The organism is Actinomadura macrotermitis, from assembly GCF_009604375.1.
Taxonomy (GTDB): Bacteria; Actinomycetota; Actinomycetes; order Streptosporangiales; family Streptosporangiaceae; genus Spirillospora; species Spirillospora macrotermitis.
Genome location: NZ_WEGH01000001.1, coordinates 506,762 through 561,070 on the forward strand (window position 1 = coordinate 506,762; position 54,309 = coordinate 561,070).

58 protein-coding genes (2 of these 58 only partly in view) are annotated in these 54,309 nt (G+C 74.8%); 22 read left to right on the forward strand and 36 right to left on the reverse strand.

Features of this window, described 5'->3' with window-relative positions; translation table 11 throughout:
* The 4 genes in view from carA to pyrR are tightly spaced (each overlapping or abutting the next) and all read right to left on the reverse strand, a layout consistent with a single transcriptional unit that may run on beyond the window.
* Positions 1–833: the 5' portion of a glutamine-hydrolyzing carbamoyl-phosphate synthase small subunit gene (gene carA, locus ACRB68_RS02255; RefSeq protein WP_328593644.1), read on the reverse strand. 289 nt of this gene lie to the left of the window's left edge; the window shows 833 of its 1,122 coding nt (coding positions 1–833); it begins with the start codon at positions 831–833; its stop codon lies beyond the left edge, outside the window.
* On the reverse strand, positions 830–2,119 hold the full coding sequence (locus tag ACRB68_RS02260) for a dihydroorotase (RefSeq protein ID WP_328593645.1): 1,290 nt from the start codon (positions 2,117–2,119) through the stop codon (positions 830–832). The genes carA and ACRB68_RS02260 overlap by 4 nt, the downstream gene beginning before the upstream one ends.
* Positions 2,116–3,060: an aspartate carbamoyltransferase catalytic subunit gene (locus ACRB68_RS02265; RefSeq protein WP_328593646.1), complete on the reverse strand. Its 945-nt coding sequence runs from the start codon at positions 3,058–3,060 to the stop codon at positions 2,116–2,118. Before ACRB68_RS02265 ends, ACRB68_RS02260 begins: the two co-directional genes overlap by 4 nt.
* Entirely contained in the window at positions 3,061–3,618 is a 558-nt protein-coding gene (gene pyrR, locus ACRB68_RS02270) for a bifunctional pyr operon transcriptional regulator/uracil phosphoribosyltransferase PyrR (RefSeq protein ID WP_328594063.1), read from the reverse strand.
* 450 nt (positions 3,619–4,068) lie between these two features.
* Here pyrR and bldD point away from each other — a divergent pair, with 450 nt between their 5' ends.
* The gene (gene bldD / locus ACRB68_RS02275) at positions 4,069–4,563 is read left to right on the forward strand and encodes a transcriptional regulator BldD (RefSeq protein ID WP_021597992.1); all 495 of its coding nucleotides are present in this window, start codon (positions 4,069–4,071) and stop codon (positions 4,561–4,563) included.
* A gap of 43 nt (positions 4,564–4,606) precedes the next feature.
* Here bldD and ACRB68_RS02280 read toward each other — a convergent pair whose 3' ends face one another.
* The 5 genes from ACRB68_RS02280 to ACRB68_RS02300 form a co-directional block, all read right to left on the reverse strand.
* Positions 4,607–6,052 (reverse strand): MFS transporter, encoded by a 1,446-nt coding sequence (locus ACRB68_RS02280; protein WP_328593647.1) that lies wholly within the window; start codon positions 6,050–6,052, stop codon positions 4,607–4,609.
* A gap of 74 nt (positions 6,053–6,126) precedes the next feature.
* Complete coding sequence (locus tag ACRB68_RS02285) at positions 6,127–7,140, reverse strand: lysylphosphatidylglycerol synthase transmembrane domain-containing protein (protein ID WP_153530611.1); 1,014 nt, start codon at positions 7,138–7,140, stop codon at positions 6,127–6,129.
* Positions 7,141–7,448: 308 nt separating this feature from the next.
* Entirely contained in the window at positions 7,449–7,973 is a 525-nt protein-coding gene (locus tag ACRB68_RS02290) for an SAV_6107 family HEPN domain-containing protein (protein WP_153530612.1), read from the reverse strand.
* A gap of 309 nt (positions 7,974–8,282) precedes the next feature.
* Complete coding sequence (locus ACRB68_RS02295) at positions 8,283–8,456, reverse strand: DUF1737 domain-containing protein (protein ID WP_153530613.1); 174 nt, start codon at positions 8,454–8,456, stop codon at positions 8,283–8,285.
* Positions 8,457–8,460: 4 nt separating this feature from the next.
* On the reverse strand, positions 8,461–9,378 hold the full coding sequence (locus tag ACRB68_RS02300; protein ID WP_328593648.1) for a LysR family transcriptional regulator: 918 nt from the start codon (positions 9,376–9,378) through the stop codon (positions 8,461–8,463).
* A gap of 90 nt (positions 9,379–9,468) precedes the next feature.
* Here ACRB68_RS02300 and ACRB68_RS02305 point away from each other — a divergent pair, with 90 nt between their 5' ends.
* Genes ACRB68_RS02305 through ACRB68_RS02330 form a run of 6 tightly spaced genes read left to right on the forward strand, consistent with a single transcriptional unit; the run spans position 9,469 to position 12,796 of the window.
* On the forward strand, positions 9,469–10,047 hold the full coding sequence (locus tag ACRB68_RS02305) for an ATP-dependent Clp protease proteolytic subunit (protein ID WP_153530615.1): 579 nt from the start codon (positions 9,469–9,471) through the stop codon (positions 10,045–10,047).
* Positions 10,048–10,076: 29 nt separating this feature from the next.
* Positions 10,077–10,553 (forward strand): YbaK/EbsC family protein, encoded by a 477-nt coding sequence (locus ACRB68_RS02310; RefSeq protein WP_153530616.1) that lies wholly within the window; start codon positions 10,077–10,079, stop codon positions 10,551–10,553.
* Between the two features lie 30 nt (positions 10,554–10,583).
* Positions 10,584–10,940 carry an arsenate reductase (glutaredoxin) gene (gene arsC, locus ACRB68_RS02315; protein ID WP_153530617.1) on the forward strand — a complete coding sequence of 119 codons (357 nt, stop codon included), beginning with the start codon at positions 10,584–10,586 and terminating at the stop codon, positions 10,938–10,940.
* Between the two features lie 53 nt (positions 10,941–10,993).
* Positions 10,994–11,848, forward strand: coding sequence for a hypothetical protein (locus ACRB68_RS02320; RefSeq protein ID WP_153530618.1), 855 nt, complete (start codon positions 10,994–10,996; stop codon positions 11,846–11,848).
* Between the two features lie 3 nt (positions 11,849–11,851).
* Positions 11,852–12,184, forward strand: coding sequence for a hypothetical protein (locus ACRB68_RS02325; protein WP_153530619.1), 333 nt, complete (start codon positions 11,852–11,854; stop codon positions 12,182–12,184).
* 9 nt (positions 12,185–12,193) lie between these two features.
* Entirely contained in the window at positions 12,194–12,796 is a 603-nt protein-coding gene (locus ACRB68_RS02330) for a GNAT family N-acetyltransferase (protein ID WP_328593649.1), read from the forward strand.
* Here ACRB68_RS02330 and metF read toward each other — a convergent pair.
* Complete coding sequence (gene metF, locus ACRB68_RS02335) at positions 12,733–13,668, reverse strand: methylenetetrahydrofolate reductase [NAD(P)H] (RefSeq protein WP_153530620.1); 936 nt, start codon at positions 13,666–13,668, stop codon at positions 12,733–12,735. The genes ACRB68_RS02330 and metF overlap by 64 nt on opposite strands.
* A 158-nt stretch (positions 13,669–13,826) precedes the next feature.
* Here metF and ACRB68_RS02340 point away from each other — a divergent pair, with 158 nt between their 5' ends.
* The 4 genes from ACRB68_RS02340 (at position 13,827) to ACRB68_RS02355 (ending at position 18,880) form a co-directional block, all read left to right on the forward strand.
* Entirely contained in the window at positions 13,827–14,882 is a 1,056-nt protein-coding gene (locus ACRB68_RS02340) for a polyprenyl synthetase family protein (RefSeq protein ID WP_153530621.1), read from the forward strand.
* A 108-nt stretch (positions 14,883–14,990) separates the two neighbouring features.
* On the forward strand, positions 14,991–15,545 hold the full coding sequence (locus tag ACRB68_RS02345) for a carboxymuconolactone decarboxylase family protein (protein ID WP_153530622.1): 555 nt from the start codon (positions 14,991–14,993) through the stop codon (positions 15,543–15,545).
* Positions 15,545–17,695 carry a beta-glucosidase family protein gene (locus tag ACRB68_RS02350; protein WP_153530623.1) on the forward strand — a complete coding sequence of 717 codons (2,151 nt, stop codon included), beginning with the start codon at positions 15,545–15,547 and terminating at the stop codon, positions 17,693–17,695. Before ACRB68_RS02345 ends, ACRB68_RS02350 begins: the two co-directional genes overlap by 1 nt.
* Before the next feature lie 159 nt (positions 17,696–17,854).
* Positions 17,855–18,880, forward strand: a complete 1,026-nt coding sequence (locus ACRB68_RS02355; protein ID WP_328593650.1) for a serine/threonine-protein kinase — start codon at positions 17,855–17,857, stop codon at positions 18,878–18,880.
* An 18-nt stretch (positions 18,881–18,898) separates the two neighbouring features.
* On the opposite strand, the gene ACRB68_RS02360 is transcribed toward ACRB68_RS02355, so the two are convergent.
* From ACRB68_RS02360 to ACRB68_RS02375, 4 genes are all read right to left on the reverse strand, one after another.
* Positions 18,899–19,081 carry a hypothetical protein gene (locus tag ACRB68_RS02360; protein WP_153530624.1) on the reverse strand — a complete coding sequence of 61 codons (183 nt, stop codon included), beginning with the start codon at positions 19,079–19,081 and terminating at the stop codon, positions 18,899–18,901.
* 4 nt (positions 19,082–19,085) lie between these two features.
* On the reverse strand, positions 19,086–19,754 hold the full coding sequence (thiE, locus tag ACRB68_RS02365; protein WP_328593651.1) for a thiamine phosphate synthase: 669 nt from the start codon (positions 19,752–19,754) through the stop codon (positions 19,086–19,088).
* Positions 19,755–19,906: 152 nt separating this feature from the next.
* Entirely contained in the window at positions 19,907–20,281 is a 375-nt protein-coding gene (locus tag ACRB68_RS02370; protein ID WP_153530625.1) for an Rv2175c family DNA-binding protein, read from the reverse strand.
* A 35-nt stretch (positions 20,282–20,316) separates the two neighbouring features.
* Positions 20,317–21,531: an NAD(P)/FAD-dependent oxidoreductase gene (locus ACRB68_RS02375; RefSeq protein ID WP_153530626.1), complete on the reverse strand. Its 1,215-nt coding sequence runs from the start codon at positions 21,529–21,531 to the stop codon at positions 20,317–20,319.
* 220 nt (positions 21,532–21,751) lie between these two features.
* Here ACRB68_RS02375 and thiO point away from each other — a divergent pair, with 220 nt between their 5' ends.
* The 6 genes from thiO (at position 21,752) to ACRB68_RS02405 (ending at position 27,927) form a co-directional block, all read left to right on the forward strand.
* Positions 21,752–22,873 carry a glycine oxidase ThiO gene (thiO, locus tag ACRB68_RS02380; protein ID WP_153530627.1) on the forward strand — a complete coding sequence of 374 codons (1,122 nt, stop codon included), beginning with the start codon at positions 21,752–21,754 and terminating at the stop codon, positions 22,871–22,873.
* Entirely contained in the window at positions 22,870–23,082 is a 213-nt protein-coding gene (thiS, locus tag ACRB68_RS02385) for a sulfur carrier protein ThiS (protein WP_153530628.1), read from the forward strand. Before thiO ends, thiS begins: the two co-directional genes overlap by 4 nt.
* A gap of 2 nt (positions 23,083–23,084) precedes the next feature.
* Positions 23,085–23,852: a thiazole synthase gene (locus tag ACRB68_RS02390; RefSeq protein ID WP_153530629.1), complete on the forward strand. Its 768-nt coding sequence runs from the start codon at positions 23,085–23,087 to the stop codon at positions 23,850–23,852.
* Positions 23,853–23,979: 127 nt separating this feature from the next.
* A complete protein-coding gene (locus ACRB68_RS02395) occupies positions 23,980–24,987 on the forward strand; it encodes a DMT family transporter (RefSeq protein ID WP_235958706.1) in 1,008 nt (335 codons plus the stop codon).
* Positions 24,988–25,072: 85 nt separating this feature from the next.
* The gene (gene pknB / locus ACRB68_RS02400) at positions 25,073–27,022 is read left to right on the forward strand and encodes a Stk1 family PASTA domain-containing Ser/Thr kinase (protein WP_153530630.1); all 1,950 of its coding nucleotides are present in this window, start codon (positions 25,073–25,075) and stop codon (positions 27,020–27,022) included.
* Between the two features lie 47 nt (positions 27,023–27,069).
* On the forward strand, positions 27,070–27,927 hold the full coding sequence (locus ACRB68_RS02405; RefSeq protein WP_153530631.1) for a deoxyribonuclease IV: 858 nt from the start codon (positions 27,070–27,072) through the stop codon (positions 27,925–27,927).
* 372 nt (positions 27,928–28,299) lie between these two features.
* Here ACRB68_RS02405 and ACRB68_RS02410 read toward each other — a convergent pair whose 3' ends face one another.
* The 5 genes from ACRB68_RS02410 to ACRB68_RS02430 all read right to left on the reverse strand — a co-directional run bounded on the left by ACRB68_RS02410 (position 28,300) and on the right by ACRB68_RS02430 (position 33,269).
* A complete protein-coding gene (locus tag ACRB68_RS02410) occupies positions 28,300–30,018 on the reverse strand; it encodes a sodium/solute symporter (protein ID WP_328593652.1) in 1,719 nt (572 codons plus the stop codon).
* Positions 30,015–30,440 (reverse strand): hypothetical protein, encoded by a 426-nt coding sequence (locus ACRB68_RS02415; RefSeq protein ID WP_153530632.1) that lies wholly within the window; start codon positions 30,438–30,440, stop codon positions 30,015–30,017. The genes ACRB68_RS02410 and ACRB68_RS02415 overlap by 4 nt, the downstream gene beginning before the upstream one ends.
* Positions 30,433–31,227 carry a LytR/AlgR family response regulator transcription factor gene (locus ACRB68_RS02420; protein ID WP_153530633.1) on the reverse strand — a complete coding sequence of 265 codons (795 nt, stop codon included), beginning with the start codon at positions 31,225–31,227 and terminating at the stop codon, positions 30,433–30,435. The genes ACRB68_RS02415 and ACRB68_RS02420 overlap by 8 nt, the downstream gene beginning before the upstream one ends.
* A gap of 65 nt (positions 31,228–31,292) precedes the next feature.
* On the reverse strand, positions 31,293–32,588 hold the full coding sequence (locus ACRB68_RS02425) for a sensor histidine kinase (RefSeq protein ID WP_153530634.1): 1,296 nt from the start codon (positions 32,586–32,588) through the stop codon (positions 31,293–31,295).
* Positions 32,589–32,645: 57 nt separating this feature from the next.
* Positions 32,646–33,269: a sulfite oxidase-like oxidoreductase gene (locus ACRB68_RS02430; protein WP_153530635.1), complete on the reverse strand. Its 624-nt coding sequence runs from the start codon at positions 33,267–33,269 to the stop codon at positions 32,646–32,648.
* A gap of 240 nt (positions 33,270–33,509) precedes the next feature.
* On the opposite strand from ACRB68_RS02430, the gene aroF reads away from it, so the two are divergent.
* From aroF to ACRB68_RS02445, 3 genes are all read left to right on the forward strand, one after another.
* Complete coding sequence (gene aroF / locus ACRB68_RS02435; RefSeq protein ID WP_153530636.1) at positions 33,510–34,562, forward strand: 3-deoxy-7-phosphoheptulonate synthase; 1,053 nt, start codon at positions 33,510–33,512, stop codon at positions 34,560–34,562.
* 181 nt (positions 34,563–34,743) lie between these two features.
* Positions 34,744–35,679: a DMT family transporter gene (locus tag ACRB68_RS02440; protein ID WP_328593653.1), complete on the forward strand. Its 936-nt coding sequence runs from the start codon at positions 34,744–34,746 to the stop codon at positions 35,677–35,679.
* Positions 35,680–35,794: 115 nt separating this feature from the next.
* The gene (locus ACRB68_RS02445) at positions 35,795–36,697 is read left to right on the forward strand and encodes a DUF5954 family protein (RefSeq protein ID WP_153530638.1); all 903 of its coding nucleotides are present in this window, start codon (positions 35,795–35,797) and stop codon (positions 36,695–36,697) included.
* Positions 36,698–36,708: 11 nt separating this feature from the next.
* On the opposite strand, the gene thiI is transcribed toward ACRB68_RS02445, so the two are convergent.
* The 5 genes from thiI to ACRB68_RS02470 form a co-directional block, all read right to left on the reverse strand.
* Entirely contained in the window at positions 36,709–37,941 is a 1,233-nt protein-coding gene (thiI, locus tag ACRB68_RS02450; RefSeq protein WP_153530639.1) for a tRNA uracil 4-sulfurtransferase ThiI, read from the reverse strand.
* A gap of 130 nt (positions 37,942–38,071) precedes the next feature.
* Positions 38,072–39,097, reverse strand: a complete 1,026-nt coding sequence (locus ACRB68_RS02455; protein WP_153532189.1) for a 6-phosphofructokinase — start codon at positions 39,095–39,097, stop codon at positions 38,072–38,074.
* Positions 39,098–39,268: 171 nt separating this feature from the next.
* Positions 39,269–39,904 (reverse strand): response regulator, encoded by a 636-nt coding sequence (locus ACRB68_RS02460; RefSeq protein WP_153532190.1) that lies wholly within the window; start codon positions 39,902–39,904, stop codon positions 39,269–39,271.
* Between the two features lie 45 nt (positions 39,905–39,949).
* The gene (gene macS, locus ACRB68_RS02465) at positions 39,950–41,098 is read right to left on the reverse strand and encodes a MacS family sensor histidine kinase (protein WP_153530640.1); all 1,149 of its coding nucleotides are present in this window, start codon (positions 41,096–41,098) and stop codon (positions 39,950–39,952) included.
* Between the two features lie 13 nt (positions 41,099–41,111).
* Positions 41,112–41,831: a lysophospholipid acyltransferase family protein gene (locus ACRB68_RS02470; RefSeq protein ID WP_153530641.1), complete on the reverse strand. Its 720-nt coding sequence runs from the start codon at positions 41,829–41,831 to the stop codon at positions 41,112–41,114.
* Between the two features lie 312 nt (positions 41,832–42,143).
* Between ACRB68_RS02470 and ACRB68_RS02475 the strand changes: the two genes are divergently transcribed.
* Positions 42,144–42,980 carry an ICP22 family protein gene (locus ACRB68_RS02475; RefSeq protein WP_328593654.1) on the forward strand — a complete coding sequence of 279 codons (837 nt, stop codon included), beginning with the start codon at positions 42,144–42,146 and terminating at the stop codon, positions 42,978–42,980.
* A 6-nt stretch (positions 42,981–42,986) separates the two neighbouring features.
* Here the strand turns inward: ACRB68_RS02475 and ACRB68_RS02480 are convergent, their stop codons facing one another.
* The 6 genes from ACRB68_RS02480 to ACRB68_RS02505 form a co-directional block, all read right to left on the reverse strand.
* Positions 42,987–43,679, reverse strand: a complete 693-nt coding sequence (locus ACRB68_RS02480) for an endonuclease/exonuclease/phosphatase family protein (RefSeq protein WP_328593655.1) — start codon at positions 43,677–43,679, stop codon at positions 42,987–42,989.
* Positions 43,680–43,689: 10 nt separating this feature from the next.
* Positions 43,690–44,634 carry an ROK family glucokinase gene (locus ACRB68_RS02485; protein WP_153530642.1) on the reverse strand — a complete coding sequence of 315 codons (945 nt, stop codon included), beginning with the start codon at positions 44,632–44,634 and terminating at the stop codon, positions 43,690–43,692.
* 51 nt (positions 44,635–44,685) lie between these two features.
* Positions 44,686–45,111: a hypothetical protein gene (locus ACRB68_RS02490; RefSeq protein ID WP_153530643.1), complete on the reverse strand. Its 426-nt coding sequence runs from the start codon at positions 45,109–45,111 to the stop codon at positions 44,686–44,688.
* A gap of 66 nt (positions 45,112–45,177) precedes the next feature.
* Positions 45,178–45,612, reverse strand: coding sequence for an SRPBCC family protein (locus tag ACRB68_RS02495; RefSeq protein ID WP_153530644.1), 435 nt, complete (start codon positions 45,610–45,612; stop codon positions 45,178–45,180).
* Between the two features lie 49 nt (positions 45,613–45,661).
* The gene (locus ACRB68_RS02500) at positions 45,662–46,429 is read right to left on the reverse strand and encodes a metallophosphoesterase family protein (protein ID WP_153530645.1); all 768 of its coding nucleotides are present in this window, start codon (positions 46,427–46,429) and stop codon (positions 45,662–45,664) included.
* Positions 46,430–46,438: 9 nt separating this feature from the next.
* Complete coding sequence (locus tag ACRB68_RS02505; RefSeq protein WP_328593656.1) at positions 46,439–47,161, reverse strand: copper homeostasis protein CutC; 723 nt, start codon at positions 47,159–47,161, stop codon at positions 46,439–46,441.
* A 157-nt stretch (positions 47,162–47,318) separates the two neighbouring features.
* Between ACRB68_RS02505 and ACRB68_RS02510 the strand changes: the two genes are divergently transcribed.
* Entirely contained in the window at positions 47,319–49,106 is a 1,788-nt protein-coding gene (locus tag ACRB68_RS02510; protein ID WP_328593657.1) for an AMP-dependent synthetase/ligase, read from the forward strand.
* A gap of 56 nt (positions 49,107–49,162) precedes the next feature.
* Here ACRB68_RS02510 and ACRB68_RS02515 read toward each other — a convergent pair whose 3' ends face one another.
* From ACRB68_RS02515 to ACRB68_RS02540, 6 genes are all read right to left on the reverse strand, one after another.
* Positions 49,163–49,819, reverse strand: a complete 657-nt coding sequence (locus ACRB68_RS02515) for an SDR family oxidoreductase (RefSeq protein WP_153530647.1) — start codon at positions 49,817–49,819, stop codon at positions 49,163–49,165.
* Between the two features lie 34 nt (positions 49,820–49,853).
* Complete coding sequence (locus ACRB68_RS02520) at positions 49,854–51,116, reverse strand: DUF1996 domain-containing protein (protein ID WP_153530648.1); 1,263 nt, start codon at positions 51,114–51,116, stop codon at positions 49,854–49,856.
* 36 nt (positions 51,117–51,152) lie between these two features.
* Positions 51,153–51,782: a DUF4142 domain-containing protein gene (locus tag ACRB68_RS02525; protein ID WP_235958710.1), complete on the reverse strand. Its 630-nt coding sequence runs from the start codon at positions 51,780–51,782 to the stop codon at positions 51,153–51,155.
* 110 nt (positions 51,783–51,892) lie between these two features.
* The gene (locus ACRB68_RS02530) at positions 51,893–53,407 is read right to left on the reverse strand and encodes an NADH-quinone oxidoreductase subunit NuoF family protein (protein WP_153530649.1); all 1,515 of its coding nucleotides are present in this window, start codon (positions 53,405–53,407) and stop codon (positions 51,893–51,895) included.
* Positions 53,404–54,144 (reverse strand): hypothetical protein, encoded by a 741-nt coding sequence (locus ACRB68_RS02535; protein WP_153530650.1) that lies wholly within the window; start codon positions 54,142–54,144, stop codon positions 53,404–53,406. The genes ACRB68_RS02530 and ACRB68_RS02535 overlap by 4 nt, the downstream gene beginning before the upstream one ends.
* On the reverse strand, positions 54,141–54,309 hold the 3' end of the coding sequence (locus ACRB68_RS02540) for a M23 family metallopeptidase (RefSeq protein WP_153530651.1). The gene runs 1,205 nt beyond the window's last position; 169 of the gene's 1,374 nt are visible here — the last part of the coding sequence; the start codon falls outside the window, past its right edge — the gene reads right to left on this strand; it ends in the stop codon at positions 54,141–54,143. Before ACRB68_RS02540 ends, ACRB68_RS02535 begins: the two co-directional genes overlap by 4 nt.

Below are 54,309 nucleotides of genomic sequence, written 5' to 3' on the forward strand. Positions count from 1 at the left end.
CCGAACCGCAGCTTGTAGGTGCCGAGGCCGAGGGCGCGCCCGAAGATCTGGTTGCCGAAGCAGATGCCGAAGAACGGCGTGCCGGCGTCCAGCACGCCGCGCAGCGCCGCGACGGGCCCCTCGGCGGTGGCCGGGTCGCCCGGCCCGTTGGAGAAGAACACCCCGTCGGGGTTCACCGCGAGGATGTCCGCGGCGGTCGCGGTGGCGGGCAGCACGTGCACCTCGCAGCCGCGCTCGGCCATGCGGTGCGGCGTCATCGCCTTGATGCCGAGGTCGACGGCGGCGACGGTGAAGCGCTTCTCGCCGATCGCCGGGACGACGTAGGTCTCGGTGGTGGACACCTCGCGGGCCAGGTCGGCGCCCTCCATCGCGGGGCTCGCCTGCACCTTGGCCAGCAGCTCGGCCTCCGGCGCCGCGGCGGCGTCGCCGCTGAAGATCCCGGCGCGCATCGCGCCGCGGTCGCGCAGGTGCCGGGTGAGCGCGCGGGTGCCGGGCATCGCGATGCCGACGACGCCCTGCTCGCGCAGCGCCGAGCCGAGCGAGCCGGTGGCGCGCCAGTTGGACGCCACCCGGGCCGGCTCGCGCACCACGTAGCCGGCGACCTGGATGCGCGCCGACTCGGCGTCCTCGCCGTTGACGCCGGTGTTGCCGATGTGCGGGGCGGTCATCGCCACGATCTGGCGGGCGTAGGAGGGGTCGGTGAGGGTCTCCTGGTAGCCGGTCATGCCGGTGTTGAAGACGATCTCACCGAGGGTCTCCCCCTCGGCCCCGTACCCGACGCCATGGAAGACGCGGCCGTCCTCCAAGACCAGCAGTGCGGGGGTCTGGGTCACTGAAGCTTCCCTTCGAGTACGGTCGGCGTGCCGCGCAGGAACGTGGCGATGACGCGGCCCGGCAGCTCCAGCCCCGCGAACGGGGTGTTGCGGCTCTTGGAGGTCATCGCCGCCGGGTCCACGGCGCGGCGCGGCGACGGGTCGTACAGCGTGATGTTGGCGGGCGAGCCGGCCTCCAGCGGACGACCCTGTCCGGAGAGGCGGCCGATGCGGGCGGGGGCGAACGACATCCGGTCGGCGACCCCGGCCCAGTCCAGCAGATCGGTCTCGATCATGGCCTCCTGGACCACCGCGAGCGCGGTCTCCAGGCCGATCATGCCCATCGCGGCGACCGCCCACTCGGTCTCCTTGGCCTCGACCGGGTGCGGCGCGTGGTCGGTGGCCACGCAGTCGATCGTGCCGTCGGCCAGGGCGTGGCGCAGCGCGGTGACGTCGTCGGCGGTGCGCAGCGGCGGGTTCACCTTGAAGATCGGGTCGTAGGACCCGGCCCGGGTGTCGTCCAGGAGCAGGTGGTGCGGGGTGACCTCGGCGGTGACCTGGCAGCCCTTGCTCTTGGCCCAGCGGATGATCTCCACCGAGCCGGCCGTGGAGACGTGGCAGACGTGCAGCCGCGAGCCGACGTGCTCGGCCAGCAGCACGTCCCGGGCGATGATCGCCTCCTCGGCGACCGCGGGCCAGCCGCGCATGCCGAGCGCGGCCGACATCTCGCCCTCGTTCATCTGCGCGCCCTCGGTGAGGCGCGGCTCCTGGGCGTGCTGGGCGACGACGCCGTCGAAGGCCTTCACGTACTCCAGCGCACGGCGCATGATGACCGCGTCGGAGACGCAGTGGCCGTCGTCGGAGAACACCCGGACCCGCGCGGCCGAGTCGGCCATCGCGCCGAGCTCGGCGAGCCGCTCGCCGGCGATGCCGCGGGTGACCGCGCCGACCGGGTGCACGTCGCAGTAGCCGGCCTCGCGGCCGAGCCGCCACACCTGCTCGACGACGCCCGCGGTGTCGGCGACCGGGTCGGTGTTGGCCATCGCGTGCACGGCGGTGTAGCCGCCCATCGCGGCGGCCCTGGTGCCGGACTCGACGGTCTCGGCGTCCTCGCGGCCGGGCTCGCGCAGGTGGGTGTGCAGGTCCACCAGGCCGGGCAGCGCGACCAGGCCGTCGGCCTCGACGACCTGCGCGCCGGCGGCGGCGAGGCCGGTGCCGACCTCGGCGATCCCGCCGTCGCGGATCGCGATGTCGGCGGGCTCGCCGCCGAGGATCCGGGCGCCCTTGATGATGTACGTGGTGCTCACTTGCCGGAGACCTCCTTGCCGATGGCGGGCTCCGAGCCGCCGAGGAGCAGATAAAGGACGGCCATGCGCGCGCTGACGCCGTTGGCGACCTGCTCGACGATGGTCGAGCGGACCGAGTCGGCGACCTCCGCGGCGATCTCGACGCCGCGGTTCATCGGGCCGGGGTGCATGACGATGGCGTGCTCGGGCAGCTGCGCCATCCGGTCGCCGTCCAGGCCGTAGCGGCGCGAGTACTCGCGCACGGTCGGGAAGTAGGAGGCGTTCATCCGCTCGTGCTGGACGCGCAGCATCATCACCACGTCGCTCTTCGGCAGCACCGCGTCCAGGTCGTAGGAGACCCGGCAGGGCCAGGTGTCGACCGCGACCGGGACCAGCGTCGGCGGGGCGACCACGGTGACGTCGGCGCCGAGGGTGTCGAGCAGCAGCACGTTGGAGCGGGCCACCCGGCTGTGCAGCACGTCGCCGACGATGGTGACCTTGCGGCCCTCCAGCCCGCCGAGGCGGCGGCGCATGGTGAAGGCGTCCAGCAGCGCCTGCGTCGGGTGCTCGTGGGTGCCGTCGCCGGCGTTGATGACGCTGCCCTGCACCCAGCCGGCCAGGCGGTGCGGCGCGCCCGAGGCGGGGTGGCGGATGACGACGCCGTCGGCGCCCATCGCCTCCAGGGTGAGCGCGGTGTCCTTCAGGCTCTCGCCCTTGGAGACGCTGGAGCCCTTGGCGGAGAAGTTGATGACGTCCGCCGACAGCCGCTTGGCGGCCGCCTCGAACGAGATGCGGGTGCGGGTGGAGTCCTCGTAGAACAGGTTCACCACGGTGCGGCCGCGCAGCGTCGGCAGCTTCTTGATGGACCGGTCCGACACCTGCGCGAGCTCCTCGGCGGTGTCCAGGACGAGCAGCGCGTCGTCCTTGGACAGGTCCGCCGCGGAGATGAGATGGCGCTTCACTTACTTGTCCCCCTTCGGGCCGAGGAGCACCGCGTCGCGGTCGTCGTTCTCGGCCAGCAGGACCTTCACGGTCTCGCGCATCGAGGTGGGCAGGTTCTTGCCCACGTAGTCGGCGCGGATCGGCAGCTCGCGGTGGCCGCGGTCGACCAGCACGGCCAGCTGGACCGCGCGCGGGCGGCCGAGGTCGTTCAGCGCGTCCAGGGCGGCGCGCACGGTGCGGCCGGAGAACAGCACGTCGTCGACCAGCACGACGACGCGGTCGTCGATGCCGGCGGCGGGCAGCTCGGTGCGGCCGAGCGCGCGGGCGGGCTTCATCCGCAGGTCGTCGCGGTACATGGTGACGTCCAGCGAGCCCCAGGGCACCGGCCGTCCCTCGACCTCGCGCAGCGCCTCGGCCAGGCGCTCGGCGAGGGTCACCCCGCGGGTCTGGATGCCGAGCAGGACCACGTCGTGGCCGCCCTTGGTGCGTTCGAGGATCTCGTGCGCGATCCGGGTCAGCGCGCGCCGGATGTCGGGGCCCTCCAGAACGGCCTTGGGCCGGGGGTCACCGTCCGCCACGCGCGCCTCGGCCGGGTCGTCCGGCCTTTGGGCAGCATTCACCGCCGAAACCTCCTTTCCCGCCTCACGGGACGGGTCTTAAAGGACGCCTTGTCCCCCTCACCGTAGCAGCCCCCCTCCGCTGCCCTGTTTCCAGTATGCGGTCATCGTCCCTGGTGAAAGGGGTCACACCGGCGCGCGGGAGGGTACGGGAAGGGCCTGGCGCCAGGCCCTTCGGGCCGGTGCCGCGGCGGGCCGCCGGGGTCCGGGCGACCCCGGCGGAGACCTGCGGATTCGACCGCTTTTTTCCAATCGGCTTGACCTGGGGCCGTCCCCGTTTTACCGTCACTGTCCGTAACCATCCCTGGAGACGGGGCTCCGAGGCCGGAACGCCTCGCCGCACCGCCTCCCCCCGGCCGGCCCGGCCGGGGGCCCGTGAACGACGACCAAAGTGAGCCTGGGGGGCCGCAAATGCCGTCTGAATACGCTAAGGCTCTCGGCGCGCGCCTGCGCGCCATCCGCACCCAGCAGGGCCTGTCCCTGCACGGAGTGGAGGAGAAGTCCCGCGGCCGCTGGAAGGCCGTCGTCGTGGGTTCGTACGAGCGGGGCGACCGCGCCGTCACCGTTCAGAAGCTGGCCGAGCTCGCCGATTTCTACGGCGTGCCGGTCTCCGAGTTGCTGCCCGGCGGAGCCGCGCCGAGCCCGCTCGGGCCTACGCCCAAGCTCGTCATCGACCTTGAGCGCCTGCAGCAGCTTCCGAAGGACAAGGCCGGTCCCCTCGCCCGCTACGCCGCGACGATCCAGAGCCAGCGGGGCGACTACAACGGAAAGGTCCTGTCCATCCGTCAGGAGGACCTGCGATCGCTCGCGGTCATCTATGACAAGTCCCCGACCGAGCTGACCGAGGAGCTGATCGGCTGGGGCGTGCTGGACCCGGAGGCGCGGCGCGCCGTCGAGTCCTTCTGATCACCGGCCGGACCCCATCGGGCTGAGGCGTCCCCCTGTCGCCTCAGCCGCCGAACGATGTTCGGGGCCTCCGCGGACACGTCCGCGGGGGCCCTGTCCGTTCTGCGGGCTCCTCAGGGCCGTCCAGGGACCTGCGGCGGGGCGCCACCAGCGCCAGCACCAGCACCGCCGCCATCAGCGCGGCGCTGACCGCGAACCCGAGCGTGAAGCCGCCCTCGGTGGGCGGGCCGCCCGCGGTGACCGCCGACGCGGCCACGATCACGGCGCTGACCTGGGTGCCGAGCGAGGCGCCGACCGTCCGCACCAGGGTGTTGACGCCGGTCGCCACCCCCGTCTGCTCCGCCTCCACCGCCGCGACCACCAGGTTCGCCACGGCCGCGTAGGCGAGGCCGAGGCCGATCCCGCGCGCGACGCCGCCCGCGTACAGCTGCCACATGGCCGCGTGCCGGAGCGCCACGAAGGCGTAGCCGCCGCCGGTGAGGACGGCCCCGGCCAGCAGCACGCCGCGCGACCCGAGCCGGCGGTCCAGCAGCCCGGCGCTCATCCCGGCCGCCGTCATCGCGGCGCTCGCCGGCAGCTGCAGCAGCGCGGCCTGGGTGGCGGTGCCGCCGAACCCGGTGCCGCGCGGGAGCTGGACCAGCAGCGGGAACAGCACGCCGCCCGCCATCAGCGCGTAGCCCGACAGCAGGGAGGCGGCGTTGGCCGTCCAGACGCCGCGGCGGCGCATCAGCCGGGGGTCGACCAGCGGCTCGGCGACGCGCGTCTCCACCCACAGCCACAGCGCCGCGAGCGCGGCGGCGAGGCCGAGCAGGCCGAGGACGCCGGGCGAGGCCCAGCCCCAGGACATGCCCTGGGTGAGCGCGGTGAGCGCGGCGACCAGCCAGCCGGCGAACAGCGCCGCGCCCCACCAGTCGATCCGCGCGCCGGCCCGCGGCGGCGACGCGGGAACGATCCACCAGGCGGCCAGCGCGGCCGGGACGAGCCCGGCGACCGGCACCCACAGCAGCCACCGCCAGCCGAGATGGTCGATGACCGGCCCGGCCAGGCACCAGGAGATCGCGCCGCCGAGGCCGAGCATCGAGGACATCAGGCCGATCGCCGACGCGGTCCGGGCGGGCGGGAAGACCTCCCGGATGATGGTGTAGGCGAGCGGGAAGACGCCGCCGCCGATGCCGCCGAGCGCCCGGCCGGCCAGCATCACCGGCAGCGTCGTCGCGCAGGCGGCCACCACCATGCCGGCGGTGGCGACGGCGAGCACGATCAGCAGCACCCGGCGCGGGCCGTACAGGTCGCCGAGGCGGCCGGTGACCGGCGTGGACACCGCGGCCGACAGCGTCATCGCGGTGAGCGCCCAGGCCGCCCCGGCCGGGGTGGTGCGCAGGCCGTGCTGGAGCAGCGGCAGCGCGGGCGTGACGACGGCCATCGACAGCGAGTAGGCCATCATGCCGAGGAAGGCCAGCAGCGGCACCAGGGCCCGCCCGCCACGCACCACAGCCGTCCCGCCCTTCCGCTCGCCGCGACAACGCTCTCATACCGCCATAAAGCGGAAGAACACCGGTGACGTCAGAGGACGCGGCGACGGGACAGGTACGCGAACGCGGCGATGCCCGGTGGCAGCGCGCCCCAGAACGTCACCAGCCGGAAGCCGAGGGCGGCGCCGAGCGCGGGCGCGGCCGGGACGCCGCCGAGGACCAGGCCCGCCGTCATCACCACCTCGGTCGAGCCGATCCCGTTCGGCGCCGGCAGCAGCGCGGCCAGGGTGGTGACGAGCATGTACACCACCAGCACGCTCCCCGGCCCCATCCGCACGCCGAGGGCGCGCAGCATCGCGTACAGGGTGAGGGCGTTCAGCGCCGGCAGCGCGAGCGCGCCGAGCCAGAGGCCGGCCGCCCGGCCCCGGTGCGCGGCGACGGCGCGGACGGCGAGCATGTCGGCGGCGATCCGCGCGCGCAGGCCGCGCGCGAGGCGGCGGGCGCGCCGGGCGCCGTCCCGCCGGGTCAGCCAGAACGCCAGCAGCGCGCAGCCGAGGCCGAGGACGATCAGCACGGCGCCGGCCGGCACGGGCCCGCTCCACGCCGCGTCCGGCGCCGGGCGCCAGTCGCTCCACCGCTCGGTGGCGCGCCGCCACCCGGCCGGCGCGGCCGGCAGCGAGGCGAGCAGGTACAGCACGCGGGCCACGCCGGCCGCGAGGCCCATCAGCAGGAACACGCCCACGATCTCGCCCGTGTTCAGCCCCTCGCGGCGCAGGTAGCGGATGTAGACCGCGGCCCCGGCGCCGGGGACCGGGCTCACCCCGGTGACCGCGAACTGCACGCCGATCAGGCGCCCGGGACCCGGCCGCACCCGCATCGAGCCGTACTGCATGCCGAGGGCGGCGATCCAGGTGGCGGCGTTGGCCGCCAGCCCGGCCGCCACCCACGCCGGGTCGGCGCCCGCCAGGCTGCGCACGCCCGCCTCGACCGTCTCCCACTGGCCGACCGCGAGCGCGACCGTCAGCGCGATGACGCCCGCCGTCACCGCCAGGCGGAGCCGCGCCGCCCAGCGGGGCGGCGCGACGACGGCCTGCGCGGTGTCCATGTGCCGGTGAACGCCGGAGCGCCCCGCCGCGTTCCAGGATGCCCTGGCCGGCCCGCCAGTGCCCCGGCAGCACGGCCTCGCGGCCACCCAAAAGGCACCACCCAGGAGCCGCACTCCCGCCCCGTAACGCACACGTGGGCGGCGTCACTTCACAGAAAGGCGCCGCCGCTGGGACCAGAGCCCGGGGGGTGAGCTCTGGTGCCAGCGGCGGCGCGGCCGGGGTCGCGCTGCCGCCCGCTGATGAGGAGAGCGGCGGCGGCCTGTCCCGGCCATGGGTGGACGGCCTCACCAAAGGGGGAGGGCGGCCGTCACACGGCCCGGATGTCGGTGACGGGCAGGGGGTCGGCGGCGGGGAGGGTGGGCTGGCTGGTGACGCCGAGGGTGTCCTCGACGAGGGTGACGAAGACGTCGGCGTCGTGCAGGAGGTCGTCGGCCTCGCGCGGGTTCACCGCGCGGGGCAGGCCCGCCTCGGCGGCGGCGCGCTTGTCGGCGCCGGCGGCGAAGAAGGCGGCCCACTCCCGCAGGGCGGGCTCGGCCTCGGGCAGCAGCACCCACACGCTGCGGGGGCGGCCCCGGCGCGGCGGGTCGACCGACCCCTTGGCGGTGAGGACGGCCGCGGCGGCGCGCAGGGCGGCCAGGTGGGCGCAGACATAGCGGACCGCGGGCGAGGTCGCCTCGGCGGCCTCGGCCAGGCTCATCCGGGCCGAGCGCAGCTGGCCCACCGCCGTGCGGGCCGGCCGCGGCGCCGGAAGCGGACGGGGGGACGGGGCCGGCGGCGGGCCACCGGGGCGCGCCGCGGCGCGGGCGCCGTGGTCGTTCGTCGTGCCGGACATGGTGCCTCCTTCCGGGGCTCGGGCCGGCCGGGCGGAGAGCTTCCCCTCACCCCGCCCGGCCGTCCGTCCCGCCGAGGCCGTCGCGCGCACGGTCTCGGCGGGGACGTCGCCCTGGCACGGGCCGCGAGTCCCGTACCACGTCGAACATAGGTTCGACGCATTCACAGTAAACCCGCCGGACGGCGATTCGTCAATGCGTTCGAACAGGTGCCGCCACCCTCCGCGATCACACTGATGATCGCGCAGGTCAGCGGCCCGCATCCAGGAGAACACCGGGGTCTGACATTTTCGGCTCGCGCAGCGGCGCGGTCACCCGGCGTCAGGGCGGACCAGGGCCTGGGCCACGATCACCCGGGCCCCGTCGAACGTCAGGGCCGGGGAGCCGTGCAGCTCGTACCCCGCGGCGAGCAGGTCGCTGACCCGCGCGCAGAACTCCGCGTCGTCGGGGCCGGTGAGGACGCGGTAACGAAGATCGTTTGTCATGCGCTCAGGTTACGTAGCCGGCGGGCGCCCAGCTCGCGGCGTCCGGCGGGGCGGGCACCGGCAGCAGCGCGAGCAGGCGGCGCAGCGCCGGGGAGCCGTCGCCCGCCCGCCACAGCACGCACCAGGGGGCGAGCGGCACCGGGTCCACCAGGCGGATGCGGCGCAGCCCCGAGCCGGGCGGGATCGGGATGCCCGCCTCACCGAGCGCGACCGCGGTGCGCTCGCGGGCGACCAGCTCGGCGTAGTGCCGCTGGCCCACGGCGGGCTCGACGAACCGGATCGGCACGCCGAAGTGCCCGGCCAGCCGGGTCAGGAACGCGGTGGACTCGACCGCCCCCTCCCCCGGGTCGGGCATCACCACGCCCGGCAGGTCGGCCGGGCGCAGCTCGCCGGACTCCGCGAGCGGGTGGTCCTCGCCGACGTAGGCGTGCATCGGCTCCAGGTGGACGAGCCGGCAGTCGATCCCGGCGGGACGCCCGGGCAGGTCGTGCGCCTGCCCGAAGGCGGCGTCGATCTCCCCGCCGCGCAGCGCGGGCAGCGCCCGGGCGAGCCCCTGGCGCATGCTCGGCTCGATCCGCAGGGCCGGGTCGCGGTCCAGGGCGGCGCGCAGCAGCCGGATGGGGCTGAACCGCTCGTCGTAGACGTCCACCCGCAGCCGGGCGGGCTCGCGGACCGCGCCGACGGCGGCGTCGAACGCGGTGAGCGCGGCGCGGGCGAGGGGCAGCAGCCGGGCGCCCGCGCCGGTCAGCTCGACCCGGCGGGTGGTGCGCTCGAACAGCGGCACGCCGAGGGCCTCCTCCAGGCGGCGGACGCGCTTGGACAGGGCCTGCTGGGTCAGGAACAGCCGCGCGGCCGCCCGGCCGAAGTGCATCTCGTCGGCGGCGGCGACGAAGGCCCGCAGGCCCGGGATGTCGGCGTCCACGCCGCCCATTGTGTTCCACAACCCGTGGTTGTCAATCCGGCGGAAAGACTTGTTGGACATGCGCGCTGAGCTGCGGATTCACTGACGGCCATGACGACCGACATCCCTGCCTCCCTCACCCCCGACGTGTTCCATCGGCTGCTGCGGCAGCGCATCGTCTTCCTCGGGCAGCAGGTCGACGACGAGATCGCCAACCGGCTCTGCGCCGAGATCCTGCTGCTGTCGGCCGAGGACCGGCACCGCGACATCCACCTGTACATCAACTCGCCCGGCGGCTCGGTCACCGCGGGCATGGCCATCTACGACGTCATGCAGTACGTCCCGAACGACGTGGCGACGCTGTCGCTCGGCTTCACCGCGTCCATGGGCCAGTTCCTGCTCTGCGCGGGCGCGCCGGGCAAGCGGTACGCGCTGCCGCACGCGAGCATCCTGATGCACCAGCCGTCGGGCGGCATCGGCGGCACCGCCTCCGACGTCACCATCCAGGCCCGGCACATGCTGGAGACCAAGCGGCTGATGCAGCGGCTGATCGCCGGGCACACCGGGCAGAGCGTCGAGCGGATCGAGGCCGACTCCGACCGCGACCGGTACTTCACCGCCGAGGAGGCCCGCGAGTACGGCTTCGTCGACCAGGTCGTGCGCACCGCGCCCGAGGTTCTGGCGGCCTGAGGGGTAGGTTCCGCCCTAAAGTGCTGCCCATGCATCCGAACGTCGAACGTGTCGCCGCCGCCCTGCGCGCCCAGGGCGCGGCCGGCGAGATCGTGCACCTGCCCGAGGCGGCCTCCACCGCGCAGCTGGCCGCCGAGCAGATCGGCTGCCCGGTCGGCGCCATCGCCAACAGCCTGATCTTCGACGCGGACGGCGCGCCGCTGCTGGTGCTGACCAGCGGCGCGCACCGGGTGGACACCGCCCGGGTCGCCGCGCTGGTCGGCGCGGCGAAGGTGAGGCGGGCCGCCCCCGAGTTCGTCCGCGCCGCGACCGGGCAGGCGATCGGGGGCGTGGCGCCGGTCGGCCACCCCGCGCCGGTCCGCACCCTCGTGGACACCTGGCTGGACAAGCACGAGGAGGTCTGGGCGGCGGGCGGCATCCCGCACACCGTCTTCCCGACCACCTACGCCGAGCTGCTGCGCATCACCGGCGGCGAGCCCGCCGAAGTGGGGAAAGACGATGACTGAGACCGAGAGCCGCCGAGCGGAGGCGAGGCAATGAGCACCGAGATCTGGCACAACCCCCGCTGCTCCAAGAGCCGCGCCGCCAAGGCCGCGCTGGACGAGGCCGGCGTGGCCTACACCGAGCGGCGCTACCTGGACGACCCGCCCACCGCGGCCGAGCTGGACGCGGTGCTGGCCAAGGCGGGCGTGGAGCCGTGGGACGCGGCGCGCCTCGGCGAGCCGGCCGCCAAGGAGCTGGGCCTGAAGAACCTGGAGCACGACCGGGCCAGGTGGATCGAGGTGCTGGCGGCCCATCCGGCGCTGATCCAGCGGCCGATCGTGGTGACGGAGCGGGACGCGGTGATCGCGCGCGATCCCGAATCGGTGCGCCGGGCCCTCGACAGCGCGTGAGACGAGTGTGATTCTGGGGAGTCGACCGAGGAACTCCCACCTCCGGAGGGGCGATGACCGCGCAGATGCGCACCGGCCCGGCCGCGCGTGACGCCGAGTTCCGGGGGATCGACCCGCCCGCGCTGAACGCGCTGATCAAGCAGGTCACCGAGGCGAACGCGGCGATCCGGAGCTGGCTGGGGGCGCACCGGCCGCCGCCGGGCGTGGCCGCGACCGGCTACCGGCAGGCCGACCAGGTGGCGCAGTGGGCGTCCGAGCAGCTCGGCATGCTGAGCCGACGCTACAGCTTCGCCGTCACGCACCCCGACCCGGGCGGCGGGGTGACGCCGCCGCCCGCGGTGCCCCCGCCGAGCTCGGGCGCGCCGAAGACCGGCGGCGGCACGGGCGGCGGCGCGCCGCACCGGACGCCCGCGCCGCGCCCGCCGAAGCGCGCCGCCGCGCCGCCGCACCGGCGGGGCGCGGGCGACGACCTCGGCAACTTCCCGACCCGGCAGGCCGCCGCGAAGGCCGCGCGGGCCGACGCGCTGGCGGTGGCGGCCGCGGTCCAGGACCACAAGCCGGTCCCGGGCGAGGTCTGGAAGCACCTGAAGGCCAACGCCGACGACCCCGACTACACCGAGAAGCTGTACGAGCGGCTCGGCCCGGCGGGCGCCGCCGGGCTGCTGAAGGCCGCGCACGGCGACCAGGCGCGGCTGAAGGTGATCGAGGAGTCGCTCGGGACGGCGAGCCACCACCTGGCGATGGACGCCAAGTGGCTGCGGGCGTTCCTGGCCGAGGCCGACCGGGCCGGGGTGCGGCCGGTCGCCGTCCAGGTGCTGACCGGCGCCGACATGAGCGCGCGGACCCGGCAGGCGGTCGCCGGGCTGCGCCTGAAGGCCGCCGCGCCGTCCGGCCGCGAGGAGGGCTGAGCCATGGCCGTGCCGCCGCCTCCCGGGAGCCTGCCGCCGCCGCTGACGGGCGCGGCCGCCGCCGCGCTCGGGCCGGCCGAGCAGCCGAACCCCGCCTACCAGCAGCTCTACCAGGCCTACGCCGACGCCTACGGAGGCATCGACCGCCTCCGCCGGGCGCTGGACCCGGCCGTGAAGACGCTCGGCGGCACCGACGCCTGGCTCGGGCCCGAGGCGCGCGCGTGGGGCGCGCAACTGGAGGAGCAGCGCGGTGACCTGCGCAAGGCCGCCGACCAGATCCTGTGGGACATCTACGCCCGGCTGTCGGCGACCCAGCGGACCGTTCCCCGGGTCTAATCTCTAGGCGTGAGGGAGCCGAAGCTGCGCGAGATCGACGACCGCGCCTTCCTGCGGCGCCTGCACCCGATCCTCCAGGTGTACGCGGCCGCCATGAGACCACCGCCCGACCAGTTGCCGGGCCGGCACACGATCATGGCGCGGCACGCCGCCTACCCGCGGTTCCGGGCGCTGGTCGCCGAGCGGGCCCGGTCGCTGCCCGGGCTCGGCGGGACGGTGCGCGGCTTCGCCTACGGTTTCCACGGCGAGCGCGGCCAGTGGTGGCACGACGTGGTCTTCCAGGCGCTGGTCGCGACCGGCGGCGCCGAGCACGCCGCGCACTGGCTGGCCGACCCGTTCGAGGTGGCCGAGCTGCACGTGCACCCCGAGGAGCAGGGGCGCGGGCTCGGGCGCGGGCTGCTCACCGCCCTGTGCGAGGGCCGGACCGAGCGGACGGTGGTGCTGTCCACGCTGGACCTGGACCCCGGGTCGCCCGCCCGGCGGCTCTACCGCTCGGTGGGCATGGTCGACCTGCTCACCGGCTTCGACTTCCCCGGCGGCGGGCCGCCCTACGCCGTCATGGGCGGGACGCTGCCGCTCGCGCCGTACCGGTCGCCGTCCAGCAGCCCGTAGACCTCGCGGGTCGCGGTCGACTTGTTGAAGGTGATGAAGTGGATGCCGGGGGCGTCCTGGTCCAGCAGCTCCTGGCACACCTCGGCGGCGTGCTGGACGCCGAGCCGCCGCACCGCCTCGGGGTCGTCGGCGACGGCCTCGAACCGCTTGCGCACCTCGTCGGGGAACGGCGCGCCGGACAGCTGCTCGGACCGCTCGATGGTGCTCAGCCGGGTGACCGGCATGATGCCCGGGATGATCGGTATGTCGCAGCCGGCGGCGGCGACGCGGTCGCGCAGCCGGAAGTAGTCCTCGGCGCGGAAGAACATCTGGGTGATCGCGTAGTCGGCGCCCGCGCGGCACTTGGCGACGAAGTGGCGGGTGTCGTCCTCGATCGTGCGCGACCGGGGGTGCTTGTAGGGGAAGGCCGCGACGCCGACGCAGAAGTCGCCGTAGGAGCGGATCATCCGGACCAGCTCGTCCGCGTACTCGATCCCGTCGGGGTGCTTGACCCACTCGCCCATCGGGTCGCCGGGCGGGTCGCCGCGCAGCGCCAGGATGTTGCGCACGCCGACCGAGGCGAACCGGCCGATGAGGTTGCGCAGCTCGGCCTGGGAGTGGTTGACCGCGGTGAAGTGCGCGACCGGGGTGAGCGTGGTCTCGGTGGCGATCCGCTCGACGATGTCGACGGTGGTGTCGCGGGTGCCGCCGCCGGCCCCGTAGGTGACCGACACGAACGTCGGCTGCAGGGACTCCAGCTCGCGGACGGCCCGCCACAGGTTCCGCACGCCCTGCTCGGACTTGGGGGGCAGGAACTCGAAGGAGAACGACCGCCCGCCGCGGGCGAGCAGCTCGCGGATGGTGGGGGTGCGTTCGGCCCGGGCATGTCGCATTCGCTCAGCCTACAGAACGACCCTCCGGTGGTGGCGACCCCGTGACCGGTCGCACCGGCCACCACGGGTCACTACCATTGGGCGACTTTTCGGTTCTGAGATGCTTTACACCAATAACAGCCGACATGCCCCGGGGACCGACTGCATATGATCACCGCATGCCCATGAGCAGCATCCGCAAAGAGATCGACGAGGCGCTGCTGGCGTTCGTCGACCGCCAGCGCCCGGGACTGCTCGCCATCGGCGACGACCTGGCGCCTTTGCTGTCGGCCCTGGACGTCCTGCTGGCGGGCGGCAAGCGGCTGCGCCCGGCCTTTTGCTACTGGGGCTGGCGCGCGGCGGGCGGGCACGAGGCGCAGGACGGCATCGTCGACGCCGCCGCCTCGCTGGAGCTGCTGCAGGCCAGCGCGCTGATCCACGACGACGTGATGGACTCCAGCGACACCCGCCGGGGGCAGCCCTCGGTGCACCGCCGCCTGGAGGCGATGGCCCGCGACGCCGACTGGCCGGGCGCCGCCGCACCGTTCGGCGAGGGCGCCGCGGTGCTGCTCGGCGACCTGTGCCTGTCGTGGTCGGGCGAGATGTACGAGCGCAGCGGCCTGGCCGCCGACCGGCTCGCGCTCGGCCGCCCGGTGTACGACCTGATGCGCACCGAGGTGATGTGCGGGCAGTACCTGGACCTGCTGGAGGGCGCGCGCGGCGGCGGCTCGGTGGAGGCCGCGCTGCGCGTGGTGGAGTACAAGAGCGCCAAGTACACCATCGAGCGGCCGCTGCACCTCGGCGCCGTCCTCGCCGGCGGTGACGAGGCGGTGGTGGACGCCCTGCGCGGCTACGGCCTGCCGCTCGGCATCGCCTTCCAGCTGCGCGACGACGTGCTCGGGGTGTTCGGCGACCCGGCCGAGACCGGCAAGCCCGCGGGCGACGACCTGCGCGAGGGCAAGCGCACGGTGCTGATCGCGCTGACCCTGGAGCGCGCGGACGCCGCGCAGGCCGCGCTGGTCGAGCGCCGGCTCGGCGATCCGGCGCTGGACGCGGCGGGCGTGGCCGAGCTGCGCGAGGTCATCGCCGGCACCGGCGGGCTGGCCGCCTGCGAGGCGATGATCGACCGGTACGCCGAGCAGGCCGGGCGGGCCCTGGCGGACGCGCCGATCGCGCCCGGCGCGCGCGGCGCGCTCGGCGAGCTGGCGGTCGCGGCGACCGCCCGGCAGTCCTGACGCCCCGCAGGGGGTTCCCCCTGGCGCGTGTGTCGAAAGTGACACGATCCGGCCAAATGCGGGTGGCGGGGTAGAACTGTCACACCAATTGGTGGCAGAAATGTCGCCATGCCCGCTGAGAACACCACGCCCGCCGCCGCATCCCCGGACGTCCCGCGCATCCCGCCGCTCCCCGAGGAGCAGTGGGACGACGCGCTGAAGGCGGTGGTCTCCGTCACCGGCCCGCTCAACATCTTCACCACGCTCGGCCGCCACCCGGAGCTCTTCCAGTCCTGGATCGGCTTCGGGTCCATGATGCTCATGAAGGGCACGCTGAGCGGCCGGGTGCGGGAGCTGGCCATCCTGCGCACCGCGCACCATCGCGACTGCGCCTACGAGTGGCACCACCACCGCCGGATCGGGCTGGAGGCCGGGCTCACCGAGGACGAGATCGCCGCGCTGCGGCTGGACCCGGCCGGCCACGGCTGGACGGACCAGGACCGCGCCGTGCTCACCGCCGCCGACGAGCTGCACGCGACCGGCACCCTGTCCGACGCGACCTGGGCCGCGCTCTCGGGCTTCCTGGACGAGCACGGGCTGATCGAGCTGGTCATCCTGATCGGCCACTACCACATGGTGGCGTTCGCGCTGAACGCGCTGCGCGTCCAGCCGGAGGAGGACTGATGTCCCCCGCGCGACGGTGGGCGGCGGCCACCGGCACCCTCGCCGCCGCGTTCGCCCTGGTCAGCGCGCCCGCGACCGGTGAGGCGGCGGCGAGCCGCTGCGGCGACCCGGCCGTGCGCCCCTGGTGCCGGACGACGCTGACGCCCGACCAGCGGGTGGCGCTGCTGCTGCCGAGGCTGACCGAGGACGAGAAGATCGGGCTGCTGGCCGCCGACGACCCGTTCGGCGGCCCCCTCGGCGGCTTCTCCGAGAACGCCCACGCCGACACCAACAACGGCATCGCGCGCCTCGGCGTCCCGCCGCTCTACATGGCCGACGGACCCGCGGGCGTCCGGCAGGGCCGGGCGACCGCGCTGCCCGCGCCGATCACGCTCGCCGCCGGGTTCGACCCCGGCGCGGCCGAGCGCTACGGCGCGGCGGTCGGCTGGGAGGCCCGGCACCGCGGCAACGACGTGATCTTCGGCCCGAGCGTGGACGTGCTGCGCGCCCCGCGCAACGGCCGCGCCTTCGAGGGCTTCGGCGAGGACCCCTACCTGTCGGCGGGCCTCGGCGCGTCCTGGATCCGCGGCGCGCAGAAGCAGGGCGTGCTCGCCTCGGTCAAGCACCTGGCGGTCTACACCCAGGAGACCGACCGGCTGGCGCTGGAGGCGCGGGTGGACGAGCGCGCCCTGCGCGAGGTCTACCTGGTGCCGTTCGAGGCGGCGGTGAAGAAGGGCGGCGCCGCGACCGTCATGTGCGGGTTCGGCAAGCTGAACGGCCGCTGGGCCTGCCAGGACGGCACCATGCTGAACACGATCCTGCGCGGCGAGTGGGGGTTCACCGGGTTCGTCGCCTCCGACCACACCGCCGCCCAGGACGCCGCGGGCGCCGCGGCGGGCGGCCTGGACATGGAGCTGCCCGTCGGCCGCCGCTACAACGCCTGGACGCTGAAGAACGCGCTGCGCCAGAACCAGGTCGGCCGGGCGACGCTGGACGGGCACGTCCGCAACATCCTGCGCACGATGTTCGCCGGCGGGGTCTTCGACCGGCCCGCCTACGCCAACGACCTCACCCTGCTCTCCCGGGCCGCGAGCGAGACCACCGCCCGGCGCGTCCAGGAGGCCGGCACCACGCTGCTGCGCAACCGGGGCGGGGCGCTGCCGCTCAAGGCGCCGAAGTCGATCGCGCTGATCGGCCGGGGCGCCGTCGAGAACCGCAGCGGCTACGGCTCCTCGAAGGTCGAGCCGTTCTCCTCGGTGGCGCCGCGCGAGGGCATCGCGGCGCGGGCGGGGGCCGGCGCCAGGATCACCTACGACGACGGCGGCAACAGGGGCGCCGCCGCCGACGCGGCCCGCAAGGCCGAGGTCGCGATCGTGTTCGCCACCGACAGCCAGGGCGAGTTCTTCGACAAGTCCTGCCTGACCCTGCGGTGCGGCGAGCCGACCCGGGGCGACCAGGACGCGCTGATCTCCGAGGTCGCCCGGGCCAACCCCAACACGATCGTGGTGCTGGAGACCGGCGGCCCGGTGCTGACGCCGTGGGCGGACCAGGTGAAGGCCGTCGTGCAGGCCTGGTACCCGGGCCAGCAGGCCGGGACGGCCCTCGCCCGGGTGCTGTACGGCGACGTCGACCCCGGCGGGCGGCTCCCGGTCACCTTCCCCGCCGCCGAGGGCGACACCCCGGTCGGCACCGACCCGGCCCGCTTCCCGGGCGTGAACAAGACGGTGACGTTCGCCGAGGGCGTCTTCGTCGGCTACCGGCACTACGACGCGAAGAACATCGCGCCGCGCTTCCCGTTCGGGCACGGCCTGTCCTACACCACGTTCAAGTACAGCGACCTCAGCGTGCGCGGCGACCGGGTGCAGGTCACCGTGACCAACACCGGCGCGCGCGCGGGCATCGCGGTCCCGCAGCTCTACCTCGGGCTGCCCGCACCGAACGCGAACACCCCGCAGCCGCCCCGGCAGCTGCGCGGCTACGAGAAGGTCTCCCTCGCGCCCGGCCAGAGCACCCGGGTCACCTTCCCGCTGACGGCGCGGTCGCTGTCGTACTGGGACACCGGGACGCACGCGTGGAAGGTCGCCAAGGGCTGCTACCGGGTCGGCGTGGGCGCCTCGTCCCGCGACGTCCCGCTCACCGGCGCGTTCGCCCAGGGCGGCGGGCGCTGCTGACGTGCGCCGCCGCTAGTGACCCGTCCCAGGAATCGCCCGTGCCGTTTTGTTTCATCCGCCACGGCACGGGCAAACCTCCCGGTTTCACTGCCATTCGGGGCCGCCGCAGGGTACAAATGAGGCAATCTTCCGTTCGTCCCCGCCGAGTCGGAGCCCCCTGTGCCGCATCACCCCTCCCACGGAAGGTCGCGTCCGCACGTCGCGCGTCCTGTTCCGTCCCGGTCCGGTCCCACGCGGGCGTCCGTCCCGCGCGAACGCCGGCCCGAGCACCCGCTCCGCCCCGGCGACCCGGACCGCATCGGCGGCTACACGCTGCTCGGCCGGCTCGGTGAGGGCGGCCAGGGCGTGGCCTACCTCGGCCGCGACGAGGCGGGCGAGCTGGTCACCGTCAAGATGCTGCGCGGCGGCGCGGCGGCCGGGCAGCGCGCGCGCAGCCGCTTCATCCGGGAGGCCGACGCCGCGACGCAGGTCGCCGGGAGGCACACCGCACGCGTGCTGGACGCCGACGTGAACGGCGACAGCCCCTACATCGTCAGCGAGTTCGTCGAGGGCCCCTCGCTGCAGCAGGTGGTGCAGGAGGACGGCCCGCTGACCGGCCCGCAGCTGCGCAAGGTCGCGCTGCGCACCGCGGGCGCGCTCGCCGCGATCCACCGGGCGGACGTCGTGCACCGCGACTTCAAGCCGGGCAACGTGCTGCTCGGCCCGGACGGCGCCAAGGTCATCGACTTCGGCATCGCGCGCACCACCGGCACTCTGTACGACACCACCGGCCCCCTGACCACCGGCCCGGTCGGCACCCCGTCCTACATGGCGCCCGAGCAGATCGAGGACGAGCCGGTCGGCCCGCCCGCCGACGTGTTCGCCTGGGGCGCCACGATGGTGTTCGCCGCGACCGGCAGGCCGCCGTTCGGCACCGGGTCCGGCGCGGCGGTGATGCGGCGGGTGACCAGCCGCCGCCCCGACCTCGGCGACCTGCAGGGGCCGCTGCGCGAGCTGGTGGCGGCGTGCCTGGACAAGAACCCGGCCGCGCGGCCGACCGCGCGCCAGCTCGTGCGCGCCCTGCGCGACGACTCGGGACCGGTGACCCGGCCGCGGCCGACGCAGATCCCGCGTTACCGGTGGCAGATGATGGTCGCGCTCGCCGGCGTGGTGCTGCTCGGCTTCCTGCTCGGCGTGCTCATCTAGCCCCCCGCCACGGGCCGCTCACCAGTGCGGCGGGCGCTCCTCCAGGAACCGCGCGTCGTCGTCGTCCGCCGTCCCGCGCCACTCGCCCCAGCCGACGTCGGTGTCGTCGGCGGTCTGGTCGGGCAGGACCTCCAGGCCGTCCTCGCCGAGGTCCACCGGCCGGTCGTCGTCGGACCGCGCGCTGTCGGGTCGTTCGCTCATGCCCCTAGTCTCTCAGGCGCCGCGCCAGCTCCGCCGCCGCGGCTCCCGGATCGGCCGCCTCGGTGAGCGCCCGGACGACCACCGCGCGCTCGGCGCCCGCCGCCAGCACCTGGTCCAGGTTGCCCGCGTCGATGCCGCCGATGGCGAACCAGGGCCGCCCGCCGCGCTGCCCGGCGACGTGCTCCAGCAGCTTCGGGCCGGGCGCCTCGCGGCCCGGCTTGGTCGGCGTCGGCCAGACCGGGCCGGCGCAGAAGTAGTCCACGCCCGGCTCGGCGGCGGCCGCGTCGGCCTGCTCGGGCGCGTGGGTGGAGCGGCCGATCAGGATGTCCTCGCCGACGATGGCGCGGGCGGCCGGCACCGGCAGGTCGTCCTGCCCGAGGTGCAGCACGTCGGCGTGCACCGCGTGCGCGACGTCGGCGCGGTCGTTGACCGCCAGCAGCGCGCCGTGCCGCTCGCACGCCGCCCGGAACACCTTCAGGTACTCGATCTCCTGCCGCGCCTCCAGGCCCTTCTGGCGCAGCTGGACGATGTCGACCCCGTTCGCCAGGACCGCGTCCAGGAAGGCCGGCAGGTCGCCCTGGCGCTCGCGCGCGTCCGTGCAGAGGTAGAGGCGGGCGCGGCTGAGCCGGGCGCGCAGCGCGACGGCCCGGTCGGAGAGCAGGTGCCTGGACACGAGGGGGCGGGTTCCTTTCGGGGGCTGGGCGGTGGAGACGCGGCGGCGGGGCCGCCGGGAGCATGGCCCGGCGGCCCCGCCATCGTGTCATGTACGCGCAATGTCGGTCGGTGGTGCCGGCCCGGGGCCGCCGGCGGGCCTTCGGCGGGCCGTCAGAAGGCCATCGCCTGGGCGCGTCTGCGCACCTCGGTGCCCCGGTTCTCGGCGAGCGCGTCGACGGGGGTCCCCGGGAGGGTGTCGTCGGCGGTGAAGAGCCAGCGCAGCATCTCCAGGTCGTCGAAACCGGCGTCCGACAGCAGGGTGAGGGTGCCGGGCAGCCCCTTGATCACCTCGCCGTCCTTGATGAAGGCGGCGGGCACCGCCGGGGCGCCGTCGCGGCGGACGGCCAGCAGCTTGCGCTCGCTGAGCAGCTGCTTGGTGCGGCCGATCTTGATTCCGAGGCGCTCGGTGGCCTCCTGCAGGGAGATCCATTCGCCGACCAGGGCGTCGGTGCGGGGGTCCAGAGCGCTGTCCACGGTTGCGTGCATCTGCGTCACGCCCCCTTGACTACCACGTACCAAGATCACTCAAACCCACCCACATTCAGCGCCTGGCGAACGGGCACCGCGGGGTCGGCCAGCAGGGCGGCGTCCACGGGCGTCCCGGCGGCGATGACCCGCTTGGCCTGCACGAGGTCGCGCGGCCGGTCCACGGTGAGGATCGCGTCCAGCCGGTCGCCGGTGAGCCACGCGACGGCCCACTTCCCGTCCGCCGGATCGCCCCGGTGGAGCATCCGCTCGGACCGCGCGTGCTGTCCGGCGTACTGGACCATCCGGCCGAACTGCTCGGACCAGAAGTAGGGCGGGGCGTCGTAGACGGCGTCCTCGCCGAGGAGCGCGGCCGCGGCGACCTCGGGGGCGTTCAGCGCGGTGTCCCAGTGCTCGACGAGCAGCCGCCGCCCGTAGCGGTGCGACCAGTAGGCGGCGCAGTCGCCGACGGCCACCACGTCGGGGCGGGGCGCGCCGCCGGCGCTCGTGCGGAACGAGGCGTCGGTGACGACGCCGCGCTCGACGTCCAGTCCCGAGCCCGCCAGCCACTCCACCTCGGGGCGGACGCCGACGCCCACCACGATCTCGTCGGCGTCGATCCGGGTGCCGTCGCCGAGCGCGAGCCCGCCGGGCTCGACCGCGGCGACCTTGACGCCGGTGCGCAGCTCGACGCCCGCCTCGGCGTACCAGGGCGCGGTGAGCGCGCCGATCTCCGGCCCGACCGCGTTGGCGAGCGGGGTGTCCGCGGCCTCCACCACGGTCACCCGGCAGCCCTTCTTGGCGGCGGTGGTGGCGACCTCGGCGCCGATCCAGCCCGCCCCGACGATGACGACGCGCGCGCCCGGGACGAGCCGGTCGCGCAGGTCGCGGGCCTCGTCGATGGTGCGCAGCACGTGCTGGGGGCCGTCGCCGGGCAGCGTGACGGGGGTCGCGCCGGTGGCGATGACCAGGCCGCCGAAGGGCAGCTCTCCGGCGGTGGTGGCCAGCGTGCCGCCGCCCGCGTCCGCCAGGCGGAGGCCGGTGGCGCGCTCGCCGAGCAGCAGCTCGCAGTCCAGCCGCGCCCAGTCCGCGTCGACGGTGGTGTCGTCGGTCTCGCCGGCCAGCACCGCCTTCGACAGCGGCGGCCGGTCGTACGGCTCGTGCCGCTCGGCCGACACCAGCGTCAGCGCGCCCCGGTACCCCCTGCCGCGCAGGGCCTCCACGGCGCGCACGCCGGCCAGCCCGCCACCCACGACGATCACCCTGTCCATGGGAGGCCACCCTAACCGGCCCGCCCGCGCCATAAGTGGACGGGTGTCCAGACAGCAGGACACGCCTGGTCGGCCGTAGGGTGGAGGACGAAACAGACGCGGGAGTCCGGGCACACCGGGCTGAGAGGACGCCTGGGGACGGCGGTGCGCACGCGCCCGCCCTCGCACGCGGCGTCGACCGCCACGACCTGATCCGGATCATGCCGGCGAAGGGAGCGCGATGGAGATAGTGATCATCGGGGCGGGGGTCGTCGGCCTCGCCACCGCCTGGCGGGCCGCCGCGCGCGGCGCCGCCGTCACCCTGGTCGACCCCGAGCCCGCGAGCGGCGCCTCGGCCGTCGCCGCCGGGATGCTCACCCCGGTCAGCGAGCTGGCCTACGGCGAGGAGCCGCTGCTGCACCTCGGCCTGGCCTCGCGCGACCGCTACGGCGCGTTCGTGGCCGAGCTGGAGGAGCTCACCGGCCTGGACACCGGGTACCGCGCCGACGGCATCCTGCAGGTCGCCTTCGACGGCGACGACCTGGCCTACCTGGACGAGGTGCGCCGCTTCCAGGAGTCGCTCGGCGTCCCCGCCGAGACGCTCACCGGACGCGAGAGCCGCCGGCTGGAGCCGATGCTGGCGCCGGGCGTGCGCGGCGGCCTGCTCGCCCCTCAGGACGGCTCGATCGACCCGCGCCGCCTCACCCCCGCCCTGCTGGCCGCCGGGGAGAAGCTCGGCGTCCGCCTCGTCCGGCGGCGCGCCGCATCGGTGATCGTGGAACGCGACACCGCGGCCGGCGTCCGGCTGGAGGACGGCACCGAGATCCGCGCCGACCAGGTGCTGCTCGCGGCCGGGCCGTGGTCGGGCGACATCGGGGGCGTCCCCGAGGGCGTCGTCCCGCCGGTCCGCCCCGTCAAGGGCCAGGTGCTGCGGCTGCGCTCGCGCGTGCCGTTCCTCACCCGCTGCACCCGCGGCCTGGTCCGCGGCTCGCCCATCTACCTGGTGCCGCGCGCGGACGGCGAGCTCGTCGTCGGCGCCACCCAGGAGGAGCTCGGCTTCGACATCCGGGTCACCGCGGGCGGCCTGTGGGAGCTGCTGCGCGACGCCCGCGAGCTGCTGCCCGGCATCACCGAGCTGGAGTTCGCCGAGGTCTCGGCCGGGCTGCGGCCCGGCTCCCCCGACAACGCCCCGGTGATGGGCGCCAGCGCGCTGCCGGGCCTGGTGCTCGGCACCGGCCACTTCCGCAACGGCATCCTGCTCACCCCGGTCAGCGCCGACATCCTCGCCTCGGTGCTGCTGGACGGCGAGGTGCCCGAGGTCGGCCGGCCCTTCACCCCGCAACGCTTCGAGGTGCGCGCATGAAAGTGATCATCAATGGCGAGCCGCGCGAGCTGCCCGGCGGGACGAGCGTGGCCGACGCGGTCGCCGCCGTCACCGGCGGCGCGCCCGGCGCGGCGTCCGGCGTGGCCGCCGCGCTGAACGACGAGGTGGTGCGGCGGTCGGCGTGGGCCGGCACGCCGCTGAAGGACGCGGACCGGCTGGAAGTGCTGACCGCCGTGCAGGGAGGGTGACCATGGACCGTCTCGTCATCGCGGGCGAGGAGTTCGGCTCGCGGCTGATCATGGGGACCGGCGGGGCGCCGAGCATGCACGTGCTCGGCGAGGCGCTCGCCGCGTCCGGCACCGAGCTGACCACGGTCGCCATGCGCCGGGTCGACCCGGCGGCGCGCGGCTCGGTGCTGGACGTGCTGCGCGAGCACGGCATCCGGGTGCTGCCGAACACCGCCGGCTGCTTCACCGCGGGCGAGGCGGTGCTGACCGCCAAGCTCGCCCGCGAGGCGCTCGGCACCGACTGGGTCAAGCTCGAGGTGATCGCCGACGAGCACACCCTGCTGCCCGACCCGATCGAGCTGGTGGAGGCGGCCGAGCAGCTCGTCGCCGCCGGGTTCACGGTGCTGCCCTACACGAGCGACGACCCGGTGCTGGCGCGGCGGCTGGAGCAGATCGGCTGCGCGGCGGTGATGCCGCTCGGCTCCCCCATCGGCTCGGGCCTCGGCATCCGCAACCCGCACAACATCGAGCTGATCGTCGAGCGGGCGGGCGTCCCGGTCATCCTGGACGCCGGCCTCGGCACCGCCAGCGACGCCGCGCTGGCGATGGAGCTCGGCTGCGACGCGGTGCTGCTCGCCACCGCCGTCACCCGGGCGCAGTCGCCCGCCACGATGGCCGCCGCGATGCGGCACGCGGTCGAGGCCGGGCGGCTCGCGCGGCTGGCCGGGCGCATCCCGCGCCGCCGCTACGCCCAGGCGTCCTCGCCCTTCGAGGGGCGCAGCGGTTCTTGAAGGAACGCTTCACCATCGCCTGTAGCAACATTCACTGGACCTGAAAAGAGGGCGGCAGCAGACTGATCTGCAGCACTCCGTCCCACTTCGGTGTTGATGGAAATATCCCGACTTTAAGGTTCGACGCATGATGCAGCAGAGCAGCAAGGTGGACCGGCTCGCGGTGGCGGCCGCGACGGTGACCGTATTCGCGTGGGCGTCGGCGTTCGTGGCCATCCGCAGCGCCGGCGCCGAGTTCGGGCCCGGCGCGCTCGCGCTCGGCCGCATGCTGACCGGAGCGGTCGCGCTCGGGGTGATCTGCCTGATCCGGCGCGAAGGGCTCCCGCCGCGCGCCGCCTGGCCGGGCATCGCGGTCTCCGGCGTGCTCTGGTTCGGCCTCTACATGATCGCGCTGAACTGGGGCGAGCAGAAGGTCGACGCCGGCACCGCCGCCCTGGTGGTCAACACCGGCCCCATCCTGATCGCGCTGCTCGGCGGCTGGCTGCTGAAGGAGGGCTTCCCGCCGCGGCTGATGGCCGGGATGGCGGTGTCGTTCGCGGGCGCCGTCGTGGTCGGGCTGTCGATGTCCGGCGGCGGCGGGTCGTCGATCCTCGGCGTCCTGCTCTGCCTGCTGGCCGCCGCCACCTACGCGGCGGGCGTGGTGAGCCAGAAGCCCGCGCTGCGGCACGCGTCGGCGCTGCAGGCGACCACCTGGGGCTGCGTCATCGGCGCCGCCTGCTGCCTGCCGTTCGCCGGGCAGCTGTTCACCCAGCTCGGCGACGCCTCCCCCACCGCGATCGCGAACATGGTCTACCTCGGCGTCGTGCCGACCGCGCTCGCCTTCACCACCTGGGCCTACGCGCTGGCCCGCAGCTCGGCCGGGAAGATGGGCGCCACCACCTACGCCGCCCCCGCCCTGGTCGTGCTCATGTCGTGGGCGCTGCTCGACGAGATCCCCGGCTGGCTGACGCTGTCGGGCGGCGTCCTCTGCCTGGCGGGCGTCGCGGTCTCCCGCAGCCGGCCGCGGCGCGCGGCCCAGGGACCCGTGGTGGAGGACCCCGTGGTGGAGGGCCCCGTGGTGGAGGACACAGTGACCGACGACACGCCCGGGCAGGAGGCCGCGGGCGCCACCGAGGCCCCCGTGCGGCACGGCTGATCCGCCGGACGGCCGGTCCCGGCGCGGGCACGCTCATACCCGGGACTGATGAGTTCCGGTGGAAAAGCCCTTTAAACTCGCTCTGATGGACACGACGGTTGCTGATCCCCTCGTCGGGCGCGTGCTCGACGGGCGCTACCGCATTGAGTCCCGCATCGCCCGCGGCGGCATGGCCACCGTGTACGTGGCCCGCGACATCAGGCTCGACCGCGAGATCGCGATCAAGGTGATGCACGCCCACCTGGCGGCGGACGAGGACTTCGTGCAGCGCTTCATCGGCGAGGCCAAGGCCGCCGCGGCGCTCTCCCACCCGAACGTGGTCGCGGTCTACGACCAGCGCACCGACGGCGAGCACGTCTTCCTCGTCATGGAGTACGTGCCCGGGCGCACCCTGCGCGAGCTGCTGACCGAGCGGGGCCGGCTCGGCCCGCGCGCCGCGCTGGAGATCATGCAGCCGGTGCTGGCCGCGCTCGGCGCGGCGCACCGGGCCGGCCTGGTGCACCGCGACGTCAAGCCCGAGAACGTGCTGATCACCGCCGACGGGCAGGCCAAGGTCGCCGACTTCGGGCTGGCCCGGGCCGAGTCGGCGAGCAAGATGACCAAGACCGGCCTGATCATCGGCACCGTCGGCTACCTGGCGCCCGAGCAGGTCCTGTCGGGCAACGCCGACGTGCGCTCGGACGTGTACGCGGCCGGGGTGATGCTGTTCGAGCTGCTCACCGGCTACCTGCCGCACCAGGGCGAGTCGCCGCTGGCGGTGGCCTACAAGCACGTCAATGAGGCCGTCCCGGCGCCCTCCACCGCCGTGCCGGGCCTGCCGCCGCAGGTCGACGCGCTGGTCACCCGTGCGACCGCGCACGACCCGGCCGGCCGGCCCGCCGACGCGAGCGCCTACCTGGCCGCCGTCGCCGAGGTCTACAACGGGCTGCCCCGCGACTTCGACGAGCGGGTCGCCGAGGCGTCCCGCAACGTCACCGCCGTCCTGGAGGCCCCGCCGATGGCGCCGCCGGCCGCCGACGGCCGCACCGCGGTCTTCGACGCCGCCGGCACCATGCCGGCGGGCGTGCCGGCCGGCCGGCCCGGCGGCGCGCCGCAGCGCACCGCCGCCGACAAGGCCATCGGCGCCATCACCGGCAAGTACGTGCTGATCGCGATCGGCGCGGTGGCGGCGGTGATCCTCGGCTGGGCCGTCTGGTACCAGACCTCCGGGCAGTACGAGCACGTCCCCGACGGCATCGTCGGGATGAAGCTCGCCACCGCCACCAAGCAGCTGGAGGACAAGGGCCTGACCGTCCGCCGGGGCGCGTCGGTCTTCAGCGACCGGGCCGCCAAGGGCACGGTCGCCAAGTCCGACCCGCTGCCGGGCACCCGGATCGCGCAGGGCCGGACGGTCACGCTGTTCCCGTCCAAGGGCCGCACCCCGCGCGAGGTCCCCGACGTGCAGGGCAAGACCGAGGACGAGGCGCGGCAGGCGCTGCGGGACAAGGGCTTCAGCGTCGGCGAGGTCGCCCGGCAGGGCTCCCAGTCGGTCGACAAGGGCAAGGTCATCCGCACCCGGCCGGTCGCGGGCACCAAGGTGTCCCCCGACGAGCCGGTCGTCCTGGTGGTCAGCACCGGCATGTCCATGCCGGACCTGCGCGGCATGAACGCCGACCAGGCCAAGACCCGGCTGGAGTCGATGGGCCTGGACGTCAAGGTCGACAAGCGCGACGAGCAGGGCAAGCCGCCCAACACCGTGCTGGAGCAGACCCCGGCGCCCGGCACCGGGGTGTCCAACGGCGACGAGGTCCGCCTGGTCGTCAACAAGAAGGACTGCCTGATCGGCAACTACTTCTGCGACGACGGCAACCAGGACCAGGACAAGATCCCGGTGCCCGGCGTGATCGGGCAGCCGTTCGACCAGGCCGCCCAGGCCATCCAGAGCTCCGGCTTCCGGGTCAAGGTCCGCTCCCGGTTCGGCGGCACCGTGGCGGGCCAGTTCCCGCTGCCGGGCTTCTCCGCGCCGCGCGGGTCCGAGATCACCATCTGGGGCTGACCGGACCGGTCACGGCCGCTCCCGCCTGCGATTAGGCTCGGACGCCTATGACCTCCTCCTCCATCCCCAGTCCCATCGGGGCGCACGTGCCGGTGGCCGGCGGCCTGGCCACCGGCGGCCTGAAGTACGCCGCCGAGATCGGCGCCGAGACCGTCCAGGTGTTCGTGTCTAACCCGCGCGGGTGGGCGCTGCCCGAGGGCAGGCCCGCCGAGGACGCCAAGCTGCGCGAGCGCACGGACGTGCCGGTGTTCGTGCACGCCCCCTACCTGGTCAACTTCGGCTCCCCGAGCGCCGCGACGCTGGAGAAGTCGGTCGAGACCGTCCGGCACTCGCTGACCCGCGGCCGCGCCATCGGCGCGCGCGGCGTGGTCGTGCACACCGGCTCGGCCGTCAGCCAGTCCTACGACGCCGCGATGAAGCAGGTGCACGAGCACGTGCTGCCGCTGCTGGAGGAGATCCCCGAGGACGGCCCCGACCTGCTGCTGGAGCCGATGGCCGGGCAGGGCGCGATGCTGTGCGCCCTGGTGACGGCCCTCGGCGAGTTCTTCGAGCGGCTGGAGCACCACCCGAAGGTCGGCGTGTGCCTGGACACCTGCCACGCGTTCGCCGCCGGGCACGACCTGGCCGCGCCGGACGGCGTCGACACGATGCTGCGCGAGCTCGTGGAGACGGTCGGGCCGGGGCGGCTGAGGCTGGTGCACGCCAACGACTCCAAGGACGTCTGCGGCTCGGCCAAGGACCGGCACGAGAACATCGGCGCCGGGCACATCGGCGAGGAGGCGTTCGCGGCGCTGCTGCGCCACCCCGAGGTCGCGGGCGTCCCGTTCGTCATCGAGACGCCGGGCCGCAGCGCCGACCCGCACCGCGCCGACATCGACACGCTGAAGCGCCTGCGCGACCGCTGAGCCCCCCGGCGGGCCCCGCCGCCGGGCGCACGAAAAAGACCCGGGCACCGCTGGACAACCCCCCGACTGTCCAGCGGCACCCGGGCCGCACGCCGCTGGATCCCACCCCCCCGGTACGGGATCCGGCGACTCTGATCCGGCGCACGGCTCGCGCCCGCCGGATCTCCAGTTTCGTCTTGTGGCGGGTCTCCCCGCGTGGCCCCTCCGCTCCCCGCGGGGCGGGTGTCGCGTGTGGTGCCACTGAGAACACTAGAGGTGTTCTGGCTCGGATTGGGCCTAGGAAAACCCCGGCCTCGGTAAACGGTAAGTAGTCAGCGATATACGTACTGTAGTCGCACGACGAGCGGCCGGTTCCGCGCGACGAACGGTCCGTCAGCGCGGAACGATCTCCTCGGGCAGGTGCAGGCGGGCCATCGCGCGGGCCGCGCGGCGCGGCACGCTCCGCGGCGTGAGCAGCGAGACGCCCGCCATCACCGCGGTCGCCAGCGGCACCACGACCAGCGCGGGCTGGGCGAGCAGCGCGCCGGGCCAGCCGTGCCAGGGCGCGCCGTACAGGCAGGCGACGCCCGCGCCGACGGCGAGGCCGCCGCCGGTCACCAGGCCCGCCGCGGCGCCCGCCGGGGTGAGCCGCCGCCACCAGATGCCGAGCAGCAGCAGCGGGCAGAGCGAGCAGGCCGACACGGTGAGGGCGAGGGTGACCAGCCCGGTCGCGCCCTGCGGCCCGACCCGGCCGACGACGGCGAACGGCACCGCGAGGGCGACGACCACGCCGGCCCGGAACGCGGCGGCGCCGCCGCACGGCAGCGCCCGCGAGACGGTGCCGGCGATCGCGACCACCACCCCGCAGGAGGTGGAGACGAACGCCGCGAACGCACCGGAGGCGATCAGCCCGGTCAGCAGCGCGCCGCCCGCGCCCGGCGCGAGCCGCTGCGGCAGCGTCAGGATCGTTGCGTCGGTGTCCCCGGTCATCAGCAGTTCGGGCGTGTAGACGCGCCCGAGCGTGCCGTACAGGGCCGGGAAGACGTAGAACAGCGTCAGCAGGGCCGGCACCATCGCGGCGGTGCGCCGCGCCGCCCGGCCGCAGGGGTTGCTGTAGAAGCGCATCAGGATGTGCGGCAGCCCGACGGTGCCGAGCAGCACGCCGAGCAGCGCCGAGTAGGTGGCGTACAGGCCGTGCTCCTCGCCGTGGGCGTTCGGGACGGCCCAGGTGCTGCCCGTGCGCACCGGCAGCCGGTCCACGTGCGGGACGACCGCGCCCTTGGGGAACAGCAGCCGGGCGCCCGCGGCGACGGTGTGCCGCCCGGCGGGCAGCGCGATCCGCTCGCCGGTGTGGCGGACCCCGTCCACCGTGCCGTGCGCCGCCACCGCGATGGGGGCGGGCACCCGCACCGTGACGGCGGTCTGCACGGTGACGGCGGTGGGGCGGCCGAACCGCGGCACCCGGTCGCCGGTCGGGTCGGCGCCGCCGTCCAGGTGCCACAGCGCCAGCAGCGCGACGGCGGGCACCGCGACCGCGACGAGCTTCACCCAGAACTGCACCGCCTGCACCGCGGTGATGCTGCGCATGCCGCCCGACAGCACCAGCGCCAGCGAGACGCCGACGACGACGGCCCAGCCCGCCCAGACCGGCGCGCCGGTGAGCACCCGCAGCGTGACGCCGGCGCCCTCGAACTGCGGCAGCAGGTAGAACCAGCCGATGAAGCAGACGCACAGCGACACCAGGCGCCGCACCCGGGGCGAGCCGAGCCGCCACTCGGCGAAGTCCGAGACGGTGTAGGCGCCCGAGCGGCGCAGCGGCGCCGTCACGAACGCCACCAGCAGCACGTGCCCGGCGGTCGCGCCGATCGGCAGCCACAGCATGTCGGCGCCGTAGGCCAGCACCAGCCCGGCGGTGCCGAGGAACGCCGCGGCCGAGATGTACTCGCTGCTGATCGCCGAGGCGTTCCACAGCGGCGCGACGCCGCGCGAGGCGGCCTGCAGGTCGCCGGTGGCGGCCACGCCCCGGCGGCGGCCGTGCACGCCGACCGCGGTGACCAGGCCGAGCACCGCGACCAGCGCGGTGAGCGCGGCCGCGGCGGCCTGCACGATCACGAGCGGTCCACCAGCCGGGCGAAGTCGTCCTCGATCCGCTCGGCCCGCCGGACGTGCCCGGCCGCCGCGGCGATCCACACGGGCTGGACGGCGAGGGCGAGCAGCAGCCAGGGCAGCGGCACCCCGCAGAGGCGCTGCCGGCCGAGGCCGGGCTCGCCGGTGAGCAGCAGCGGCAGCGCCGCCAGGACCAGCAGCACGACCGCCCCGGTCAGCAGGGCGGCGCGCAGCTGCGCGCGGATCAGCGTGCGCGCGTAGACGGCGCCGAGCTCGGTCTGCTCGTCCAGGTCGCGGGCGATGCTCCAGGCCGGCGCGGACGCGCCGCGCGGTCCGGTGCGCGCGCGCTCGGTGCGCGGGCTGGTGACCTGGACGCGGCGCGGGGCCGGCGCCTCGCCCGGCCGCCGGTCCGGGGGCGCCTCACTCATCGGCGCCGCCGGGCAGGCCGAGGGCGCCGGTGTGCCGGAACCGGCGCACCAGCAGGTCGCGGACCTGGCGGGTGTGGCGGCGGCTGACCGGCAGCAGCTCGCCGCCGACCAGCACCGCGGCGCGCCCGCCGTCGAAGCGCAGCTCGCTGATGTGCGCGCTGGACACCAGCGTGCTGCGGTGGATGCGGATGAACCCGGCGGCCTCCCAGCGGCGCTCCAGCGCGGCCAGCGGCATCCGGACCAGGTAGCCGCCGTCGGGGGTGTGCAGCCGCACGTAGTCGCCCCGGGCCTCCACGTGGGTGACGGCGCTGCGCGCGACGAGCCGGGTCCGCCCGGCCAGCTCGACCGGGACCATCTCGTCACCGTCGGGGGCCTGCGGCGCGTCCCCGGCGGGTTCGCCCGCGGCGCGCCGCACCGCCTCGGCGACGCGGCGGACGGCCTCGGCCAGCCGCTCGGGCCGCACCGGTTTCAGCAGGTAGTCCAGCGCGCCGAGCTCGTAGGCGGCGACCGCGCAGTCGTCGTGCGCGGTGACGAAGACGACCTCGGGGGGCGCGGCGAAGCCGGTGAGCAGCCGGCCGAAGTCCAGGCCGTCCAGGCCCGGCATGCGGATGTCGAGGAAGACCGCGTCCAGGCGCTCGCCCGCCATCAGCATCCGGCTGAGGTCGCGCAGCGCGGCCGCCGCGTCGCCCGCGTCGCAGACCTGCTCGATCCGGGGGTCCTCGCGCAGCAGGTACGCCAGCTCTTCCAGGGCGGGCCGTTCGTCGTCGACGGCCAGGACGCGCAGCATAAGGAGGACTCTGCTCTGATCACCGGGAGTCCGCAATCGGTTTCGGAATGTGAGCGGCGGCCCGGTCAGCCGAGGGGGCGGCCGTGCAGGCCGGTGAACTTGGGCACGCGCAGGCTGACCTTGGTGCCGGCGCCGAGCTCGGTCTCCACCGTCAGCCCGTACTCGTCGCCGTAGACCTGCCGCAACCGCTCGTCGACGTTGGCCAGGCCGATCCCGGCGCCCGCGCCACCGCCGCCGCGGTGCCGGCTCCCGGGGCGGAGGCCGGCCGCCAGCACCTCGCGCAGCCGCCCGGGGTCCATCCCGACGCCGTCGTCCTCGACGCTGATGGCCGCCTCGGGCCCGGCGTCGCGGGCCACGATCCGGATGTGGAAGCCCTCGCGCGCGCCGCCCATGCCGTGCCGGATCGCGTTCTCCACCAGCGGCTGCAGCGACAGGAACGGCACCGCGACCGGCAGCACCTCGGGGGCGATCTCCACGCTGAAGCGCAGCCGGTCGCCGAACCGGGCCCGCTCCAGCAGCAGGTAGCGGTCGATGGAGCGCAGCTCGTCGGCCAGGGTGGTGAAGTCGCGCGGGTTGCGGAAGGAGTAGCGGGCGAAGTCGGCGAAGTCCAGCAGCAGCTCGCGGGCCCGCACCGGGTCGGTGCGCACGAACGAGGCGATGGTGGTCAGCGAGTTGTAGACGAAGTGCGGGGAGATCTGGGCGCGCAGCGCGCGCATCTCGGCCTCGGCGAGGCGGGCCCGCGAGGAGTCCAGCTCGGCCAGCTCCAGCTGCCCGGCGATCCAGCGGGCCACCTCGCCGACCGCGCGGACCCGGGCGGCCGAGGCGGCGGGCCCGTAGGCGGCCAGGGCGCCCTCCACCCGGCCCTCCACCGCGATCGGGGCGATCATCGCCACGCGCAGCCGGCAGAGCGGCACCTCGCACTCCAGCAGCTCGGGGGCGACCACCCGGGGGCGGCCCGAGACCAGCACCGGCCGGGCGTGCTCCAGCGCCTGCGCCGCGTGCAGGTAGGCGCCGTCGCCGTCCCAGGCCAGCAGCGCTCCGTTGTTCAGCGGCTCGTCCGGCGGCCCGTCCTCGCCCTCGTCCTCGTCCGAGCCGTGCGCCGACAGCACCGCGACCGCGTCGGCGCCGAGCAGCGCCCGCAGGTGCCGGGCGGACCTGCGGGCCGACTCGCGGGTGAGGCCGGCGCGCAGCGACGGGGAGGCGCGGGAGATGGTGTGCAGCGTCGCGAACGTCGCCTCGTCGGCCATCGTGGCGAACCCGCGCCGCCGGTCGCGCAGCCTGCGCCGCGCCGCGCCGCCCGCCAGCGCGGCCGACGTCACGGCGCCGCACCCGAGCACTTCCAGGACGGTGGGTGTGACCATGGCAACCGACGGTAACGCCCGGCTCACTCCCCCGTGGGCAGAACGCCCCCTAGACCGTCACAGCGGCGGGGACTCGCCCTCCTCCTCCTGGTAGGAATAGCGCTGCTCCCGCCAGGGGTCGGCGACGTTGTGGTAGCCGCGTTCCTCCCAGAAACCGCGCCGGTCCTTCACCATGTACTCCACGCCCCGCACCCACTTCACGCTCTTCCAGGCGTACAGGTGCGGCACGACGATGCGGATCGGGAAGCCGTGGTCGGGCGACAACCGCTCGCCGTCGCGGTGGGTGGCGAACATCGTGCCCTCGGCCAGGAAGTCGCTCATCCTGATGTTGGCGCTGTAGCCGTACTCGGCCCACACCATCACATGGGTGACCTCGGGCGCCGGGGGCGCGAGCTCCACGATGGAGGAGCAGGCGACGCCCTCCCAGGTGTTGTCCGGGATGGTGAACTTGGTGACGCAGTGGAAGTCGGCGACGGCCTTGGCGCGCGGCAGGGCCTCGAACTCGTCCCAGGTCCAGCGGTACTGGCCGCCGGACGCGGTCGCGCCGAAGACACGGAAATCCCAGTCCTTGGGACGGAACTTGGGCACCGGCCCGTAGTGCAGCACGGGCCAGCCTCGGGGGACGTACTGCCCGGGCGGCAGTTCCCGGGAGTCGGGTGTGGGCTCTTCGGGGTGGGACATGACGCGGGCCATCCTGCCATCCGGCGTGAGCTGAGCCATATTCGGCCCCCTTGCCACAGGAACCCGGGGGAATGGGCTACCCTCTGGGACATGCGCAACGTCGTCTACTTCTTTTGGTATGACCAGCCCGGGAGGCTGGTCTGCCAGACGCTGCGCTGACAGACCACGAGCGAGAGCCCCGGGCCGATTTCGGCCCGGGGCTCTTGTCGTTTCAGGGGTAACACGAGGAGAGGCAGCATCATGGTCGTCGTCATGGCCCCGGGGGCCACCGAGGCAGATATCAACGGCGTCGTCTCACTGGTCGAGACGGCGGGCGGGGACGCGTTCGTCAGCCGCGGCGTGGAACGCACCATCATCGGGCTGGTCGGGGACGTCCAGCAGTTCGGCTCGCTGAACCTGCGCTCGCTGCGCGGCGTCAGCGACGTCATCCGCATCTCCGCGCCCTACAAGCTCGTCAGCCGCGAGAACCACGCCGAGCGCTCGATCGTGCGCGTCGGCGGCGTGCCGGTCGGTCCCGGCACGATGACGCTGATCGCCGGCCCGTGCGCGGTGGAGACCCCCGACCAGACGCTGCAGGCCGCGCAGATGGCGCAGGCCGCCGGCGCCACCCTGCTGCGCGGCGGCGCGTTCAAGCCCCGCACGTCCCCCTACGCCTTCCAGGGCCTCGGCGAGGCCGGCCTGAGGATCCTGGCCGACGTCCGCGACGAGACCGGCATGCCCGTCGTCACCGAGGTGGTCGACGCCGCCGACGTGGAGCTGGTCGCCTCCTACGCCGACATGCTGCAGATCGGCACCCGCAACGCGCAGAACTTCGCGCTGCTGCAGGCCGCCGGCGAGTCGGGCAAGCCCGTCATGCTGAAGCGCGGCATGAACGGCACCATCGAGGAGTGGCTGATGGCGGCCGAGTACATCGCCCAGCGCGGCAACCTCGACATCGTGCTGTGCGAGCGCGGCATCCGCACCTTCGAGAAGGCCACCCGCAACACCCTGGACATCTCGGCGGTGCCGGTCGCGCAGCGGCTGTCGCACCTGCCGGTGATCGTGGACCCGTCGCACTCGGGCGGCCACCGCGACCTGGTGCTGCCGCTCACCCGCGCCGCGATCGCGGTCGGCGCCGACGGCGTGATCATCGACGTGCACCCGCACCCCGAGACCGCCCTCTGCGACGGCCCGCAGGCCCTGGTCAACGGCGATCTGCGCGAGCTGGCCAAGGTCGTGCGCGCCCTGCCGCCCCTGGTCGGCCGCACCCTCACCGAGGCCCCGGACGCGGTGCCGGACGGGGTGCCCGCCTGATCTCGGATACAGTGTCGGACATGGCGTACTGGACCCCGAACTGCGGCCCGCCCCGCTCCTGACCGGAGCGCGGCGACCCCTCAGCGAGTCCTTTTCCAGGCCCGGCGGCACGCCCGGCCTGTGATTCCTGCGCTCCGGACGCGGACCACCCCTTCCGTTCCGAGTTCAGGAGAACCCCTCCGTGTCCGTACGCACCTTCGCGCGGGGCAGTGCCTCCGCGCCTGCCTCCTCCTCTCCCCGGCGCCGCGGCGGCGGTGCCGACGTCCTGCTGGCGGCCTGCCTGTGGGGCACCACCGGCACCGTCCGCACGTTCGCGCCGGACGCCGGCAGCGTGTCGGTCGCCGCCGTCCGCATCGTCCTCGGCGGCCTGGTGCTGGCGGCCCTCGCCGCGGGCACCGCGCGCGGCGCGGGCCTGCGGCGGCTGCTGCGCACCCGCCGCGACCTGCCGCTCCTCGCGCTCGGCGCGGTCACGATCGCGGTGTACCAGACGGCGTTCTTCTGCGCCGCCGCCCGCACCGGCGTGGCCGTCGGCACCGTCGTCACCATCGGCAGCGCCCCGGCGTTCACCGGGGCGCTCGGGCTGCTGTTCCGGCGGGCGCCGCTCGGCCGCCGCTGGCTGCTCTCGACCGCCGGCGCGGTGACGGGCTGCGCCGCGCTCGTCGCGGGCGGCGGCGCGGACGGCGGCGCCGACCCGCTCGGCATCGGCCTCGCGCTGCTGTCGGGCCTGTCCTACGCGGTGTACGCCACGGTCGCGTCCGTGCTCATCGGCCGCGGCCACCAGGACCGGGCCGTCGCGGGCGCGCTGTTCGCGGGGGCCGGGGCGCTGATGCTGCCGATCCTGCTCGCCCAGCCGCCGGCCTGGGCGCTCACCGCCTCCGGCGCGATCATCGCCCTCTACCTGGGCGGGATCGCGACGGGCGGTTCCTACCTGCTGTTCGCGCGCGGCCTGCGCACCGTCACCGCGGCGACCGCGACGACGCTGACGCTCGCCGAGCCGGCCGTCGCGGCGGTGCTCGGCATGGCGGTGCTCGGCGAGCGGCTCGGCGGCGTCGCGCTCACCGGCCTGGCCCTGCTGGCGGCGAGCCTGGTCGTGCTCGTCGCGCCCACCCGCAGGTAGCACCGCGGGGGGATCCGGGGGCCCTGTCGGGATCGCCGGATCCCCCCGTACAACGGGGTAACAAATTGGTCTGAACCACTCGCCAGACGCCGCCGGGGCATGGATGATGCTCGGCATGACTACGGGCGATGGCGACGCCGGCGGGCGTCTGTTCCCCGAAGACCTGAGCAACGTCGACCCGGTGGCGGCGGTGATGCTCGCCGACGCCTGCCGGTCCATCGCCGCCTATCCGCAGCTGGTCGTGGCGGGGGCGCTGTTCACCGCCGCCGAGCGGGTCGACGAGGGCTGGCAGGTGGTCTGCCCCTGCGACCCGATCCCCCAGGGGGCGCGCGAGCTGCTCGCCGACCACCTGAGCGACCGCGCGTCGCTCGCGGCGGCCGGGCCGGACCGCGAACTGCGGGCCGCGGCGCGCGCGCTGCGCGCCGAGTCGCGCGACGAGCTGAGCGCCGCGGGCACGGACTTCCGCATCGTGCGCATCGAGCAGCTGGTGCGCACGGGCCAGGACGGCCCCGAACCGCCGCGCCCGACCGACCCCGACCCGCACCCGCACTCCTGGCGGGCCCCGGTCCCCCGCCCGCACGACCTGCTGCGCGACGGCCCGCACGCGCCCGACGCGGCCGTCTCCGAACTGCTCTGCCAGCTGCTGGACGCGGCGGCCCGCGCGGGCGCCGAACCATCGGAGTCGTTCCTCACACCGGTGCCGCTGTCCCCCGCGTTCACCGTCGCCGAACGGACCGAGGGCCGCTGGCGCCCGGTGGGCCGCCTGCACGACACCCCGCGCCAGGCCCGCGCGGCCCTGTCCACCTACTTCCGGCACGTGGTGCCCGCCGTCGAGAAACCGGGCGCCGCGCACCTCCCCGAGTACCGCCGCGCCGCCGCGCTGATGACCGACCGCACCCGCCGCAACGGCATCGAGGTGGCGGGCCGCCGCTTCCGCATCGTGCGGATAGAGCGGATCACCCTCCTAGGCCCCGACGGCCCGGAACCCCCGAGACCGAACGACTTCGACTCCCACTGACCCGCGCCGGGTCAGCCCGCGTCCCCGTACACGGGGCGGTGCTCCTGCACCGAGTCCGCCAGCTGCTCGGCCAGTTCCTCGACGTCCAGGCGCTTGTCGATCTGGTGGAGGTCCTCCAGCTTGGCGCGGGTCTCGGCGCCGAGGGGGGCCAGCATCGAGCAGCAGTCCTCGTCGGGCAGCTCGGAGATGGTCAGCGTCTTGATGCGGCGCGCCTGGTCCATGATCTCGATCTTGTCCATGCCGATCAGCGGGCGCAGGATCGGCATCCGCACCGCGTCGTCCTGGGCGGTGATGTTGGTCAGCGTCTGGCTGGAGACCTGGCCGAGCGCGTCGCCGGTGATCAGGGTGGCGCCCTTCAGCCGGCGCGCGACCAGCTCGCCGGTGCGCAGCATGAGGCGGCGCTGGGCGATGACGGCCAGCTTGTCCGCGCCGGAGGTCTTGATCTGCTGCTGGGCCTTGCCGAACGGCACCACCAGCAGCCGGGAGCCGCCCTGGAACTTGTCCAGCTCGCGGACGAGGGCGTACGCCTTGTAGATCGACTCGGGGCCGGTGAAGGGCATCCCGGAGAAGTGCAGGAAGTCGACGCGCAGGCCGCGGCGCATCATCCGGTAGGCGGCGACGGGCGAGTCGATGCCGCCCGACATCAGCACCAGGCCGCGGCCGCTCATGCCGACGGGCAGGCCGCCCTGGCCGGGCAGCCCGCCGGAGAAGACGAACACCTCGTCCCGGTCGACCTCGATGGACAGGGTGTGGTCGGGGCGCTTCAGCCGCACCGGCTGCCCGTAGGCGTCGTTGATCATGCCGCCGATGTGGCGGTCCAGCTCGGTGGAGGTCATCGGGAAGCGCTTGTCGCGGCGCCGCGAGCGCACCGCGAAGCTGCCGGTGCGGCCGGCCATCAGCTCCAGCGCGGCGCGCTCGACGCTGGCCAGGTCCTTGCCGACGCGCCAGGCGCGGTGCGCCCAGACGATGCCCATGACGTCGGTGATGCGCATCGCGATCCGGTCGACCAGCTCGGCCGTGGCGTCCTTGGTGCGCACGATGAACACGCCGTGCCGGCGGATCACGTCGACGCGGGCGATCGGGCGGACGGCGAGGCGGACGTTGTCGGCCAGGCGCCGCTCGAACTGCTCGCGGTTCTTGCCCTTCAGCACGACCTCGCCCAGTTTGATCAGCACGCACGGCTCGCCGTCGACGGCCGGCACCTGCTCCCGGACCGGTACGGTCTCGGCGTCGAGCGTGGGCATGCTTGATCCTCCTGGGGACGGGAAAGGGGTCGGGTTCCAGTGTGGCCCACACTCGGCAACACCGCGACCGGACTTTCCTGTTCCCGCCGCGGCCCGGCCCCGCAAAACCGGGGCCGGGCCGCGGGGGCGCTCAGCCGAAGAAGACCTCGGCCTCGGCGTAGCGCTCGGCCGGGACGGTCTTCAGCTCCCTGGTGGCCTCGTCCAGCCCGACCCGGACGATGTCGGTGCCGCGCAGCGCGACCATCTTCCCGAAGTCGCCGTCGCGGACCGCGTCGATGGCCTGCAGCCCGAACCGGGTGGCCAGCACGCGGTCGAACGCGCTCGGGGTGCCGCCGCGCTGGATGTGCCCGAGCACGGTGGCGCGGGCCTCCTTGCCGGTGCGCTTCTCGATCTCGTCGGCGAGGCGCTGGCCGATGCCGCCGAGGCGCACGTGCCCGAACGCGTCCAGCTCGCCGGTCTGCACCTGCATCTGCCCGTCGACCGGGTGCGCGCCCTCCGACACCACGATGATCGGGGCGTAGCGGGTCTTGAAGCGGCTCTCGACGTACTCCACGACCTTGTCGATGTCGAACGGCCGCTCGGGGATGAGGATCACGTTGGCGCCGGCGGCCATGCCGGCGTGCAGCGCGATCCAGCCCGCGTGCCGGCCCATGACCTCGCAGATCAGCGCGCGGTGGTGGCTCTCGGCGGTGGTGTGCAGCCGGTCGATGGCCTCGGTCGCGATGTTCACCGCGGTGTCGAAGCCGAAGGTGTAGTCGGTGGCGTTCAGGTCGTTGTCGATGGTCTTGGGCACGCCGACCACGCTGACGCCGTTGCGGTACAGCTCGCCGGCGACGCCGAGGGTGTCCTCGCCGCCGATGGCGATGAGGGCGTCCACGCCGAGCCCGGCCAGGTTGTCCTTGATCCGCTCGATGCCGCCCTCGACCTTGACCGGGTTGGTCCGGGACGAGCCGAGGATGGTGCCGCCGCGCGGCAGGATCCCGCGCACCGCCTGCACGTCGAGGGCGATGGTGTCGCCCTCCAGCGGGCCGCGCCAGCCGGACCGGAAGCCGACGAACTCGTATCCGAAGACCTGCACGCCCTTGCGCACGACGGCGCGGATGACGGCGTTCAGACCGGGGCAGTCCCCGCCTCCGGTCAGCACTCCGACGCGCATGCCCTCTCCCTCTCTGGTCACCGGGCTCCTCCCTCGCTCGACGGCCTCAGCCTAACGGCCGGGCCGGGCCCGCACCGGGCATTCACCGCCCGCCCCGGCGCGCCGCCATTGGTCTAGACCATAGTGCGCCGGGACTCGCCTGAGCTGCGTTTCGGCGAAGGAGCCTTCGCCCTATTCCTGATCGAGGCCCTTCTCGATGGCGTAGCGGACGAGTTCGACCCGGTTGTGCAGCTGGAGCTTGCCGAGCGTGTTCTGCACGTGGTTCTGCACGGTGCGGTGCGACAGGACGAGCCGCTTGGCGATCTCCTTGTAGGTGAGGCCCTTGGCGACCAGCCGCAGCACCTCGGTCTCGCGGTCGGTGAGGCGGGGCGCGTCGTCGTCGGCGCGGCTCGGCGCGGCGGCCAGGCGCCGGTACTCCCCGAGCACCAGCCCGGCGAGGCCGGGGGTGAAGACGGCGTCGCCGGCGCCGGCGCGGGCGACGGCGTCCAGGAACTCGGCGCGGGCGGCCGACTTCAGCAGGTAGCCGGTGGCGCCCGCCTTGACCGCCTCCAGGACGTCCTGCTGCTCGCCGCTGGCCGACAGCACCAGCACCCGGACGGGCGGGTCGGCGGCGGCGAGGTGCCGGGTGACCTCGACGCCGCTGATGTCGGGCAGCTGCAGGTCGACGACGGCCACCTGCGGCCGCGCGGCGGCGGCGACGCGCACCGCGGTGCGGCCGTCGCCGGCCGTGGCGACGACCTGGTGGCCGGCCTCGGCCAGGTCGCGCGCGACCGAGTCGCGCCACATGGGGTGGTCGTCGACGACCATGACCTTGAGGGGGGTGAAGCCGGTTTCCTCGCTCACGCCGCAACCCTACGCAACGGGCCCGGCGGGGACGACCATCTCGATCTCGGTGCCCTCGCCGGGCGCGGAGACGATCGTCACGGTGCCGCCGAGGTCGCGGACGCGGCCGCGGATGGACTGGGCGACGCCGAGCCGGCCGGCGGCCTCGGCGCGGGCCAGCCGCTCGGGCGGCATGCCGGGGCCGTCGTCGCGGACGCTGACGGTGACGCCGCCCGCGCCGTCGTCCTCCAGCAGCACCCAGGCGCGGGCGTCCGGCCCGCAGTGCCGGCGGACGTTGTCCAGCGCCGCCGCGACGGCCGCCTCGATCTCGCGGGCGGCGTGCCCGGGCAGCGTGACGGGCGTCGCGGGGGCGGACACGGTGACGGAGGTGGAGCCGTGCCGGGCGAGCAGCGCCCGCAGGTCGGCGGGGGCCTCGGCGCCGCCGGCCGGCGCGGGCGTCCCGGCGCCGATCAGGGCGCGCAGCGCGACCTCCTGCTCGCCGGCCAGCCGGCCGAGCTCGGCCGCCTCGCCGCCGAGCTCGCCGCCGCGCCGCTGGACCATGGCCAGGACCTGCAGCACCGAGTCGTGGATGCGGCGGGCGAGGCGCTCGCGCTCGCGGGTGGCCGCCTCCAGCTCGACGGCGCGGGCGAGCCGCGCCTCGGCGTCGCGGGCGAGCTTGACCACGTGCCCGACGACGAGCCCGGCCATGAACAGCAGCATGATGCCGTTGAAGGTGCCCGAGCCGAGGCCGCGCACGGGCGGCACCCCGGCCAGCACGTTGATGGTGATGTTCCCGGCGGCCAGGATCGCGGCGGCGGCGACCCCGGCGCGGCGGCCGCCCGCCACCGCCCAGGCCAGCACCGCCGCGGCGACCCAGGAGGCGGGCAGCGTCGGCATCCCGTGGGTGAGGCCCCACACCGACTCCACCCACGCGGTGGACAGCAGGCAGCCGGTGGTGACGGCCATGTCGGCGGCGAGCAGGGGGCGGCGCCGCCGGGACGGGTCGGCGTAGGCGAAGGTGGTGCAGCCCGACCAGGCCGCCATGACGGCCATGACGGCCCAGCCGCCGAGCGGGTGCTCGTACTTGTGCGCGTTGGCGGCGATGAGGACGGCCGCGTACCCGAACGCGACCCACCGGTAGACCGCGACCGCGCGCCACAGCGCGGTCTCCAGGCCCATCACCGGCGCGGGCTCACTCGTCGTCGTCGGAGACCGGGCGCACCGTCTTGCCCGCCATCTCGGCCTTCACCTCGGCGGCGTAGCGGTCGACGTACTCCTGGCCGGACAGCTTCCGGATCGCCTGCATGATCTCGTCGGTGACCTCGCGCAGCACCTCCCGGTCGTCCTCCTTGCCGTAGAAGCGGGAGAAGTCCAGCGGCTCGCCGAAGCGCACGCCGGGGCGGATGCCCAGGCGCGGGAGGGGCTTGCCGGGCGGCATCAGCTCGAAGGTGTTGATCATCGCCATCGGGATGACGGGGACGCGCGACTTCAGCGCCAGCCGGGCCACGCCGGTCTTGCCGCGGTACAGCCGGTTGTCGGGGGCGCGGGTGCCCTCGGGGTAGATGCCGAGCAGCTTGCCCTCGCCGAGGATGCGCAGGCCCGTCTGCAGGGCGGCCTCGGCGGCGGTGCCGCCGGTCCGGTCGACCGGCACGACGCCGACGCCGGTGAAGAAGCCCTTGCTGATCAGGCCCTTGATCCCCTTGCCGGTGAAGTACTCGCCCTTGCCGATGAAGTAGATCGGCCGCAGCAGCGGCAGCGGGCCGAAGAAGTGGTCGGCGAACGACAGGTGGTTGCTCACCATCAGCGCCGCGCCCTTCTTCGGCACGTTGCGCATCCCCCGGTTCTGCGGCCGCCACAGCAGGTACATGATGGGCGAGAGAACGATCCTCAGCAGGATCCAGAACCAGAGCATGCCTGACACCTTCCTCCGACCGCGTGTGCTTGCGGCGCGCACGTCCTTCCCCGGGGGGCGGGGAGATGATGGGACATCCTCCCATCCCAGGGGGGCGCTGCCCACACCGCCGCCGGTCCGGGGGGCACGGTCCGGTCCCGGATGACCGTAGGCTCAGGAGTTCCGGCACGGGAAATCTCAATCGGGTGCGCCCGAGGGGCTTGTCCCGGCCGGTGCAGCGAATACCGTGGGACACACGTTTTTCGATGGGGGAGCGGAGGCCGTCATGCCGGTGCCGTCGGTCACGCCGGAGTCGACGAAGGAGCCGGCCCCGTGAATCGCCGTGGCAATGGACTGAGCGCGCAGACCTACGCCCCGCTGGTCGACCTGGCACCGCACCTGGCCGACGCCATGCTGTCGGCGCTGCGCGAGGCGGGCGTCGCGGCGTACGCCGCGCCCGGCACGGGCCCGGCCGCGGACGCGCCGCCGGCCGACGACGTGCTGGACCGCCTGTACGTGGACGTCGACATGAAGCAGGCCGCCGAGGGCGTGCTGCGGGTGCACCTGACGCGGCTGCGCGACGCGGGCGGCCGCGCCGAGGCCGAGCCCGAGGGCGACGCCCCCGAGACCCCCGCGCGGGACGGTTCGGTGCTGGAGAACCCCGTGCTGGAGAACCCGGTGCTGGAGAACCTGGAGAACACGGCGCCGACGCCCGCCGCCGAGCGCGACGAGGACGCCATCTGGGCCGAGATCGTCGCCGGGTTCGACGCCGGGCCCGCCGAGGGCGACCGGGTGCCCTGGCCCGACCAGGAGAACATCCACGAGCCGGCCGAGCCGCCCGCCGAGGGCGACGACCGCACCGGGCGGCTGCCCCGGGCACGGGTGATCAAGGCGGCGGCCGACGAGGAGGAGTTCCCGCCCGCCGACGAGGACGGCCACTACGTCCCCCCGCCCCCGCCGCCGCTGCCGAGCGCCGACCCGCTCACCAAGGGCGCCTGGATCGCGCTGGTCGGCGGCCCGGTCTACCTGCTGGTCACGGTGATCTTGAACTGGACGGTGCCGGGCTGGGCGGCGTTCCTGGCGGTCGCGGCGTTCATCGGCGGGTTCGTCACGCTGGTGCTGCGGATGGGCGACGAGCCCCGCGACCCCGACGACGGCGCGGTCGTCTGACGCCGGTCAGATCCGCAGCTCCGCCAGGAGCGGCCGGTGGTCGGTGGCCGCCTCGTAGTACGCGGCCGGCCCGTCCGGGACGCCGCAGCCGGCGACCTCGACGCCCGGGCCGGCGAACACCGCGTCGATGCGGCGGCGCGGGTCGCGGGCGGAGAAGGTGAGCCCCTCCCCCGCCGGGGCGGTCGCGTGGCCGTCCTGGAAGTGCCCGGTGAACAGCGTCCAGGACGCGCCGCCGGGCTCCTCGTTGATGTCGCCGGCGAGCACGACCGGCGCGCCGTGCCGCTGCCCGGCGCGGGCGAGCAGCGCCAGGATCTGCCGGGTGTGCGCGAGGCGCGGCTCGTCGGCCAGGTCCAGGTGGGTGCTCGCGGCGATCAGCCGGGCGCCGTCCAGCTCCAGCACCGCCAGGGCCAGGGCGCGGCGGTGCAGCCCCGGCACCCGGCTGAGCAGGTGGAACTCCCGGGCGGCCCGGCGGACGCCGGGCCGGGCCAGCACCGCCAGGCCGCACGCGCGGCGCCCGGCGACGACCCGCATCCCGCAGGCGCGGGCGAGCGCGCGGCGCTGGAACCACCACCGCCCGAACCGCGGCACCTCCTGCAGGCAGAGCACGTCGGGGTCCAGGGCGCGGACGACCCGGGCCACCGCGGCCGGGTCGTCGCGCAGCGACCTGACGTTGTAGGAGACGAGCCGGACCGCGGTCACCGCGCCCCCGTCAGAGGCGGGCGAGGTCGGCGGCGCCGACGATGCCGGCGGCCGAGCCGAGCTCGGCGATGCGGATCTGCGGCGTCGGCCGGTGGCCGCGGCCGGTGAGGGACCGCTCGAACGCGGCGCGGACCGGGTCCAGCAGCAGGTCCCCGGCGTCCGACAGGCCGCCGCCGATGACGAACAGGCCCGGGTCCAGGATCGCGGCGAGGTCGGCCAGGCCCTGCCCGGCCCACGCCGCCACGGTGCCGAAGCACTCCAGCGCCGCCGCGTCGCCCTCGCGGGCGGCCTGGGTGACCTCCGGGCCGCTGATCCCCTCGGGCCGGCCCTCGCCGAGCTCCAGCAGCCGCCCGGCCATCGCCGGGGAGACGCGGGCGAGCTCGCGGGCCTCGTGCACCAGCGCGTTGCCGCTGGCGTACTGCTCCCAGCAGCCGCGGTTGCCGCAGCCGCAGCGGCGGCCGTCGGGCACCACCCGGAAGTGGCCGACCTCGGCGCCGATGCCGAACCGGCCCCGGTACAGCTCGCCGCCGATGATGATGCCGGCGCCGATGCCGGTGCCGAGGGTGACCAGCACGACGAAGTCGTGGCCGCGGCCGGCGCCGAAGCGCGCCTCGCCCCAGGCGGTGGCGTTGCCGTCGTTCTCCACGACCACCGGCAGCCCGACCCGGTCCTCGACCTTCTGCTTGATCGGCTCGTTGCGCCAGGCCAGGTTGGGCGCGAACAGCACCGTGGAGCGGGTCTCGTCGACGAACCCGGCGGTGCCGAGGCCGACCGCGCTGACCTGCTCGTACTTGCCCTTCAGCAGGTCGACGACCTCGGCGATGACCTCGGCGGTCTGCTGCGGGTCGGTGGAGGGCGTCGGCCGCCGGACCTGCTCCAGAATCGTTCCCCGGTCGTCGACGACCCCGGCGGCCACCTTCGTCCCGCCCACATCCACGCCGATGGTCAGGGCCATGTACGCTTCCTCCTCCTCGCGGCGCCCGGGGGCGCCTCCAGCCGTTGCCGGCTAACCGATGTCGATGGGGTCCCCGCCGGTGGCGGAGGCCCAGGGGCCGCCCTGGTCGCGGCGCGCGGCCGGACCCGGCGCGGGCCGGGACGCGCCCGGCCCGGGACGGCGCGTCCCGCCCCGGGTCCGTTCGAACGCCGCCACCACGTCCAGGCCCGCCGCCATCAGCGAGCGGGCCGCGTCGCGGGCGTGCCGGCCCACGTCGGGCCCGGACTCGCGGGCCAGCGCGATGGCCCGGCAGACCGGGCAGTTGCGGCACTCGGGCGCGCCGGTGGCGATGTGCGGGTCCTCGGTCAGCACCGCGCCCCACACGTCGTCGCCGCCTCCGGCCGGGCCGCGGCCGGCGGCCCCGGCCACCTTGCGGCGCAGCACGTCGAAGAGCTTGGCGGCCTCGTCCAGGACGTCGCCCGGCTGCTGGTCGGTCATCGGTGGTTCTTCCGTTCGTCGTCGGCGTGAAACGCTATCGCCCCGCGCGGGCCGCGGCGCACCGCGTCAGCCCTCGACATGCCGCTTCAGCCCCTTGAGCGCCGAGTCGATGATGCGCTTCTCGCCCTTGCGCTTCACCATGCCGATCATGGGGACGCGCACGTCCACGGCCAGTTCGTAGGTCACCTCCGTGCCGCCCGTTCCCTCCCCGAGGGTGTACGAACCGTGCAGCCCGGTGACGACCGCCCCTTTCTCCACCAGTTCCCAGTGCACCGACTCGTCGCCGTGCCAGGTGTAGGCGAGGCCGACGGTGTCGCTGAAGGGGCCGCCGTCGAAGGTCAGCCGGACCCGCGCGGCGCGGCCGTCCTCCTGGGTCTCCTGGACCTGGATCTCCTTGATCCCGCTGGCCCAGGACGGGTACGCCGCCAGATCGGCGATCACCGCCATGATCTCGGGCGCGCCCGCCTCGATCGTGATGGATGAACTCGTGCGGTCCGCCATGCTCGCCGTCCCTCCGGCTCGTCCTGCGAAGTCCTGTTGGAAGTATCTTTCACACCGTCAGCGCGAAGGGCACCCCGGAGGCCCGGAAGTGGCCGACGTTCACGCATTCGGTGCGGCCGATGCGCATCCGCCGCGCGAGCGGCTGGTGCACGTGCCCGAACAGCACGTACCGCGGCTGGGTGCGGTGGATCAGGTCCAGCACCGCCCGGCTGCCCCGCTCGAAGCGCCGCGCGACGGTGTCGTACAGCAGCTCGGGCACCGCGGGCGGGATGTGGCAGCACAGCACGTCGACGGCGCCGACCGCCTCGACCTTGGCCGCGTACTCGGCGTCGTCGATCTCGTTCGGGGTGCGGTACTCGGTGCGCAGGCCGCCGCCGACGAACCCGAACCGCAGCCCGCCGATCTCGGTGACCTCGCCGTCCAGCACCCGGTGCCCCTCGCGCAGGTAGTCCTGCCACATGGCGGGGATGTCGACGTTGCCGTAGGTGAGGTAGGCCGGGGCGGGCATCGCCGCGAACAGGTCGGCGTACTGGCGGCGGACGGCCCGCTCGATGTGCGGCCAGGCGTCGCCCTCCAGCGACCCCCACAGCTCGCGGGAGAACGCGCGGGCCTCGTCGAAGCGCTTCTGGGTGCGCATCTCGATCAGCCGGTCGGCGTTGGCCTGCCCGAACAGCTCGGGGAAGATGCCCTGGCCGTGGTCGGAGTAGTCGATGAACAAGATCAGGTCGCCCAGGCAGATGAGCGCGTCCGCGCCGTCCGCCGCGCGTGTCAGGGCCTCCGCGCGGCCGTGCACGTCGCTCACCACATGGATCCGCATGAACCGACTCTAATGGGATGCGGGCGGATCGCCCGCCGGGCGGGGGCGGCCGCCGGCGGCGGCCGCGACGAGGGCGCGCCACTCGGCCACCAGCGCGGGATCGGCGGGGGCGGCCCAGGAGCCGCCCGCGCGCACCGCGGTGCCCACGTGGAAGGCGGTGATCCCCGCGGCGGCGAGCACCGCGACGTGCCTGCGGCGCAGCCCTCCCCCGGCCAGGAGCAGCCCGGCCGCGTCGGGGCCCGGCGCGGCGCGCCGGGCGAGCAGCGGCAGGCCCGCCTCCACTCCGCGCGCCGACCCGGCGGTCAGGACCGCGTCCGGGCCGAGGCCGCGGACGGCGTCCCAGGCGGACGCGGGGTCGGCGGCGTGGTCCAGCGCGCGGTGGAACGTCCACGGCAGCGGCGCGACCGCGGCGGCGAGCGCGGCGGTGGCGGCCGCGTCGACGTGCCCGGCGGAGTCCAGGAAGCCGAACACGAACCCGTCGGCGCCCGCCTCGCGCAGCGCCCCGGCGGCGGTCCGCAGCCGGTCCAGCCCGGCGGCCGAGGTGCCGAACCCGGCGTTGGCGCGCAGCATCACCCGCATCGGCAGCGATGTGACGTCCCTCATCCGGGCGACCAGGTCCGGGTCGGGGGTCAGCCCGTCGGCGGCCATGTCGGCGACGACCTCGATGCGGTCCGCGCCGCCCTCCTGCGCCGCCCGCGCGTCGGCCGCGGTCACCGCGATGATCTCCAGCACGCGGCCCAGCCTAGGTGAGGGCCGTATCGGCAGGGCACGCGAGTGACCCGAGACACAGCCGTTCAGCAGGGGGTTTACCCCCGCTTGGGTACCATTTCCCATTGGGAAACCTGTACCGTCTTCCCCGCCCTGTGCAGCGATCAAACAAGGAGTGGCCGTGCGCGAGTTCAGCGTCCCCGCCATGGTGGAGGTGCCCGCCGCCGCCAATCTGACCGACGCGCCGTTCGACCGGGCCGCTTCCGAGCCCGGCCGGATCGTGCTGCGCCGCCGGTCCGGCGACGTCTGGCGCGCGGTCACCGCGAGCGAGTTCGCCGCGGAGGTGACCGCCGTGGCCAAGGGCCTGGTGGCCGCCGGCGTCCAGGCGGGCGACCGCGTCGCGCTGCTGTCGAGCACCCGCTACGAATGGACCGTTCTCGACTACGCCATCTGGACGGCCGGCGCGGTCGTGGTGCCGATCTACGAGACCTCCTCGGCCGAGCAGATCCAGTGGATCATCGGCGACTCGGGCGCCGTGGCGGTCTTCGCCGAGGGCGACAAGCACCTGGCCGCCGTCGCCGAGGTCCGGGAGGAGCTCCCGGACCTCGCGCACGTCTGGGGCATCGACGCCGGCGACGTGGAGACGCTGGCCGCGAGCGGCGCGGAGATCACCGACGAGGCGGTCGAGGAGCGCCGCCGGGTGCGCACCGGCGCGGACGTGGCCACCCTGGTCTACACCTCCGGCACCACCGGCCGCCCCAAGGGCTGCGAGATCACCCACGGGAACCTGGTCGCGACCTCGCGCAACGCCATCCAGGGCGCCATCGCCGAGATCGCCGTCGAGGGCAGCTCCACGCTGCTGTTCCTGCCGCTGGCGCACGTGTTCGCCCGGCTGATCGAGGTCGCCTGCATCGAGGGCGGCATCGTCCTCGGCCACAGCGACGTGCCGAGCCTGCTGCCCGACCTGGCCTCCTACCAGCCGACGTTCCTGCTGGCCGTGCCGCGGGTGTTCGAGAAGGTCTACAACGGCGCCGAGCAGAAGGCCATCGCCGGCGGCAAGGGCAAGATCTTCGCCGCCGCGGCCGACACCGCCATCGCCTACAGCAAGGCGCTGGAGGCCGGCGGCCCGTCGCTGCCGCTGAAGCTCAAGCACAAGGTCTTCGACGTGCTGGTCTACGGCAAGCTGCGCCAGGCCGTCGGCGGCAAGGTGCAGTACGCGGTGTCGGGCGGCGCCGCCCTCGGCGAGCGCCTCGGCCACTTCTTCCGCGGCGTCGGCATCATCATCCTGGAGGGCTACGGCCTCACCGAGACCACCGCGCCGCTGTCGGTGAACCGGCCCACCGCCATCAAGGTCGGCACCGTGGGCAAGCCGATCCCCGGCGTCACCGTCCGCATCGCCGAGGACGGCGAGGTGCTGGTCAAGGGCATCAACGTGCTCAAGGGCTACTGGAACAACGAGTCCGCCACCGCCGAGGCGCTGGAGGGCGGCTGGTTCCACACCGGCGACCTCGGCGCGCTCGACGACGAGGGCTACCTGCGCATCACCGGCCGCAAGAAGGAGATCCTGGTCACCGCGGGCGGCAAGAACGTCGCGCCGGCGCCGCTGGAGGACCGGCTGCGCGCCAACCCGCTGATCAGCCAGTGCCTGGTGGTCGGCGACGGGCGCAAGTTCATCAGCGCGCTGATCACGCTGGACGAGGAGGCGCTCGTCCCGTGGAAGGAGCAGCACGGCAAGCCCGCCGCGATGACCGTCGAGGAGCTGCGGACCGACCCCGACCTGGTCGCCGAGATCGAGGGCGCGGTGGCCAACGCCAACAGGTCGGTGTCCAAGGCCGAGGCGATCAAGAAGTACGTGATCCTCGGGGTGGACTTCAGCGAGGAGGCCGGGCACATGACGCCGAGCCTGAAGGTCCGCCGGCACGCGGTCATCAAGGACTTCGCGGGCGAGATCGACGAGCTGTACGCCTGACCGCAGCACCCCTGTGACGTGGCCGCGCCGGCATTCCGGCGCGGCCACGTCCTTTTCTAGGTGAGGGCGGCGACGGCGTCGGCGACGGGCACGTCGCCGCCGATCAGCTCCAGCGTCCGGTGGTTCACCGCCGGCGCGGCCAGCAGCGCGGCGATGACGGCGGCGGTGTCGTCGCGGGTGACGTCGCCGCGGCCGGTCTCCCCGTCGCGCAGCTCGACCCTCCCGGTGCCGGGGTCGTCGGTGAGCCGGCCCGGCCGCAGGATCAGCCAGTCCAGGTCGCGGGCGCGCAGGTCGTCCTCGGCCTCCCCCTTGGCCTTGACGTAGGCGGCCCAGACCTCGTCGGTGCCCGCGCGCGGCGGGCTGCCCGCGCCCATCGACGAGATCTGCACGAACCGGCGGACGCCCGCCCGCTCGGCCGCGTCCGCCAGCAGCACCGACGCGCCCCGGTCGACGGTGTCCTTGCGGGCGGTGCCGCTGCCCGGCCCGGCGCCCGCCGCGAACACCACGGCGTCCGCCCCGGCCAGCTCCTCGGCGACCCGCCCGGCCGTCTCCTTCTCCAGGTCGCACACGATCGGCCCGGCCCCCGCCGCCCGCACGTCACCGGCATGATCCGGATTGCGGATCAGGCTCAGCACCGTGTCCCCCCGGTCGGCGAGCAGCCGGGCCAGCCGCAGTGCGATCTTCCCGTGCCCTCCAGCGATCACGATGTTCATGGGCACCGATCCTACGGAGGGCGGCGGCCGGGGCTCAGCAGCCGCGTCCCCCGTTGAGGCAGGAGACCACCTGGCGCATCAGCCCGGCGGGCATCACGTTCTCGAAGTCGGCGTGGTCGGTCACCGGGTCGTGGCCCTGCTCGGGGAAGGAGTCGACGGCGAACGCCGGCGCCTTGGCGGGCACGTCGTACTCCAGCGTCATGCGCAGCTGCGGGATCGCCTTCGTGCCGCCCGGGCAGCGGCCCTGCCCGTCGGGGAACACCACGTGGGTGCGGTGGTTGGCGCTGTCGGTGTTGCGGCCGTCCCAGCAGCTCGGGAAGTCCAGCACGCGGGTCACCCGGCTCCCGCCGGGGCAGAGCGGGTACTTGTCGGTGAAGGCCCGGTCGCCGAAGCCCGAGCAGGTCCACCGCGCGTGGGCGTTGGCGGTGCCGTTGGTACCGGCCTTGGCGTCGCCGGTGATGATCCGCATGAATCGCGGCATCGCGGTGACCTTGGAGCCGGGGTTGCCGAGGAACTGCATCCGCGCCGACCGCGGGGTGACGACCTTCCCGACATTGCCGTCCTTGGCGCTCTGCGCGGCCTGGCCGGACCCGTCCTGGCCGGCGCGCAGCCGCAGTACCGGCCAGAAGTAGGCGGACCGGTCGCCGCGCGCGCAGGTGGTGCCGCCCGCCGCCAGGCTCTGGTCGGTGGAGAACCCGTCGGTGGTCAGGTTGCCCACGTAGTCGTGGATGTGGTGCGCGCCGTTGGACACCCCGGGCGCGACGATGAAGTTGTCGGGGTTGTGGTGGCCGTTCTGGTTGCGGCCGCACCGCGAGGTGAACGAGCCGCGCGAGGCGCTGCCGTTCGGCCGCGCCCCGGCCGTGCGGGGGGCGCTGCGGATGTCGGCGAAGTCGCCGGCGTCGGGACCTTCCTTGATCACCTGCTGGACGCCCTGGTTCCCGTTCTGGTTGCTCTGGCCGTTCTGCCCGCCCTGGTCGCCCTGGTCGTTCTGGTCCTCCTGGCCGCCGCCCCGCTCGCCGCCCTGGTCGCGCCGGTCGTCCCGGCGGTCGCCGTCGCCGTTGCCATTGCCGTCGGCACTCGGGGAGCCGCTGGGCTCGGGGGCGGCCGTCCGGCCGTCGTCCGTGCGGCCGGTATCGCCGTCCGTACCGCTCGTCCCGTCGTCGGGCGGGGGCGTCGGTCCGGCCAGGACGGCGGCGCCCGGCCGCATGGGCACGGCCGCGGCGGCCGGCGCCCCGGCCGCCGCGGCGACCAGCAGCAGCGCCGGGACGATCACGGCGGCGCCCTTGGTGTTCAGCATGGAGATCTCCTTTTCGCACAGGGGCCGGGAAACGGGTCAGTGCAGGGCCGAATCGGTGACGAGCCCGGTGCTTTCCAGCAGCCTCATGTGGTTGTTGACGAATTTCATGGCCCGCTCGGCGAAGGCCCGGATCTCGGTGTTCTTCGAATGCGCCCGGACCAGCGCGATGACGCCGAAGACCTTGCCGTGCGCGGCGCGCAGCCGCAGCACGAACGTGCGGTCGTAGTCGGCGCCGAACTTGCCCGACATCTCCCGCAGCCAGCCCTTCTGGTCGGCGTTGGGCTCGGTCGGCAGGATCACGTTCAGCCGCTGCGCGGTGGCCCGCGTGTCGGCGTCCAGCCGCATGTGCTGCTCCATGATCATCCCGGCGACCTCCTTGACCCGCGGGCTGGCCGCGCGCTGCTGGGCCTGCTGGCCGGCCGGCATCTCCCACAGCCCGGCCTGGCGGACCTTGACCAGCAGGGTCCGGTCCTCCTCGCTCAGCGGCCCCCACCGGGTCCGGTTCCCGCCCCCTTCGGTCTGGCCGTCGGCGGGCGCGTCCGGGGGGCTCAGCACCACCAGCGCGGCGGCCACGACCGCGACGGCCGCGGCCACCGCGAGCATGAGCCGCCCGCCGGCGGCCCGGGGCAGGGAGCGCAGCCCGGCGATGCCGTAGGACTTTCCCAAGGGACCTCTCCCTCCATTCCGCGTGCTTTCCGATCCGACCCTCGACGGGTCGCTCTGGAATACGCGGACGGGTCGCCCCGGGTTCACCTCTTTTCTTTTTCTACGGCCTCTCAGGAACGGCGCGCGGGTGTCCCGGAAAGGTCGCCGGTCATCCGCAGCGCGAGCGCCGGGCACATCGCGACCGCACGCTGGACGTCCTTTTCCAGCCAGGACGGGACGTCGGTGCCGAGCACCACCGGGAAGCCGTACCGGTCGAGCTGGATCAGCTCGGGCACCAGGTAGGCGCACAGGCCGTGCCCGTCGCAGCGGCTCCAGTCGATGGCGACGCGGCCCTCGCTGCCATCGGGGACCGGCAGCGGCAGCACGCCGAACACCGGCAGCCCGCAGGAGCCGCCGCCCCGGTGGACCTCGATGTCGGCGGCGAACGCCTCGACCGCCGACAGCACGAACCGGGCGGTGCCGTCGGGGTGGCTGCACGCGCCCCGGCCGCGGCCGATGCCGGCCGCGCGGCGGACGTCGTCCGCGCTGCCCGAGCCGTCGGTCAGCGCGTTCATGGCGCGGACCACGTCGGGCAGGCCGAGCCGGCACGGCCCGCACTGCCCGGCCGACTGCGCGGCGAGGTAGGAGGCGATCCGGGTGACCTCGCCGAGCGGGCAGGTGCCCTCGGCGAGCGGCAAGATGATCCCGGCGCCGACGGTGCCGCCGACGGCCTTCATCCCCGCCCGCGACAGCACCGCGCGCCCCACCCCGGCGGGGCCGAGCCACTGCCCGTGGTAGCCGCCGACGAGCACGCCCGGCCCGGGCGGCACGCCGCAGTGCTCCAGCACGGCGGCGAGCGGCGTGCCATAGGGCGCCTCGACGACCTGGGTGCCGCCGATCGTGAGCAGCGTGGTGCCGGGCTCCTCGCCGGTGCCGGCCGAGGCGTACAGGTCGGGGCCGAGCGAGGTCAGCACCGCCAGCTGGGCGAACGTCTCGGTGTTGGACAACAGCGTCGGGCAGCCGTCCACGCCGGACGCGGCGGCGCGGACCTTGCGGCCGGGCGGGATCGGCGTCTCACCGTTGATCGCGCGGATCACCGCGCCGCTCTCGCCGGAGATGAACCGCTCGGTGAGCCGGACGACGCGCGCCGCCAGCCGCCGCTCGCCGATCGCGGCGCGCACCGACCGGGCCGCCTCGTCGCTCTCCACCGCGACCACGATCCGCTGGGTGCCGAGCGCGGACGCGGCGATCTGCGCGCCGTCCAGCACCAGGTGCGGAGCGCGGCCGAGCAGCACCTTGTCCTTCTGGCTGCCGGGCTCGCCCTCGGCGCCGTTGACGACGACGACGGCGTCCGCGGCGGGGCGGCGGGTCTCGCCTCGCTCCCCCGGCAGCAGCCCGGCCTGGTCCGCCGAGGGGTGCACGACGCGGGCGGCGACGGCCCGCAGCTTGCGGGCGAAGGGGAACCCGGCGCCGCCGCGGCCGCGCATGTCGACCTGCTCGCACATCTTCACCAGGTCGTCCAGCGGCGGCAGGCTGAGCCGGCCGTGCACCGCCTGGTGCCGGTCCAGGTCGAGCCGCTCGAACCGTTCGAAGCCGAGGGTGAGCCGGGGGCCGCCGATGTTGGCGACGGTGATCGCGCGGGTCATCGCACCGTCTCGCCCTCGCCGGCCGGCGTGCGCACCGCGCCCCGCGCGGGGGCGCGGGTGCGCACGGCGGCGGGCGGGCCGATCCCCGCGCCGGCCCGCCGCACCTCGCGCGGCCGCACCACCACGATCATGCGGGTGAGCAGGGCGAGCGCGACGCCCGCCAGGCACAGCACGTAGGAGAGGGTGACCCAGGGCGCGGCGGCGCGGCCGGCGGTGAGGCCGTGCCCGATCGCCAGCGGCCAGGAGACGTAGGCGAGCGCGTGCATCGACCGCCACGCCCAGGGGCGGCCTCGGACGGCGAACCGGGCGCGCAGCAGGCCCGTCGCCACGACCGCCAGCATCAGGTCGAAGGCGAGCGCGCCGAGGCCGACCGGGCCGGTCCCGGGCAGCACGGCCTGCGCCGGGGCGGCCAGGCCGCCGAGCACCTTGACCAGCAGGTGCGCGACGACGAACGTCACCGCCAGCACCGACGCGGCGCGGTGCGCGCCCTGCGCGAGGACCCGGTGCCGGATGCCGAGGACGAGCCGCTCGGTGGCCAGCAGCCCGCCCACCACCGCGGCGGTCAGCGCCAGCAGGGTGAACACGCCCGCGTAGAAGGACAGGAAGCGCTGCGCGCCGGCCGCCAGGACGGCGCCGGGCGGGGTCGCCGCGCCGGCCAGCACCGCGAGGGCGCCGATGACCACGGCGCGCAGCGCCCAGGCCGGCACGAGCGGATCGTCACTGCTGTGGGTCTTCACTTCTCGGACTCCTTCGTCTTGGTCGCCTTGGGCGCCGGGCGTTCGCCGGGCGCGGGGCGGGGCGGCGTGCCCGCGGGCACCGGCCCGAGGTTGGCCAGCAGCCCGCCGGGAAGCGCCTGCAGGTCGCCGCGCTCGGCATAGCCGAGCAGCGGGCGGGCGCGCTCG

Bases quoted from the DNA above. Each gene is read 5' to 3' on its own strand.
- bldD (WP_021597992.1), top strand. From the start codon at position 4,069: ATGCCGTCTGAATACGCTAAGGCTCTCGGCGCGCGCCTGCGCGCCATC.
- ACRB68_RS02285 (WP_153530611.1), bottom strand. From the start codon at position 7,140: ATGGACACCGCGCAGGCCGTCGTCGCGCCGCCCCGCTGGGCGGCGCGG.
- ACRB68_RS02290 (WP_153530612.1), bottom strand. From the start codon at position 7,973: ATGTCCGGCACGACGAACGACCACGGCGCCCGCGCCGCGGCGCGCCCC.
- ACRB68_RS02295 (WP_153530613.1), bottom strand. From the start codon at position 8,456: ATGACAAACGATCTTCGTTACCGCGTCCTCACCGGCCCCGACGACGCG.
- ACRB68_RS02305 (WP_153530615.1), top strand. From the start codon at position 9,469: ATGACGACCGACATCCCTGCCTCCCTCACCCCCGACGTGTTCCATCGG.
- ACRB68_RS02310 (WP_153530616.1), top strand. From the start codon at position 10,077: ATGCATCCGAACGTCGAACGTGTCGCCGCCGCCCTGCGCGCCCAGGGC.
- arsC (WP_153530617.1), top strand. From the start codon at position 10,584: ATGAGCACCGAGATCTGGCACAACCCCCGCTGCTCCAAGAGCCGCGCC.
- ACRB68_RS02320 (WP_153530618.1), top strand. From the start codon at position 10,994: ATGACCGCGCAGATGCGCACCGGCCCGGCCGCGCGTGACGCCGAGTTC.
- ACRB68_RS02325 (WP_153530619.1), top strand. From the start codon at position 11,852: ATGGCCGTGCCGCCGCCTCCCGGGAGCCTGCCGCCGCCGCTGACGGGC.
- metF (WP_153530620.1), bottom strand. From the start codon at position 13,668: ATGCGACATGCCCGGGCCGAACGCACCCCCACCATCCGCGAGCTGCTC.
- ACRB68_RS02340 (WP_153530621.1), top strand. From the start codon at position 13,827: ATGCCCATGAGCAGCATCCGCAAAGAGATCGACGAGGCGCTGCTGGCG.
- ACRB68_RS02345 (WP_153530622.1), top strand. From the start codon at position 14,991: ATGCCCGCTGAGAACACCACGCCCGCCGCCGCATCCCCGGACGTCCCG.
- ACRB68_RS02350 (WP_153530623.1), top strand. From the start codon at position 15,545: ATGTCCCCCGCGCGACGGTGGGCGGCGGCCACCGGCACCCTCGCCGCC.
- ACRB68_RS02360 (WP_153530624.1), bottom strand. From the start codon at position 19,081: ATGAGCGAACGACCCGACAGCGCGCGGTCCGACGACGACCGGCCGGTG.
- ACRB68_RS02370 (WP_153530625.1), bottom strand. From the start codon at position 20,281: ATGCACGCAACCGTGGACAGCGCTCTGGACCCCCGCACCGACGCCCTG.
- ACRB68_RS02375 (WP_153530626.1), bottom strand. From the start codon at position 21,531: ATGGACAGGGTGATCGTCGTGGGTGGCGGGCTGGCCGGCGTGCGCGCC.
- thiO (WP_153530627.1), top strand. From the start codon at position 21,752: ATGGAGATAGTGATCATCGGGGCGGGGGTCGTCGGCCTCGCCACCGCC.
- thiS (WP_153530628.1), top strand. From the start codon at position 22,870: ATGAAAGTGATCATCAATGGCGAGCCGCGCGAGCTGCCCGGCGGGACG.
- ACRB68_RS02390 (WP_153530629.1), top strand. From the start codon at position 23,085: ATGGACCGTCTCGTCATCGCGGGCGAGGAGTTCGGCTCGCGGCTGATC.
- ACRB68_RS02395 (WP_235958706.1), top strand. From the start codon at position 23,980: ATGATGCAGCAGAGCAGCAAGGTGGACCGGCTCGCGGTGGCGGCCGCG.
- pknB (WP_153530630.1), top strand. From the start codon at position 25,073: ATGGACACGACGGTTGCTGATCCCCTCGTCGGGCGCGTGCTCGACGGG.
- ACRB68_RS02405 (WP_153530631.1), top strand. From the start codon at position 27,070: ATGACCTCCTCCTCCATCCCCAGTCCCATCGGGGCGCACGTGCCGGTG.
- ACRB68_RS02415 (WP_153530632.1), bottom strand. From the start codon at position 30,440: ATGAGTGAGGCGCCCCCGGACCGGCGGCCGGGCGAGGCGCCGGCCCCG.
- ACRB68_RS02420 (WP_153530633.1), bottom strand. From the start codon at position 31,227: ATGCTGCGCGTCCTGGCCGTCGACGACGAACGGCCCGCCCTGGAAGAG.
- ACRB68_RS02425 (WP_153530634.1), bottom strand. From the start codon at position 32,588: ATGGTCACACCCACCGTCCTGGAAGTGCTCGGGTGCGGCGCCGTGACG.
- ACRB68_RS02430 (WP_153530635.1), bottom strand. From the start codon at position 33,269: ATGTCCCACCCCGAAGAGCCCACACCCGACTCCCGGGAACTGCCGCCC.
- aroF (WP_153530636.1), top strand. From the start codon at position 33,510: ATGGTCGTCGTCATGGCCCCGGGGGCCACCGAGGCAGATATCAACGGC.
- ACRB68_RS02445 (WP_153530638.1), top strand. From the start codon at position 35,795: ATGACTACGGGCGATGGCGACGCCGGCGGGCGTCTGTTCCCCGAAGAC.
- thiI (WP_153530639.1), bottom strand. From the start codon at position 37,941: ATGCCCACGCTCGACGCCGAGACCGTACCGGTCCGGGAGCAGGTGCCG.
- ACRB68_RS02455 (WP_153532189.1), bottom strand. From the start codon at position 39,097: ATGCGCGTCGGAGTGCTGACCGGAGGCGGGGACTGCCCCGGTCTGAAC.
- ACRB68_RS02460 (WP_153532190.1), bottom strand. From the start codon at position 39,904: ATGGTCGTCGACGACCACCCCATGTGGCGCGACTCGGTCGCGCGCGAC.
- macS (WP_153530640.1), bottom strand. From the start codon at position 41,098: ATGGGCCTGGAGACCGCGCTGTGGCGCGCGGTCGCGGTCTACCGGTGG.
- ACRB68_RS02470 (WP_153530641.1), bottom strand. From the start codon at position 41,831: ATGCTCTGGTTCTGGATCCTGCTGAGGATCGTTCTCTCGCCCATCATG.
- ACRB68_RS02485 (WP_153530642.1), bottom strand. From the start codon at position 44,634: ATGGCCCTGACCATCGGCGTGGATGTGGGCGGGACGAAGGTGGCCGCC.
- ACRB68_RS02490 (WP_153530643.1), bottom strand. From the start codon at position 45,111: ATGACCGACCAGCAGCCGGGCGACGTCCTGGACGAGGCCGCCAAGCTC.
- ACRB68_RS02495 (WP_153530644.1), bottom strand. From the start codon at position 45,612: ATGGCGGACCGCACGAGTTCATCCATCACGATCGAGGCGGGCGCGCCC.
- ACRB68_RS02500 (WP_153530645.1), bottom strand. From the start codon at position 46,429: ATGCGGATCCATGTGGTGAGCGACGTGCACGGCCGCGCGGAGGCCCTG.
- ACRB68_RS02515 (WP_153530647.1), bottom strand. From the start codon at position 49,819: ATGAACATCGTGATCGCTGGAGGGCACGGGAAGATCGCACTGCGGCTG.
- ACRB68_RS02520 (WP_153530648.1), bottom strand. From the start codon at position 51,116: ATGCTGAACACCAAGGGCGCCGCCGTGATCGTCCCGGCGCTGCTGCTG.
- ACRB68_RS02530 (WP_153530649.1), bottom strand. From the start codon at position 53,407: ATGACCCGCGCGATCACCGTCGCCAACATCGGCGGCCCCCGGCTCACC.